A 57,671-nucleotide genomic window follows, 5' to 3' on the forward strand; every position below is an offset into this window, starting at 1 on the left:
TCACTGTTGCAGACTTCAAAACGCACCATTACGCTTTTAGTTTTTCTGCAATTGTTTATTTCCCCATTCCCTTCTTATTAAGGAAAGTTATAAAAATATTTTATCATACTTTATAGAAATATTGCCACAATTTGTGCAAAAAAAGATAGAGATTAGAACAACGTTTTGCTCCAATCTCTCATTCTAAGCTCTTAACATTCTTAAACCATTCAAAATAACTAAAATCGTACTTCCCTCATGTCCTAATACCCCTAGTGGAAGAGTGATAATTTGAAAGAAATTGGATAAAATAAGGAGGCAAATGATTGTTAGTGAAAAACAAATATTTTGTTTGATGATTTTTTTCATTTTTTTAGAAAGTTTATGACTAACAACCAAATTGCCTAAATCGTTTTTCATCAATACCACGTCTGCCACGTCCATTGCAATATCACTTCCCTCACCCATTGCCACACCAATCGATGCAGTAGCCAGAGCAGGTGCATCATTTATCCCGTCGCCAACCATTGCGTTCACAGCAAAACGCTCTTTTTGTTTTTGAATAAGGATCGTTTTATCTTCTGGCAAAAGATTCGCATATACTTCTTGAATCCCAATTTTTTGAGCAATATGATTGGCAACTCCTTCATTGTCACCTGTCATCATCATCGTTTGAATTTCGTGATAATTGAAGTATTGTACGGCAAGTACACTTTCTTCTTTTTCCGTATCAAGCAAAGCAAGAAATGCAATTAATTCATCATTTTTTGAACAGAAAATCACCGTTTTTCCCTCGTTTTTTAAACGTGTAATGTTTTCCAAAAGGCTGGGGTGAATTTTTGTTTTTTTCTCATCAAATGCGTGTTTCCCGATTTTATAAATCGCACCGTCTACTTCTGTCTCCAGACCAAATCCAGCTTTTTCAATGACTTCTAGCTTGGTAAAAGTGTGTGTTTCACTTGAGAGATACTCTACAATCGCCGTAGCAATCGGGTGCGTTGACATCTCTTCCATTGCAAGTAAAATAGGGGCAATGTTTCTTTTTTCTTCTAAAAACCATTCGTTTGTTACTTTCGGTTTCCCTTCAGTTAATGTTCCTGTTTTGTCAAAAGAAATTGCACGCAAGCCTTCCAAGTTCTCCAACGCTTGCCCTCCTTTAAATAACACTCCACGTTTTGCTAAATTTGACAACGTTGCAAGTGTTGCAGGAGTGGCACTTGCGACCAAAGCACAAGGTGAGGCAACGACAAGCAACACCATTCCACGGTAAAAACTATCATGCCAAGACCAAGAAAATAGAAAATGCGTCAGTAAAATCATCAAAGGAACAGCACAAAGAACAATTTTGACATAAGTGTTTTCAATTTTTTCAATAAAACTAGCGGTTTTTGTCGGATTGTTCTGTGCCTCGTCTACTAATTTCACGATTTTGGCAAACATCGTATCCTCAGATTTTTTCGTAACGACAATCGTAATCGCATTGCCTAAATTCATTGTGCCAGTGTACACACTATCCCCCGAAGATTTTTCAACAGGAATTGCCTCGCCACTTAGTAATGACTCGTCCACATTGGTTACACCGTGAAGAATTTCGCCGTCAACGCTAATATTTTCCCCTTTTGCCACCAAAATTTTATCTTGAAGTTCAAGTGAGGAAACTTCTACTTCTTCTATTGAACCGTCAGAATGTATTTTCTTTGCAACTGTCGGCTGTAAATTCATAAGAGAAGTGATTTCTTTCTTACTTTTACTCGTCGTATATTCTTCCAAAGCTCCTGACAAACAGAAAATGAATGTCAACATTGCCCCTTCTACCCAGTCGCCAATCGCACACGCTCCAATACTTGCAAGTGCCATCAACAAATCCACATTGAGCGTTTTATCCTCAAATATTTCTACAATTCCCTCGCTCGTCTGTTTCCAACCGCCAAAAAGGATAGCAAATATATACGGAATTTGATAAAAAGAACCTCCCAACCTCTCTACACTCCAACCTATTACCATAAAAAGTAAGCAAAGTCCTGTTGAAAGAAAGGCACTCCGTTCTTTATTTTTCACTAAATTCTTCATTTTTACCACTTCTTTCTATGCGTTCTCTACATTATTAAGATAACACAATAAAAAGCAAAAAGAGAGCAAAAATGCTTAAATAGGAATGAGAATCTTTATCAATGACAACACAAGAAAATAGTAAGCGTGAGTTTTTAGAGGTAGCATTAAGACAATTTCTGATTGATTCTCTCTATTTTCCGTTTCTTGTAAAGATACATAACAAACCAAATGATGAAAAATAAAATAAGGAAAAAAATCGTTGATGTTAGCACGATTACAAAATTCATCGGAATCCATTTGCAGTAAAATGCAATGGCTAAATAAGCGATATAGGAAACACCTAAATGAAAAAGTGTTTGTGTAAGGAGCGTGAGTTTTTCTACCTCATAAATTGCACTTGCCAGAGCAATGAATAAACTAAGCAATAAATAGGCGAACGCAAATCCTCTTGCCTCCAATGAAAATACTAAAGCTGAGAGCGTAAAGAGAATGGAGCCTAGAGAAATCCCAAGATATAATAGTTTTACGACTGTTTTCATTTTATTCACCTCATAATTTTTCTAATCGACGGAGTAATTCTTTTACAAATCGTCTTGAAACACTCAGTTTTCGCTTGCCTACTTCTACCAAATAATTGCCAGAAAACGAAAGCTCTAGCCGCCGAATATTTTTCATCTGGACATAGACTGATTTGGAAATTTGGATAAACGTGACATCATTTATTCTTTCAATCACCTGATAAAGCGGTCCATTTGTCTGATAGACCTCTTCTTCTGTTGTAATCTCCACCTTTTTCCCAAAACTTTCGATAATTTGAATGACGGATTTTTCAATTACCTCCACTCCGTCCGCTGTTTTAATTAACAATTTCGTTGTTTTTCCTTTGTCATATTCTTCTAAAAGTGTTACGATTTCCGCAATCTCCTCCGTTTCTCTCGCTTTTAACAACACTTCTGGAAAAGAAATCGTCTCATCGAGTAAAATTGATAGCTGGAATTTATTCAATGTCCTCACCTCTTTCTAGTGTTATCATAACAAATTTTTTCCATGTTTTGCGTGATTTGGTATAAGTGGTTGATTTTTGGGAATAAGAGGGGGAGTTTATCAAAAGCTTTCAACGTGGATAAACCACCTCCAAACAAAAACCATTGTTCCGTGTCTTTCAACCCCCTAGTCTCATATTTTCTTGGTATGTTTAATGGAGCAACATTTCCTAAATATCGTTTCCAGAATCGAGGAATTCTTGTGTGATTATCGTCTAAATAGAAAGTTAGTTCTTGTTTAACAAATCCACGTATTACACTTCTAGTGGTTGATTGTCTTGTGAAATCAATTCGACTACCGAGTGAGCTGCCTCTCGCTTAAATTCCACTTCAAGACGTTTCCAAGAGCCAATTCTTGAACTGCTCTTTTTTCCTTTTGGGCTGTTTCTAAATCTTTATCGTATATCCGAAACATGATATCCGATGTTCGCTTTCCAATATAGAGCGTTTTGCTGGTTTTTGTTCCAACTACATTGCTCTCAGCTATATGAAATTTTCGTTTTCTAGACTCGTACCTTTTTTTCTTACACAGCTTAATCAGTTGCTCTACCTTAAAATAAGGAAGTTCATTTCGATCATCAAGTGCAATATCTAAACGTTTGACTTTAAATCGTTGATTAAACTGTAATACAAGCTGTTGAAAAAATATGATCCAACTACTTTCTAATGAAATAAGCTGTCTTTCGTACAAACTGCAAGCATCTCCACTAAAAACCAAATAACACTCCGTCTCATCACTAGGAGGAAATTCAAACGTATATAACCATAAGAATAACAAACATCATACTCCTTGTGCCGAATTTGAGCTTTCTCTACTAAAAAACACTGCTTTTCAATTTTTAAAAGAGATTCCAACAGCTCTTCAATTGAACAATGATAAAAAATAATTTGTAGCCAATCAATTTTAGCCGTTACATTTTTCTGGCTTGTCTTCAATTATCTATCCCTTTCATCAACAATTTTGCGCATGGTTAGACGTGTCATAAACCTTGTTAAATAAGGTGTTTCATCAGAAGCAAAGCATAATGTTACAGTGCTATTAGCAATCACTGATTTCTCGCTTCGCTCTTCTTGCCATCTTTCCTATTTCCAATCTGCCGATTTTTGTCTTTGTTGACAAAATCGTCAGTTGAAAGGGAAATCTGTCAAGATTTCTTTCTCGAAAAAGGCTTATCCAACTTTCCATTCTCTAACTCAATGATACGCTCCTTTAACTGGTAGTTTTCACGCCTAACTAAGATCATCTGCTGATCCATGTCAGTCATTTTGGCAGTTAGATTATCTACCTGCTCATTCATTTTCTTAATGAATTTTATTAACTTGTCAAGGATCGTCCTATTCTCTATTTCTTTTTCATTTTTAATAACTTGTTTTTCAAAAGCTTCAACAACAGCTTCCTTTATAGGTCATCCTCGATTTCTCAAATCAGAAACTTGACGAAATTTTTCAACATCTGATTCAGAAAATTCATAGATTTTCGTATAGGTTGTTTTTCCTATTTGAATTGTTTTTTATTGAAATTTCACGTTACATAATTCCTCTGCAAACTTTCGCCAGCGATGAAATGTAGATACACTATTTAGACCATCAATTTTGTTAATTAATTCTTCTGAATCCATCTTATTCCACCTCCTTCTTCACAAACTTTAATCCGATTAAAAATGACTAAAATGCATTTAACTTTTAAAAGTCACTTTAAATCGTAATTTATTATACAACAAAACTTGATTATTACAAGTAGAAATTATATAATAATAAAAAAATACTTATGGGAGGCTTTTTATGATCGAGAATTTTGGATCAAATATTGCTCGCTTAAGAAAAGAAAAAAATATGACACAAAAAGATCTAGCGGATAAATTAGGGGTAAACAAACAAACTATATCCAATATAGAAAAAGGCGAAGGATATCCTACTTTTAAAAATCTGGAGAAATTGAGCCAAATTCTAAATGCCAATGCTATTCAACTATTTGGTAAACCTTCAGAAATTGTTGTATCAGATACCCCACTTATTTTAGATAGGATTGACGAATATCATGATAAAATACGAGATGTCTTACAAGTGGAAAAAGTATTTAGCACCTTTCACGATTCACAAGGAAATCCTAATGAGCTTTTTCATAATATTGTTACATTGGCAAGTAGTATAAAAACAATTGAGAAAGCATATGACCTTGATGAAAATGCCAATTTAACATCCCTACTTCCTTCAGATGAAGAAATATATATAATTAACACATTGGCAACTTCCCTTAAATATTTGGATGGGGTTTTTGTTGAAACTAAAATTCCAGATGAAAGAAGTATTTCAGAAGGTTTAAGTAATGGTTCTATTGACGAATTAGATATTTACGAAGGAAATATTCCATACAATGTTTATCCACCTAGAATTTCAAAGATTCTACCTACAGATGAAAAAATAGAAGAAGTTCATAGACTTGCTAAAGATTTGAAATATATAGAGGAAAACAAGTAAGCCCCTTATTCTTCTCGTGTAGGAAATTCTCTAATTATCGAAAAAGTGGTTATTTCTTTGATAATTGCGAGAATGAGGATTTTTTGTGAAAAATAGAAAGATACTAAAGCAACTGAAGAACTAATTTTTTTATAAAGAGAGGTGGAATAATTTTGAAAAAAGAGATATGGTTATCTAAAGATTATCTATACGAAAACATTGAATGGTATACTTCATGTTCCACATTACAGTCGTTAGATGATCAACAAAGAGCTTATCTTATATGGGATAGAGCCAATAGTTTAGTAGAAAAAAATGAAACTCCATTTGATCTTACTGATGGAATAACAAACCTAAAAAGAAGTATGAATCATCGTTTAAAACTGATTGAGGAAATATATAATTTTAAAAAAATTGATTTCCCCAAAAAGCCTAAAGGCTATTTAGAATTATTAGAAACTTATAACCTTGTAAGACCTTATCTAATGAAAATACTTCTAGAAATACGAAATCTCATTGAACACGATGATAGTCCACCACCCAATCAAAAAAGATGTAAAGAATTGGTTGACATGGTCTGGTACTTCCTTAAATCTACAGATTCCCTTGTTTTAAATTTAGTCTCTGATTTTGAGTTTCAGGTGTATGATAAAAATAATGATGAAACTCCATATGGAGGAACTGTCGAATTAGAACACGATACCCACAAAATCATAAAAATTCGTGGATGGTTTCCTTCTGAAGCCATAACTACAGAAAAACGAGAAAAATTTTTTTGTTTGTATACAGATTCCTTCCACGGAAAAGCAAAATGGAATAATACTGAATATCATCAAGACAAATTAGACACTGATATATATATCGATGGCATAATTGATACTAAAGATTTTGATTACCACAACTTAATTCGTCATCTATTAACATTAGCAAGATAATATGGTATAAATAATATTCTTGAAAAACTGCAACCATTTTGCAACCAACCCGACAATAACTTGCCAAATTCAAATAATCGAAAGGACACTAATTCCTTTCATATCACTTGTTTCTCACTTAATCAACCTCTATCATTACAGAGTGGGAATAAAAAAGCGCTAGAAACCTTTGATGCAAAGGATTTCTAGCGCTTTTAGTTTTGGATAAAAGAATATTGCACGTAAAAAAGCACAACCCGAAGATTGTGCTTTACATTCTACATTGTAGAAATTATGCTTCGATTTCAGTAACCATACCTGAACCAACAGTACGTCCACCTTCACGGATAGAGAAAGTAGTACCTTGTTCAACGGCGATTGGGTGAATCAACTCAACGTCGATAGTTACGTTATCACCTGGCATTACCATTTCAACATCAGCAGGTAATTGGATGTTACCAGTCACGTCAGTTGTACGGAAGTAGAACTGTGGACGGTAGTTTGTGAAGAATGGAGTATGACGTCCACCTTCTTCTTTAGAAAGAACGTAGATTTCTCCCTTGAATTTAGTATGTGGAGTGATAGAACCTGGTTTAGCCAATACTTGACCACGTTCGATTTCATCACGTTGGATACCACGTAGAAGTACACCAACGTTATCTCCAGCTTCAGCGTAATCCAAAGTTTTACGGAACATTTCCAAACCAGTTACAACAGCGTCTTTGATTTCTTCTTTGATACCAACGATAGAAACAGTGTCACCTGTTTTGATTTGTCCACGATCCACACGACCTGAAGCAACTGTACCACGTCCAGTGATTGAGAATACATCTTCGACTGGAAGCAAGAAGTCTTTGTCAGTGTCACGTTCTGGAGTTGGGATATACTCATCAACAGTATCCATCAATTCCATGATTTTGTCTTCAAATGCAGCATCGCCTTCAAGAGCTTTCAATGCAGAACCAGCAAGAACTGGAGCGTCATCACCTGGGAAGTCATATTCGCTTAACAATTCACGAACTTCCATTTCAACTAATTCAAGCAATTCTTCATCGTCAACCAAGTCAACTTTGTTCAAGAATACGATAAGGTTTTTAACCCCTACTTGACGTGAAAGAAGGATATGCTCACGAGTTTGTGGCATTGGTCCGTCAGTTGCAGCTACTACAAGGATAGCACCATCCATTTGGGCAGCACCAGTGATCATGTTTTTAACGTAGTCCGCGTGTCCTGGAGCGTCAATATGTGCATAGTGACGGTTAGCAGTTTCGTACTCAACGTGTGCAGTATTGATTGTGATTCCGCGTTCGCGTTCTTCTGGAGCAGCATCAATTGATGCGTAGTCTTTCGCTACGTTTACACCGCTTGGTAAACGACGAGACAATACAGAAGTGATTGCAGCAGTTAAAGTAGTTTTCCCATGGTCAACGTGTCCGATTGTACCAATGTTAACGTGTGGTTTACTGCGGTCATAATGTTCTTTAGCCATTTTGTAAAAAACCTCCTATGGTTCAAAAAAAATAATATTTGAGATTAGCATTCGTAAAGATACTACTGTCTAATCCTCACTTTTTTCATTATATACTATTTCCGCTAAAACTCAACTAAAAAGCGTGAATTTCTACAAAAAAAGTTTTATTTTCACATTTTTTTAGGAAAGTGCCAGCTCTTTTTCTGAAATAGCACTTAAATAATCGTCTACTTCTTGAATTACTTCACGTAAAGTTCCTTTTTCAAACGGTGAGTTAGCTCCTGTAAGTTCAATAATTTCAAGGAATGTTTTTGTCCCTCCTACACTTGTAGCCTCTAAATATTTCTCCCAAGCGTTACTTGCTTGTTCCACGTTAAATTTTTTCCAAAATTGCAGTGCAACCACTTGAGCGAGAGTGTAGTCAATATAGTAGAAAGGTGCTCCAAAAATATGTGCTTGCTTAAACCAGAAAATTCCTCTTTCTAAATCTGGACTTTCACTATAATCTTTGTGCGGTAAATACATTTTCTCCAGTCGTCTCCAAGTCGCTTTACGCTCGACAGCACTCCATCCTGTATGAGTATAAACTTCTTGTTGGAAATGGTCAACAAGTACACCGTAAGGCAAAAATTGAACACCTGCAGATAAGTGAGAAAATTTGTAGCGATTGGTGTGTTCCTTGAAGAAACTTTCCATCCATCGCCATGTGATAAATTCCATACTCATAGAGAAAATTTCCGCTGCCTCAATTGTCGGCCAAATGAGTGAGTTTTCCTGAATATGTCTTGAAGAATATACTTGGAAAGCGTGTCCTGCCTCATGTGTCAACACGTCAACATCTCCGCTCGTTCCGTTGAAATTCGCAAAAATATACGGAGATTTTTCATCAGAAATATACGTGCAGTATCCGCCTCCCATTTTTCCTTTTCTCGCATCCAAATCAAGTAAATCACGCTCTACCATAAAGTCGAAAAATTCACCTGTCTCTTTGGAAAGTTCGCAGTACATTTTTCTTGCAGCTGCTACAAGTTCATCTTTTTCTCCTTGTGGTGTTGCATTGCCATCTAAAAATTGCAAATCTAAGTCGTAGTGTTTCATTTCTTCCACGCCAATACGTTTCCCTTGTCTAGCGTAAAGTTTTTGAGCCACAGGTACTACAACTTCTAAAACTTGTTTACGATAGTATTCAATATCCTTTTGCGAATAGCCAAAACGTTGGCGAATATCTAACGACATTTCAACATAATTGTTATAACCTAACGTTACTGCTTGTTGATGACGGTTTTTAATCATTTCGTCGTAAATACGGTCAAATTGTTCTTCGTTTTGAACATACCACGCTGTTCTTGCTTTATCCGCACGTTTGCGAACTTCACGATTGGTATCCGTCATGAACTTAGCCATTTGTGGCAAATTGTAAACCTCACCGTCAAATTCGATTGTTGCGTTCGCCATTAATTCATCGTACTTTGAAATTAATTCATTTTCTTGCTGACGAAGGTCAAGTGTCGTTTCTGAAATGGTATTGGTTTTACATTTAGCGAGCAAGAAAAGAGTTTTAGGAAAAATTTCTTGTAATTCTTTCACAAATGGTGATTTCAAAAGTGCAGAGGACGTTTCCATTGCACATTCGTCAAATAATGGAGCGTACTCATTCCACCACTCATCTTCTTTTTTGTGAAATTCATCATTAACATTTAAAGAAAAATGGATTTGGTGCAATGTTCCCATAGATTCAACCGTTGCCTCTTCTTCAAGTAATAAACGAAAAAGAGAGGAGGCTTCTTCTACTGTTTTCGCCTGTTCAAATTTCTCTCGTGTTTCACGAACTTTTTTTGCATATTCTTCGTAGTTTGGTCTTTTGTAAATATAGTCTTTGAATTTTTTCATAAAATTTATTTTCCTTCTTTTTCGTTCAATCCAACACGCTCGAAAATTTCATCTACACGTTTCAAATGGTAATTGTAATCAAATGCTGCATCTATATCTTCTTTGCTTAAAATAGAGGTAATGCGTTCGTCTGATTCTAAAAGAGGACGGAAATCGACTTGATTATCCCAACTTTCAGCAGTTTTTGGTTGCACCAAATCATACGCCTCTTCACGTGTCATTCCTTTGTCGATAAGTGTCAACATCACGTGTTGCGAGTAAATAAGTCCAAATGTCGCATTCATGTTACGTTTCATGTTTTCAGGGAATACCGTTAAGTTTTTAACAATATTACCAAAACGATTCAACATATAATCAAGCAAAATCGTCGTGTCTGGTGTGATAATGCGTTCTGCTGAGGAATGTGAAATATCACGTTCATGCCAAAGTGGAACATTTTCATAAGCAGTTATCATATGTCCTCGAATGACACGGGCAAGTCCTGTCATGTTTTCGCTCCCGATAGGGTTGCGTTTGTGAGGCATTGCACTACTTCCCTTTTGACCTTTCGCAAAAAATTCTTCTACTTCACGTTGTTCGCTCTTTTGAAGTCCACGAATTTCTGTTGCCATGCGTTCAACACTTGTGGCAATCAAGGCAAGTGTCGCAAAATATTCTGCGTGCAAATCACGAGGCAATACTTGCGTTGAAATTTCTTGCGGGCGAATGCCTAGTTTTTTACAAACGTATTCTTCTACAAATGGAGGAATATTGGCAAACGTTCCGACTGCTCCACTAATTTTTCCAGCCTCAACACCAAGAGCTGCGTGTTCAAATCTCTCGATATTGCGTTTCATTTCTGAATACCAATGAGCGAGTTTTAAACCAAATGTCGTAGGTTCCGCATGAACACCATGAGTACGTCCCATCATCACAGTATATTTATACTCTTTTGCTTTGTTGGCAATGATTTGAGTGAAGTTTTGCAAATCTGCACGTAAAATATCGTTCGCCTGCTTGAACAAATAACCATAAGCTGTATCTACTACATCTGTCGAAGTCAATCCATAATGCACCCACTTGCGTTCTTCACCAAGAGATTCGCTGACTGCACGAGTGAAAGCTACCACATCATGACGTGTTTGCTGTTCAATTTCTAAAATGCGGTCAATATCAAACGTTGCCTTTTCACGAATTTTCGCCACGTCCTCATGCGGAATTTCACCTAACTCAGCCCAAGCCTCATCTGCTAAAATCTCGACTTCAAGCCATGCTTTATATTTATTTTCCTCTGTCCAAATATTGCCCATTTCTTCTCTTGTGTAGCGTTCAATCATTTTTTATAAGCTCCTTGTTTTTATTTTTTATGCTCAATCCCAAATCGCCGTCTGGAAAATTTCCTCAAGTGTTTCTTCGACATTTTCAGTCAAAATGGTAATATGCCCCATTTTTCGACCATATTTCGCCTCTTTTTTTCCATAGTAATGGAAGTGCCAATCTGGTTTATCTTTGATAAAATTTTGTGTATCGTAAAATTCATTCCCCAAAACATTCACCATTACAGCTCTACTTAATATTTTTACTTCTGGAAGTGGCCAACCACAAATTCCTCGGATATGTGCCTCAAATTGACTCATGCTACAAGCCTCAATCGTATAATGCCCCGAATTGTGCGGACGTGGAGCAAGTTCGTTGACGTAGAGACTTCCTTCTTTTGTTAAAAACATCTCAATGCAAAGCGTTCCGCTTAATTTCAATGCTTTTGCAATAGTTAAGGCAATGCGTTCGGCTTCTTCGCCAATTTCTTGCTCAATACGAGCGGGTGCAATGGTTTCATGCAAAATATTGCTACGATGAATATTTTCAACCGCAGGAAAAACAGTAAAGCTATCTTTTCCATTTCCTGCAACAATCACTGAAATTTCCTTTTCATATGGAATCCACGCCTCTAAAACGCACGTGCCGTCACGCAAAAGATTCATTGCTGGTGCGACATCAGACATAGAATAAATCACGTATTGTCCTTTTCCGTCGTATCCACCTCGTGTTGTTTTCAATACACATGGGAATCCTACTTCTTCTAGTCCACGCTGAATATCAGAGGCACGAATAATCGTAGCATACGGTGCAATAATGACATTATTTTCCTCCAAAAATACTTTTTCAAGGAGTCTATCTTGTGTAATTGCGAGCAAATCCGTTCCTTGTGGAATTTCAGCCTTTCCTTGCACGTTATTGAGGGTTTCAACGTCCACATTTTCAAATTCATAGGTGATAATCGTTGATTTCTCAGCAAGCTCAGTCATTGCTTTTTCGTCGTCATAATCCGCTTGGATATGAAAATCAGCTACTTGGGCAGCGGGAGCATCTTCCGTTGGGTCAAGTACACCGACACGAAAGCCCATATATTTTGCCGCAACACACATCATGCGACCAAGTTGCCCGCCACCTACAATGCCAATTGTTTGTTCTGGTAAAATTATTTTAGACAAGTTTCTCACTACTTTCTAGTACGATTTTTTTCAAATTTTCTCTACGTGTCTCTAGTCTTTCAGCAAGTGTTTCATCTGTCATTGCAAGCATTTCAACAGCTAAAAGCCCTGCATTCACTGCGCCAGCACTTCCAATTGCAGTCGTTGCAACAGGTACGCCTCCCGGCATTTGAACAATTGACAAAAGAGAATCTAAACCACTTAATGCTCTGCTTTGAACTGGAACACCAATCACTGGCAAAGTTGTTTTACTTGCCACCATTCCTGGCAAATGAGCAGCTCCTCCAGCTCCTGCAATAATTATGCGAAAGCCATTTTTTCGTGCGTTTTCAGCGTGTTCAAACATCAAATCAGGTGTGCGATGTGCAGAAACTACTTTTTTCTCATACGGCACTTCAAATTCATCCAAAATCGCACAAGTTTCTTTCATTGTTGACCAATCACTTGTACTGCCCATAATAACGGATACGATAGCTGACATTTTTTTCTCTCCTATACCATAAAAGTCTTTTCCTTTATTCTACCAAAAGATAGAAAAGATTTCAGCATTTTATCGAATGATTCTTCGTTTTTTTTGTTGAATATTCGTAGTTTTGGGTGAAATGTAGTCGTTCTTTTCATTTTGAAAAATAAAAGCCACGCTCAATACGGAGCATGGCAAGTATTTTATTCATCATTTAACAAAGTTTGTGCTGCTGTAATAATTGAAAGTTTGTAAACATCTTCTTCGTTTGCACCACGGGAAAGGTCAGAAACAGGTTTGTTCAACCCTTGTAAAATCGGCCCAATCGCCTCGAAGTTTCCAAGACGTTGTGCGATTTTATACCCAATATTTCCTGCTTGCAAATCTGGGAAAACAAACACATTCGCACGTCCCGCAACTTCAGAATCTGGAGCTTTTAGTTGCCCAACGCTTGAAACATATGCCGCATCAAATTGCAATTCTCCGTCAATAATGCAATCTGGAGCAAGTGATTTGGCGATTTTTGTTGCTTCTGCAACTTTTTCAACTTCTGGAGCTTTGGCACTTCCTTTTGTTGAGAATGAAAGAAGAGCAACTTTGGGATCAATGTCAAACAAACTTGCAGTTTTTGCACTATCTACGGCAATTTCTGCTAATTCTTGAGCGTTTGGATTCACATTAATCGCACAATCGCTAAACAAATATTTTTCTTGGTCACGACCACGAACCATCAAAAATGCCCCGCTTGTACGTGAAATTCCCGGTTTTGTTTTGATGATTTGCAACGCAGGACGAACAGTATCTGCAGTCGAATGAATTGCTCCACTCACCATCCCATCAGCAATTCCCATATAAGTAAGCATTGTCCCGAAATAGTTTTCATCTTTTAAAATCTTTTGGGCATCTTCACGTGAGACTTTGCCCCCTCTACGCTCTACGAACGCATCTACCATTTCATCCCAACGATCAAAATTGTCTGGATCGATAATTTTGAACATAGAAGACTGCAACCCACGATCGTGAATTGCTACACGCACTTGATCTAAATTCCCAATCAAAATCGGCTCACAAAGCTGTTCAATTTTCAAACGTGCTGCAGCTCCTAAAATACGTGCATCCGTTGATTCTGGAAAAGCAATCTTAATATCTCTGCGTACAATCTTAAATTTTAATCCGTCAAAAAGTTCCACTTTTAATTCCTCCGTTAATCTTTTGTTGAAATCGTTTTACACTCGTTTATAAGTATGCCATAAATATAACAGTTTTTTCAAGTGTTTTTTGTCAAAAAGACTGAATTTCTTTCATTTTTTATTTTTTGTAGTAATACAGAAAAACGCATTCAAATAACTGTTACATATCATCGAACATTAGTTCAGCCAGTCAATTTCTTTTTCACCAAGATTTCTTAACTCGTTATTTACATTTAAAAACACATTGCTCCCAAAGAATCCTCGATGTGCTGAGAGTGGTGACGGATGTGGAGCGGTAATCATTTTATGTTGCTCATTTGTAATCAATTTTATTTTTGATTGTGCAGGGCGACCAAGTAGTAAAAAGATGACAGGCTTTTCTCGTTCGTTGAGAAATGAAATAATTTTATCTGTAAATATTTCCCAGCCAACACCTGCATGAGAATTGGCATTTGCCTCTTCAACTGTTAACACAGTATTCAAAAGTAGCACACCTTGCGTTGCCCAACGGGTCAAATCTCCACTTGTTTGCACTTGTGTAGCAAATTCTTCCCCGATTTCCTTGTATATATTGCGTAATGAAGGTGGGAGAGGAATGTCGTTTGGCACAGAAAAACTCAATCCCATTGCTTGCCCTTTTTTATGATAGGGATCCTGTCCAAGTAAAACAACTTTGACTCTATCATAATCCGTCAAATTCAGTGCTTGAAAAATCTGTTCTCGTGGGGGAAAGATGTTTTTTGTTTTCCTTTCAAGGGAGATAAAATTACTGAGTTTTTGCATATATTCTTGTTGTAATTCACTAGATAACAGCTCTCCCCATTTTCCTTGAATGGTTGCTTGCATTTCGTGTCCTCCGTAAGTTTTCATTTATGGGCACCTCTAAAAAAATAAGCCGAGACAATAGTTTGCACGTTTATACAATATTGCTAGTAGTATTGTATAAACGTACAGAGTTTTGCCTTAGCTTGTCTTATATATTTCTTAATACATTATCCAAAACACCATTAATAAATCGAGTGCTGTTTTCGTCGCTAAATGCTTTTGCTAATTCAAGCGCTTCATTCACTGCGATTTTGGCATCTACTTCTTCTTTTTGGTACATCATCTCAAAAATTGCCAAACGTAAAATAATCAAATCCATTTTGGAAATACGTTTTAAACTCCAATTTTTCGTCAAATGTTTGGTAATGATTTCGTCTATGCTAGATTTTTGCTCAATCACTCCCGTTACAAGTGTATCAAGGTACGGAGGAGTAAATTTTTCGTCATCATCGTCTAATACGTCAAAATCATCCATTGAAAGTGCATTTTGAATCGCAGCATCTTTTGTCAAGTCCACATTGAAATCAAGCGGAAAAAGCGACTGCAAGGCTTTTATGCGGATTTCATGGCGGTTTAATTCTTTATTCTTCACTAGATTCATCTTCCTCGTCATCTAAAAAGTCTTCTGGGTTCAGTTGTGAAAGTTTTTCTGGTACGACTGCGACAATGTGAATGTTCACTTCAGAAAGGTCAATTCCTGTCATGTATAGCACCTGTTGTTTCACTTTTTCTTGCATTTCCATTGCTACTTTTGGCACAGAAACACCATATTGAAGATAGCTATAAATATCAACACTAAGTGTGCCGTCTTCATTTGTAGAAAGATTGATTCCTTTTCCATGACTTTGGCGACCTAATTTTTCAGCAATTACACCTGCAAATGTGCCACGCATACCGTAAACACCTTCCACCTTTGCTGCTGCCACACCGATAATTACCTCTAATACTTCTGGGGCAATAACGATTTCGCCAAGATCATCATTTCTCTCAAGTGTTAATTTATCTTCTGTCATTGTATTCTCCTTTATTTACTCGTTTACGCACGTGAAGCATAGCTTCCATCCGTTGTATTAATAATCAATTTATCTCCTTGATTGATAAAGAATGGTACGTTTACAACAAGTCCTGTTTCCATTGTAGCAGGTTTTCCACCACCGCTTGAAGTGTCGCCTTTAATGTTTGGTTCTGTCTCAGCAACAGTCAATTCCACGGTATTTGGCAAATTAACACCCAAAATTTCTGCACCATACATGATAATGTTCACTTCCATGTTCTCAAGCATAAATTTCAACTCATCTTTAATCTGTTCTTCTGAAATTTCCACTTGCTCGTAACTTTCTAAGTCCATAAACACGTGTTGTCCACCTGTATCGTATAGATATTGCATTTTTTTGTTGTCAATTTGTGCTTTTGCTACTTTTTCACCCGCACGAAAGGTGGTTTCTTGAACAGCTCCAGTACGCAAATTTTTCAATTTTGAACGAACAAACGCAGCACCTTTACCCGGTTTTACGTGTTGAAAATCAATGACACGCCAAATCCCTCCGTCATACTCAATTGTAAGTCCTGTTTTAAAGTCGTTTACTGAAATCATAGTTTCGTCCTTTCGTCAGGCGAACAGCCTTTTCATCATCAATTTTGTGTGTTCACACAGTTCATACTTAGTTTACCATTTTTCTTCAAAAAAATGAATTACTTTCTATTGTTCAAAATCTAAAAATCACAAAACAATCAACTCTTTTGGCGATTTCGTCAAAATTTCACAACCGTCTTTGGTGACAAGCAAGTCGTCCTCAATTCGCACACCGCCACGACCTGCTAAATAAATTCCCGGTTCATCGGTAATTAGCTGATTTTCTTTTAAAACATCGTCGATTTTTTGAAAAATAATAGGTCCTTCATGAATTTCTAGCCCAATGCCATGCCCTAGCCCATGACCGAAATATTTTCCATAGCCTTTCTCTGTTATATAATCTCGTGCCAATTTATCATAATCTGCGACACTTACTCCTGCTTTTGTACCGTCAATCACACGTTTATTCGCCTCTAGTACGATATTGTAAATTTTCACAAGTTCATCATCTACATTTCCAAGAGCAACCGTACGGGTCATATCACTCACGTATCCGTTATAATAACAGCCGAAATCAAATGTAATCAGCTCATTCATCGCCAATTTTTTCTCACTTGCCACGCCATGAGGCAAGGCACTACGCACTCCGCTTGCGACAATTGTATCAAAACTAACACTTGTCGCTCCTAGACTTCTCATGTAAAAATCAAGTTCATTCGCAAGTTCAATTTCCGTTACGTCAGGTTTGATTTTGCCTAAAATATACTCAAATGCTTTGTCTGAAATTTCACACGCTCGTTTGACCGTTTCAATTTCTGCCACTTCTTTTATCTGACGAATTTCACCGATAAAATCTGGAACGGAGAAAACATCTGTCGGAAGTGAAATTGCCTCTTCTAGTCGAATATATTCTGCGTAACTTAGCGTTTCCTCAAATGCAATATTTTCTACTCCAAGTTCTTCTACAACACGTGCGATTTCATTAAAAATATCACCCGTTTGTTGAATGATCGTGAAATGACCACTTTGTATTTTCGCTTGCTCAATATAGCGTGAATCTGTAATTAAATATTTTTCATCAAGTCCAATCACTGCCGCACCGCTTGTTCCAGTAAAACCTGTTATATAGCGTAAATTGTATAGATTAGTAATCATGAGGCTTTCAAGCCCGTTTTCTTGCATTTTTTCTCTTAGTTGTTTGATTCTCATGTTGTTCTCCTTAATAAGTTTTTAAGACCTTTTAGGTTTTATTCTGCCTAAGTTGTTTGCTTAGCGGGGAAACTTTGTATTCCGATTTCGCTCAATGCTTTTCATAAACTATTTTATAAATAGGTAAAAGTGTTTGGTAAGTTTCCCACATTTTTTGTTTTGCCTTTTCTTCGTTTTGCCAAATGCTATCATTTCGCAAAATCACTCGTCCAATTTCAAATTCCCCTTTTTTCACATCACGAAAGCGTAAAATTGCTTGTTCTAATTGTTCATCTATCGGGAAATAATCTGAAACCATATGGTCTTTGGAGTAGACAAAGTCACTTGGAAGTTGCTTGAGCAAATGAATATTTCCGAGCAGACAATTGGCGATTTCTTTTTCATTTTTTGGCTGGTCAATCATGGAAAGATACATAAATACATAGTCTTTCCAAATACCAAGCTGAAAATGAGGTTGTGCTTTGTACCCTCGTTTGCTCGTTGAAATCGCACTCCACGTGTTTTCGGGTGCATAAGTTGTCCTACGTCTGTGTTGAGCAATATGGATAAATTCTTCCTCATTCATTTCACGAGCAATTTTTGGAGCAAATTCCTCCCAAAACGCTTGGAAAACAGGTTGAATGTTGGCACGAATTGCTGTCATTCGTGAGTCTAGTCCTTCTATGTCAAACACTTGAAAATCTTTTTCTAAAAACATATCTTCTCCCTCAATCGTCAAATAATTGAATATCTTGAGCTTTTCGCTGTCGTTTTAACTCAAAGTATTCTGTTCTACTTAGCTGATATTCAGTAAATTTACGAATGGTTTTTGTCAATTTATCGTGTTTTTTATAGGTAGATTTTCGCCTCATTCCACTTTTTTCCATGACAAATCCACTAGCAGTATTTTCTATATCAAACTCCGCTTTCACACTTACTAACTCTAATTCTTCAAAAGCAATCTCAAGCAGTTTACTCAATGCCTCTGTCGCAAACCCACGTCGCCAGTACACCTCATTTATCGTATAACCAACTTCTGCCACTCGTGCATGAATATCCCAATTCATAAAATCCATTACACCAATCACTTTGCCTGTTTCTTTCAGCTCAAGAGCATACTTTCCAAGCGGTTCACGCATGGAGTTGGCGATGTATTGATAAGTGTTTTCAATTTCCGTTTCAACAGGAAAAACAAATTTTGCCACGTGCGGATTACTTTCAAATTCAAAAATATCTTCTGCATCTTTCATCGTTTTCGGACGCATATACAAACGCTGTGTTTCAATCACCACATTTTCTGCCAGTCCTCGCCAGATGTTCTTCATATGATTCTCCTGAAAAGATTTATTTATCTTTTATTATAACAAATTTTGAGACCGTCGAGGTAAAAAAGCCAACTTTCAATTGAAAGCTGACTAATTTTACTACATCTTTACAATTCCTCCGCCGCATTTCCCACAAGCATATTTTTTCGTATTCATTTTTCGTTGACGAAAGAAAAGTTGTCCGCATTTTTTACATTGGTAGGTGAGACGTTTTTTCTCCTCTATTGGCGGGGTAAATCGAAGTCCGCCGACTTGTTTTAATAACTGTTTAAAAGTGGAATCTTTATGCTGAAATCCCTGCCCTTGCAGGTGCAAATGGTAATGACAAAGTTCATGTTTGATGATTTTGGAAAAAATTTCTTCTCCATGTACCTCTAGCACTTTTGGATTGAAATCTAAATCGTGCGTTTTCAAGTCATATCTACCACCAGTTGTTTTCAAGCGGTTGTTCCATTTTGCTTTGTGGAAAAATGGTCGTTGAAAACTTTCAAAACTTATTTTTTCAACGAAAGATTGCAATTCTTCTTCGGTCATTTTTTCTCAATCATTCGCAAACTAATGCGTCCTTTGTTGGTATCAATGGCATCCACCCACACGTCCACCACATCTCCCACTGCTGCCACATCACTTGGATGTTTGAGATATTTTTCACTAATTTTCGACAAATGCACTAAACCGTCTTGTTTGACACCAATGTCAACAAACGCACCAAAATCGACAACATTTCGGACAGTTCCTTTGAGTTTCATACCAACAGTCAAGTCCTCCATGGAAAGTACATCACTTCGTAAAATTGGTTTTGGCATTTCTTCACGCATATCACGGTTTGGATTTTGCAATGCCTCAACAATATCAGAAAGTGTTGGCACTCCTGCATTCAGCTCCTCAGATAACCGTGCGATATTGGCGTTTTTCAGCTTTTCTTTCGATTCTTTCTCACGCAATTTTTTCACATCAATCGAAAGCGTTGATAAAACTTCTTTTGTCAGTGCGTAACTTTCCGGGTGAATACTTGTTTCATCTAAAATATTTTTCGCCTGAGGAATACGCAAAAAACCAATGGCTTGCTCATATGATTTTGCACCAAGACGAGAGACTTTCTTGATTTGTGTTCGTGTGGTAAATTGCCCGATTTCCTCACGATAGGTTACTAAATTATGAGCCGTTGTTTTATTTAACCCAGAAATATGCACCAAAAGCTCTGCACTTGCAGTATTTACATCCACTCCTACTTTGTTTACTGCCGTCTCTATCACGAAATCCAATTCTTCGCCCAAACGCTTTTGTGAAACATCATGCTGATATTGCCCGACTCCTACTGCTTTCGGTTCAATTTTGACAAGTTCCGCAAGTGGATCTTGAAGTCGTCTAGCAATAGAAATTGCCGAACGTTTTTCAACCGTTAACTCTGGAAATTCATTTCTTGCAATTTCACTCGCTGAATACACACTTGCTCCAGCCTCGTTGACGATTGTGTAAAAAACTTCACGTTTAATTTTTTTCAACGCATTCGCCACAAATTGCTCACTTTCACGACTGGCAGTGCCGTTTCCTATGGCAATCATCTCAACTTGATATTGCTCGATTAGCTCTATCAATCGTTTTTCACTCTGCTTGATTTTTTCTGTATTTGCAGGTTTGACAGGATAAATCACGTCCGTTGTCAACATTTTCCCTGTCGGGTCAATAATCGCCAATTTCGCCCCTGTTCGATAGGCAGGGTCAAATCCTAAAATAACCTTGTTTTTTAGAGGAGATTGAAGTAACAAGTTTTTTAAGTTTTCGCCAAAAACAGCAATTGCCGCCTCATCAGCTCTTGCGGTCAATTCATTTCGCAATTCTCGCTCAATGCTTGGAGCAATAAAACGTTTGTACGCATCACGAATCGAAAATTCTATCAACTCACGCACTGCACTCTCGCGTTTTAAAAATTCTCTTTCATAACGATCGAAAATTTTCTCCTCATCAAGTGCAATTTTTACTGTCAAAATCCCTTCTTTTTCCCCACGATTCAAGGCTAAAATACGGTGATTTTGAATACGAGCGACACTTTCCGAAAAATCATAGTACATTTCAAACACGCTTTTTTCGTCTTTTTCGGCAGATTTGACTGTTGAGGTTACCATTCCGTTTTTCTGAGTAAAATCACGTGTCCATTTTCTTAATTTTGCATTGTCACTCATTTCTTCAGCTAAAATTTCATGAGCCCCAGCTAAAGCATCCTCAATCGTTTGAATCCCTTTTTCTTCGTTCAAATAATCGGAAACATCTTTTTCTTTATTCCATTCTTTTGGCAAACTCAAAATTAATTTCGCCAAACCTTCTAGCCCCGCCTCTTTGGCAATGGTTGCTTTCGTTCTTCTTTTTTGCTTAAATGGTCGATATAAATCCTCCACTATTTGCAATTTTTCTGCGGAAAGAATTTCTTTTTTTAATTCACTTGTTAACTTCCCTTGTTCTTCAATTGCTGATAAAACAGCTTGTTTTCTCTTTTCTAATGTTTCAAGCTGACCATAACTTTCCCAAATATCGTGAATTTCAACCTCATCTAATGCTCCTGTGACCTCTTTTCGATACCTTGCAATAAATGGCACCGTATCCCCTTGCATGAGCATTTCAAGAGTTTTTTCTACCTGTCCTTTTTTTAGCGTTGAAAATTTTTTCATCAAAAGGTTAAGAATTGTTTCATTCATTTTAAAAACCGCCTCCATTCTTATCTATTTTATCACATCTAGGAGCGTTTTTGTGCTAAACTAAGAGAAAGAACTTTTAAAAAAATTTACAAAGCGAGGGAACACCATGGGACTAAAATTTACAAAAGTAGATGACTGGGATAAAATGTTTGAAAAATTTGCCGTTGACCCTGACAAAGTCGAACGCAACGGTGTAAAAGCGGACGTTGTCCAAGAAGACGAAGAAAAACGAAAAAATCATCTTGGCATAAAAGAAGAAACACATGAGGAAAAAAAGATTATCAAATAAATTTAGCGAAGTTTGTAAACGGGAGGTAGGGTGAACTGTTCGCCAAACCTCCTACTTTTTCATACAGAGGTGTAAAAAATTGATTAAAGGAATTTTTCCAGATTCCGTTCTTCAAATGGGAACGATTTTTCTTTCGATTATTATTGAGGCTTTGCCATTCGTATTGCTTGGTTGTCTTGTTTCAGGTGGCTTGCAAGTATTTTTAACTGCTGAGCGTGTAAAGAAACTTCTTCCAAAAAATAAATTTCTCTCTATTCTTACTGGCTGTATATTGGGCTTTTTCTTTCCAAGTTGTGAATGTGGAATTGTGCCGATTGTCAATCGTTTTGTTGAGAAAAAAGTGCCAGAATATACTGCATTTGCCTTTATGCTGACCGCACCAATTGTTAATCCAGTCGTTATTTTCTCGACCTATATTGCCTTTGGAAATACTTATCGTTTTGCGTTGTTGCGTGTGATTGGTTCATTTTTAGTAGCCATTGCAATTGGTAGCTGGATTGCTTACTTTTACAAAGGAAGTATCCGAAAAATTGCTACACATCAGCATATTCACGAACATCAGCACGAGGATTTTCACAATCTTTCGTTTTTCAAACGAGTGTGGCAAGTATTGGAACACGCAATCGAAGAATTTTTTGACACAGGTCGCTATTTGATTTTCGGCAGTTTAGCAGCAAGTGTTATGCAGACATATTTACCTACAAAAATCATTTATACGTTAGGAAGTAATAAACTATTGGCAATTCCGTTGTTACTTTTTCTTGCATTTGTGCTAAGTCTATGTAGCGAGGCGGACGCATTTATCGGCTCAAGTTTGGTTTCACTATTCGGAACGGCTCCGATTGTTGCCTTTTTGGTTTTTGGTCCAATGGTTGATATTAAAAATATTTTGATGATGAAACGCTACTTTCAGCCAAAATTTATTCTGCAAATGATGTTAGGAATCTTTTTCATTACGTTTATCTATGCGTTGTGTTTGTAGGAAGGAGAAATATGTATGCTACGTTTTTTAATTTTATCTGGCTATTTTGAGTTGATGATGTACTTACAAGTATCTGGAAAACTAGACCAATATATCAACGCACATTATCGCTATTTGGCTTATTTATCAATGATTCTTTCCTTTCTTCTCGCTGTCGTGCAACTCATTCTTTGGGTAAAAGGGGAAAAAGGAAAAACTCATTCACACTTGACAACGGTCAGCTCAAAAATCTCAGCCTATATTTTGCTTGCAATTCCGTTATTTGTCGGCTTATGCTTTCCGACAGTATCGTTAAATGCCTCAATCGTCGATACCAAGGGCTTTCATTTCCCCGTCTCTGAGGAATCAACGGGGGATAGTCAAGTGAAAACACAATATTTACGTCCTGATACATCTATTTATTTCAACAAAGGCGACTATGCCGATATGATGAATATGGTCAAAAAGAAATATATTGAGCATGATACTATTAAAATTACCGACGAAAATTATTTGGAAGTAATGGAGATGATTTATGATTTTCCTAGTGAATTTATCGGAAAAAAAGTGGAATATACAGGATTTTACTATGCCGATCCTGAAAAAACAAAAAATCTAGGTTTCTTATTCCGTTTCGGCATTATTCATTGTGTTGCTGATAGTGGAGTGTTCGGTTTGCTAAACATTTTCCCAGAGGACTTTTCTGCTGAAAAAAACGATTGGGTGCAAGTAAAAGGGACAATTGAAATGCAATTTTACAAACCGTTCAATCGAAACTTGCCTGCTGTAAAAGTGGAAGTGGCGAAAAAAGTAAATCCTCCTCAAAATCAATATGTTTATAGGAGTTTTTAGAAACTCTCAAAAGAAAAACGTTGCACTGAATTTACAATGCAACGTTTTTTCTAATTCTTATTTATTCAAAGTTTTTCTCATCATAGCGATTAAAGTTTTCACATCTTCTACTTTTGTATCGCCTGACTCTTTGTCGATAATTGAGCTATATACGTGAGGAATAATTTTCTTCACGCCAGCATCTACTGCGATTTGTACGATTTCTTCAAAGTTTTCAAGGTCAATTCCACCAGTTGGCTCAAGGTAGAAATCATTTTCCGCACAGGCTTTAGCTACTGCTTTGTATTCTTCAATATGCTCTAAACCTTTCATGTTGAAGAATTTGATTGAACTTCCGCCCATATCTTTCAAAAGAGCAATTGCTGTTTCGATTGGCACAATTCCTTTTGGTGCTTGTGAAGAAAGAGGTCCTGTTGCAAGATTCACCATTCCTACTTCACCAGTTGGTGAAACAAGACCGTTAATAACAGAATCATTTTGTCCTAAAGCCTCACGAGATGCACCTACTCCAGTAAATACTTGGTTCACGTGTTGAGGTTGTAAAACTTTTGCCAAACGTGTTACCATTGCAGATTGGTTTGGATCTCCTGCACCAAGTCCAACAGAAAGTGCGTTATCAGTCGCCTCAATGTAGCGTTTCATGTCTTCGATTGCTGCTTCGTCTGTATCATAATTTTTTGAAAGCACACCTAGCACAACATATCCTTCTGCTGCTTCGTACAATTCTTTTGCGTTTTCAACTGAGTTTGCCAATACGTTTAGGCATAGACGATCTTCTAAATAATTTGGTGTTTTTTGCATGATAAAATTCCTTCCTTTTTTGACGATTTTTATTTTAAGCTGGCATTATTTGCGATAGCTTTTCTACGATTTCATTCATTTCATTTTCATCAACCGCTCGAATATCAAATTCAATAATTCCATTGTTTGCTTGATATTCTCTTGTATAAACAGCTAAATCTCCCAATTTTAACTGAGCGATTACCTCTTTTGCCGAAATATTTTCGGCTACTACTTTGACACTTGCACGGAAAATATCTCGTCCTGCAGCATCTTGTACCATTTTCACCTCTAAGCCGTTGATTTCGTTTAACGCAGCGATAAATGGTGTAAGGCGAGCAATCATAGATTCTTTTGACTCACTTCCGTTTGCCAAATACTCCTCAAGAGCGGTAACAAGCCCAATGATATTGTCTTTTCCGATTTTCATTGCTCGACCGATTCCCTTGTTTTGAAGTTGAATCCAAGGAATATATGGATTGCGACCGATAATCAACGCAGAGCTTGGTGCCTCAATTGCTTTTGCACCGCTATAAATGACAAGGTCAGCACCTTGATTGTAGTATTTATACAAATCTTCTTCTGCTGCCGCATCAACAATCAGCGGTAAGTCATGTTTTTTCGCAACTTCGCTCATTTCTGCAATGCTTAGCATACTTTTTTGAACGGTGTGGTGGCTTTTAATGTAAAGTAGAGCAGCTGTGTTTTCAGTGATTTCCATTTCTACTTGCTCTGGTGTACATTCATTTGCCCAGCCAGCCTCAACGAGCTGTCCGCCACCAAGAGAAGTCATCACTTCCACTCCTGTACCGTAATTGACGTTATGTCCTTTCGGCATAATGATTTCACGTTTGGTAATGCGTGAAGTATTGGAGTGTGTCACGTGGTACAAATCCCCTTGACCGATGATAGCCGCAGTAGACAGAGCAATCGCAGCACTTGCACTAGAGACGATTGTTGCATTTTCAACGTCTAGCATTTTTGCTACATACTCACCACTTTTGACGGTCAAATCTGCCATTTCAAAAAATGTTTGTCCTGCTGCTTTTTGCGATTCAGCAACCGCATCACTTACTTTTGAAACACCTAAAATCGTCATTTTTCCACTTGCATTAATCACTCTTTTTAAACCAAATTTTTCGTGAATATTCATGTGTTTCTCCTTTGTTCTAATTGCATAGTGCGAAGCTAGGCAATTGCTGCCCCTCTCGCTTTTAAATATTATAAACTTTTCCAGCGATAATTGCTGTTTTTGGTATGATTTTTTGATTTACTTCTTTTGTTGCACCATTTGAGTCACGTAATTCTTTTGCCTCGTTTGCTACTTCAAAAAGTGTGAAATCTGCATCAAAACCTTCTTTTACTTCACCTTTCGTGGTGAAACCTAGGGCTTTTGCAGGTGCTTTCGTGACACGAGTCACGACTTCTTCTAGCGAATAGCCAACGAACATCAATTTTTCCATGGTCGTTGCCATATTATAAACAGGACCATATTCACGATTACGAGAGTAAATATCTGTACTAATCGTATCTGCTAAAATATCTTCTTCTTTCGCACGGAGAGCCACTTCAAAATTAAAACTATCTGTTCCATGACCAATGTCGAAATGTACACCGTTATGATAAGCAGTTTTTGCAAATTCTTTAATTTTTCCGTTCGTATCTAAAATGCCATTGTCCTTACCATTAAAACAATGCGTTACAATATCGCCTTTTTCTAAGTAAGTAAACAATTCATCAAGAGCAACAGGAGCCGTTCCAATATGCACCATTAAAGGCAAGTTTACCTTTTTTTGCAACTCTTTTGCCATAACTAGAGGCTTCACGCCGTTTTCACCGATAACACTCTTACTCATGCGAGCTTTTATCCCGATAATAAATTCAGGTAGTTCGTTGATACGTTCGATGTTTTTCGTCTCATTTACTCTACTCAAATCTGAAAGTTCATCTTGTGTCACAATACCATTTTTAGAAATATTCAAGAGTGCATACACATTTGTTTTTGCGTTTTTGGCAATTTCGTAAAAATCTCGAATGTTATTTTCTCCAGTTGAACCAGCGTCAACAATCGTTGTCACACCATTTTCCACACCAACTTTGTCTGGATAGTCATAGTACAAATCCATTTTTTCAAAGCAATGCACGTGTGCATCAATCCAACCTGCTGAAAGAAAAAGTCCGTTTGCATCAAAAATTTCTCGTGCCTCATCATGAATTTCTTGAGCTACTTTTTCAATTTTTCCATTTGTAACTGCGACTGAAATCGGCTGGTTGTCAATAGTTGTCGCATTTTTAATTATTAAATCGTACATTTTTTGTTCCACCTACTTATATTTCTTTAATTCGCCTTGAACTTGAATTTACTCCAAGGTTTTATATAGTCTAAAAGAATGCGTTCTTCTTCTTTGATAGAACCAATTTTATTTTTTCTTGTGTCGTTATGAGCTTGCAAAACCAATTGTAATTCATTTTTGTATTTGCCAAACGCATCATTTCCGACAACTACATCTCCACGTTGAAATGTGATTGTATTGTTATGTGCAGGATTGTCTTCCTTGTATTCTTTTCTCACTTGGGTTGAGCGAGCCATTACATCTGCAATGTCCCCTCGTCTAAAGTGCTGATTATCAAACGCAACACGTTTTTCTACTTCATTTACTTCCTCAAGCAACTCAAGTGAAAATTCGATTTGATAACGATTAATTTTCCCAAGGGCAATCAATTCATCTTTATGTGCATAAGCATTACCAATAATCACATCATCAATTAAATTTGTCGCAAACAGATGTTTTGCCTGCACTTCAATTGGTAAATGCCTGTGCATTTCAAGTGTCGGCAAGCCGTCATTAATATCCCAAGGACCGCCTTTTGCTACTTGACTTGTCACAAAAGCAGCTGTACGAATCCCATGATTTTTAAATCGTTTTGAACAACGAGTGAAGAAATCAAGCGGTAAAGCCGTGTTTTCCTGCGGATAAAAATTGTGACAACCATAAATGAATGGCTTATTCGCTTGATAGGTCAAAATATTATCCAAGTAAGCAACATCATTGCTCATATTGAGTTCAATGATTAAGCCATAAGGGTTAAATGAAAGCATTGACTCCTTATTGCCGTCAAACCCAGCATCTAAACGCAATCCGTCCGCTCCTAATTCGTGAAAGAAACTCAAATCATCATAGGAAATGCCTAGCTCATCAAAAATATTCGGTGCAATATCAAGCATAACTTCATAATCTAAATCCTTTGCCACTCGAATAATTTTTGAAAATTTCTTCGCTACCACTTCACGACCTTCAGTGACTTCGAGCATAGACATAAAAATCCGCTCAAAACCTTGCTTTTTCGCAAATGTGATATACTCAACATCTTCTTCAAATTTACTTTTATCTGGGTAAAGAGAAACACCTAATCGTCTATACATTTTTGTTCTCCCATTCGTCAATAGTTTTTCTGTATCGCCATAAAATAACACATCCCGCACAAATCGTAAAAATGATTGGAATGTAGAGCAAGCGTATCAAAACTGCCAAAAACAAACCAAGCAAAATGAACGCAAGTTGGATAAGAAGAAGTTTCCATAGAGCCACTTTTACAAATCGTTGTGGTAATTTTCCTTTTTCCAAATAAATTAGAGCAGATACAAATGTGATAAGCGAAACAATTGCAATATCATAAGTCATTCTTGTTCTCCTTGTCTAGTTGAGAGGAGCAAGAGGGGAGTCGCTGTTCGCAATGCCACTTGAAACAAAGTGTGGTAGCAAGTAAATAGCATGACTCACTACGACCACCCTTATCGCTCCTTTTCACTTATTCTCCTTCTTCACTTATAAGTTGTTGTTTTTCAAACACTTTGAAGAATGGATAATAAATTACTAGACTTACAAAGAAATTGACAACGACTAGGATAGCCGCAATAATGTGCCAATTGGTTACCATCATCGCTCCAATAGGTGAGGGAACAGTAAAGACTGTTCTTGATACGGTCATTGGAATGAGATGTGTGATTGTCGCAATATACGCAATAACGGTCATCACAAGTGGTGAGAGGACAAACGGAATAGCAAGTGTCGGATTCATTACAATCGGTGCTCCGAAAATAATCGGCTCATTGATGTTAAATAATCCCGGCAAAAATCCGATTTTCCCTAATTCCTTGAGATAGGCAGACTTAGAACGCAAGAATAGACAAACTAACGCAAGTGTTGCTCCTGCTCCACCAATCCAGACGAACCACTGTAAGAACATTTCCGTAAAAATATTCGGCATTTGTGTTGCTGGTGTATTGTTCGCAAAAGCGTCCATATTTTCCGCAATTGAAGTTTCCCAAAATGGTCGAATGACTGGACCCATAATGGCAGGACCATGAATCCCCAAAATCCAGAAGAAACAGATGAGGAAAACTGTCACAAGTCCACCAAACAAACTATTTCCTGCAAGGAAACTTTGAAGTGGCATAAGCAAATTGGAAAGTGTCGCATTAATATCAAAACCGAGCATATGACGAATGACCCAGAAAAGAATCAAATTCGTTGCTGCTGGCATTAATGCAACAAATGAATTGCTTACTTCTGGTGGCACGCCTTCTGGCATTTTAATTGTAATGTTTTTCTCTTTCATAAAGCGATAAATTTCAACTGATATAATAGCTGTTACAATCGCACCAAATAGTGATTGAGCTCCGAGGTTTGCAATGTTTAAATAACGTCCTACTGGTACAACTTCCGTTTGAACCGTTGTTTTAGCTACTTCTTCAAACAAGCGAACAGGTTTAATGCTTGTTACAATAAAAGACATGACCGCAACAATTCCTGCGGTTAAAGTGTCTAACTTGTAACTTTTCGCAAGTGAAGTGGCAATCCCAAACGTTGCATAAAGTGCCAAAATCCCAACTGTAAAGCGATAGGGAATGTCTAGTATCGGCAAATAAGGAGCTAATTTTTCAGCAATACTAGGGATTGGGAAGTTCAAAAAGATAACAAAAAATGAACCGACCAATGTAAGTGGCAATGTGGAGATGATTCCTTTTCGGACAGCCAACATATGTCGTTGACCACCAATTTTTTGAGCGACAGGGGAAACTTTTTCTTCCAAAAACAGTATAAGTTTATTCATACGTTCTCCTTTCGAGATTTCACTTTTGGCTACCCATACGAAATCTCAGACACTTGACCTTTCAGTCAAATAGCGACATACAACATTTCCTTACTCAAAGATAGTTTTGTTTCGTTTTGGAACGGCGAAATCTGTTCTCTACCACGTCCATTGGGTGTATTTTTTACTTCCCTTCACTTTGTTTAGAACAAATTTCTTTTGGATAAATCAAACGTTTTCTATACCTAGATAATAACATTATAATTTTGAAAAGTAAATAAAATAATCCATTATTTTATAGTTTTTTATCAAAAAGTTTTCATCAAAAACTACCAAGCATTAAACTTGGTAGTCGATGAAATACTCTTGCTTAGAAGAGTCGTAAATAGAAATCGTATATTCTATTAATTTTCCTCGGTTATCATACGCATACCGTTTACGTTCTAATGCAATGTCATCAGAAAGTTGAAGTTGTTCTTTGAGCATATCTTCTACTCTTAACGCACGAAAAGAATCCTTGATATAATCAATATACAAGCCACGGTCGGCTAAAAAAGAATAGAATGAAAAATTCTTATCCTCTTTTTTCGGCAATCCTTTATCGTTTGTCAAAGAAAAATAATGCTTCATGAAAATGGCAGCCTCACCATCTAAGTAGTAAATACGGTGAATCTCATAAACATCTTCATAACGAAATTCATGAGGGACTCCTTTGCATTTTCCTACATAAACAACTTTGTTTTCGACTTTGATTCCTTCGTCTTCTAAAAGTTTCGTGTAAGTATGTGCTTTGCTCAAAACGTTGAACGGGCGATTGCTAATCACTCGCGTTCCTTTTCCGCTTTGTTTGTGCAAATACCCTTCTTGTGCTAATAGCTCTACTGCTTTTCTGATAGTGATCTTACTGACAGAAAACATCTCAACCAAATCGTTTTCCGTTGGAAAAAGAGAGTCCACTGGATATTTTTTGTTGATAATGTCTCGTTTTAATTGATCACTAATTTCTTGATATAAAATACCTTTCATTATTTTCTCCATTTCATTCTTATACTTTATAAGTCTATTATAACAAAACTTTCGCCCATGATAAGAATTTTTTCCCTTTTTTCCCTATTTTTTTCTATTTCAGTAATAATAGTACGGTTTTTATACTCAAGCAAACTTTTATTCATAAAAAAGTTTGCTTGAGCAATACCGTATTTAATTTAAAATAAATTTCCTTTGATTATTTCAAGACTACTGGGAAAATCGCTCCTAGAATCATTGCTCCTAGAATTGCTCCACCAGCAATTGGTTTTTGCCATTTGTAGAATACCAAGGCACCAATCGTTGCACCAATTCCAATCGGAATAGAGGCAAGTCCTGCACTCAAAATGATAAGTGGGCCTAAGAAACGTCCTGCTGAATTTCCAGCTCCCATCATCACGTCAGCTCCAAATGTAGCATCTCCACCACTAATCGTAAATTTACGAATACCAGTAATTACACCACCGACAATCAAGCCAAGTACAGCTCCTGTAATCAATGAAAGGGCAAAGTTTTCAATTGGTGCTTTCCAGCCAATGCTAAGGAAAATAGCAGGTACACCAATCCCGATACCTGTAAGAATTGAACCACCTAAGTCCAAAATCCCAACAAGTGAACCCTCTAAAATACGTGCAAATAAGAAACTTGCACCAAATGCAGCTGCAGCTCCGTAGCTCCCGCCATCAAGACCTGCTTTCAACATGGCAACGATTGACACCTCGTTAAATGCTCCAACACCATATTTTACATACATATGTGTTCCTGCAAATACCGCCATAGCCATCATACCAACGATAATTGGAAATGCCCAATCAGCATACCAAAAACTTTTATGCTTTAATTCTTGAACTTCTTCTTGTTCTTTTTCCCACTGCTCTTTCGTTTCCATTGCTTTCTTCCTTTCGAAAAATTATTTTTGTCCCATCATTTTGTGAATATCGCTTAACCATTCTGGTGCTTGCAATTTGAATTGTTCTAGTGCTGTTAAATCAAATCCTCTAAAGAATCCACTTAGAATGAATAAAATAAATACTGTTGAAATCATGATTTTTGTCAAGCGAGTCCAGCCGAGTTCATCAATTCCTTTTCCGACCAAAATTCCAAGAACTACACCGGGAACGGCATTTCCCATAATTAATTGAGCCAAGCCACCAAACAATGTTCCCCAGAAACCAGTGCGTTTTCCAGCGTCAAGTGCTGCCAACCAGAATAAAACTGGCATTACAGTGTTAATCAAAAGCGTTGCCGCTGGCACCAATACTGCTACTGCTGTTACTTTGAGTGATTCTGGAATAGCAGTTGCGGTAGTGTTCAAAAATGCAACAACTAACGCTCCGATAATTGCCCCAGCAATCCCCATTGCTTTTGGATTGTGAACGGTTTGTCCCATATCCTTGTTTTTCGCAAGCAAACTTGCTGCTGCCCAGTTTGGCACAACACGGTGGGTAACGTCTTGCGTGAAAGCTCCTGCACCAACTGCTGATGCCCAAGCGTTAAAGAAAAATCCTAAGCCGAATGAAAAATGACTTGCCGCATCTCCTTCACACGCATTCATTTCCCCAAGCGTTCGGAATGCACCTAATGCTTGAGTTGTCGGTGCGTGAAACATTCTTGCTGCCCCAACACCTGCTGCGAAACCTAGTAATCCACCAATACATAGTGATTTTAATAAAATAATCAATACTTCCATTTTCTTCTCCTTATTATTTATTTTTTTCAAAATCATGAAAAATTCTTTTGCTTGCGTGTCAAATTAACGTTCTTTTGCAATCTTCCTGTTTTCCAACTTTTTAAATTAAGAATGACTTCCTACTTCTTCTTTAAAAAAGCGGAACAGCAAGGAAAATAGTGTATGATGAAAAATAGGCACACATCATTTTTTCATGAATTTTTCCTCAATGAATAGAAACAGTTGTTTCTATTGAAAACTTATAAATAAACAAACTGCTACACTCGTTTGTTTATCAATGGAATTTTGATACTGTCGTCAGCTGCTTTTGATACTTCTTTGTACTGAACACTCTCAGCATCAAATCGAGTAATTTCAACTTCAATTTCCAGTGATACGGAATAACTCACACGTTCACGAGGGAAAAAGAAAAATAGAAATTTCTCATGTACCACTTGCTTTTCAGCAGAAAGAATGTTGATGTCAATTGGTTCTATTTTCAAAATAACATCTTCACTTTCTTTTAGCACTTTCGACTGAATTTTATTCAAGGCAGAGGCGAATGCTGCCTTTTTGTTTTCGCCCTCACCTTGAACTGTAATTTTTTCTTTGAAACGTTTTACTTCACTCATCTTATGCTCCATGTTTTTTGATGAATGCTTCAGTCAATCGTTTCCCTAACTCTTCTGTATCCATAAAACCAAAGCCTAGAACAGTCATACCGTCATTAATTGCTGTAACTCCTTCATCAATTGAACGCATACCATGACGCTCTTTGTAGCCATATTTGTTTGCAGCAGTCAATGCACCTGCACCACCACTTCCACAAAATGAAAGCCCCATATCTGCGTTTTCTTTTTGCATTACATCTCCAAGTTTCATATCAGCTGCCATACCCGGAACAACTACTGCACGTCCTCCTGCTGCCTCTACACCTTTGGCAATGTTTTGCCCTTTGCCCATTCTGTCTGCGATTACTACTGTTACCATTACTTTAACATCCTTTCTTCTGCGAATACTCGCCTATTTTAATTGATATTTCCTCTTGCATTTTCAATGTGCAATGCAAGTAAAAACCGTTCGTTTTGTTGCAAATTCTCAACTTGTTCCATGATTTTTAATGCCAATTCAATTGACTCTTTTGATAGCTCTGCAAAAAGTTCCTCATCCATTTCTGGTAAAGTTTCTCCCGTTACAGAACGGAAAATCATTGCATCTACATGGTTGATAAAAATTTGCCATTGCAATTCATCAGGAAGTATTTCCTCCTGTTGCAACAAGTCATGTGCAAAGAAAATGACTTGTTTTAATTTTTCTCCATAATTAGAGTTTTGTTCACTTATCAGTTCGTTAATTCTTGTTTCCATTTTACTTCTTCCTTTTTTCTGTTTTTTTGCCTGCTTTTTAGATACATTTTGAAAACGCATCTTTCATTTTTTGAAAACGTTTGATTATCACAATAATAGATTATAATATTATACTTGAGTTGTCAACCCATTTCTGTAACTTTTTTATTAAAAATAAAAAATCTGTTTATTTTGTACCGTTTGGAGTTAGAAAAACTCTCAGAAGAGTGGATAACTTAGACAAAAACGACCTCATTTCTGAAGTCGTTTCCCTTAGAAGCACCCTAATCCAAATAATCTCGCAACTGCTTAGAGCGGCTTGGGTGGCGAAGTTTTCTTAACGCTTTTGCTTCAATCTGGCGAATACGTTCACGTGTTACACCGAACACTTTCCCTACTTCTTCAAGTGTACGAGTGCGACCGTCATCTAAACCAAAACGTAGACGCAATACATTTTCTTCTCGGTCAGTTAAGGTATCTAACACATCTTCTAATTGCTCTTTGAGCATTTCGTATGCAGCTGCCTCTGCAGGACTTGTTGCTCCTTCGTCCTCAATGAAATCACCTAAATGACTATCATCTTCTTCACCGATTGGCGTTTCAAGCGAAACTGGCTCTTGAGCGATTTTTAGAATTTCACGCACTTTTTCCGTTGGCAAATCCATTTCTCCACCAATTTCTTCAGGCGTTGGTTCTCGTCCTAAGTCTTGCAAAAGTTGACGTTGAATACGAATTAATTTGTTAATCGTTTCGACCATGTGAACAGGAATACGAATGGTTCTTGCTTGATCGGCAATTGCACGTGTAATGGCTTGACGAATCCACCATGTTGCATATGTTGAAAACTTAAATCCTTTTGTATGGTCAAATTTTTCAACAGCTTTCATCAAACCCATATTTCCTTCTTGAATTAAGTCTAAAAACTGCATACCACGACCTACATAACGTTTTGCAATTGAGACAACCAAACGCAAGTTGGCTTCCGCAAGTTCTTGTTTTGCCAAAAGATCGCCTTCGACAATACGCACAGCCAAATCTGTTTCCTGATCCCCCGTCAAAAGTGGCACTCGCCCAATTTCCTTGAGGTACATACGCACAGGGTCATTGATTTTTACACCTGTTGGTGCAGACAAATCTTCCAGTTCTTCTTCCTTTGGTTCATTTGCTTTCAAAGAGGCTCCAGTTGGCTCTCCTTTTTCGTCGACAACGCTAATTCCTGCGTCCTCCACTTTGGCAATTAATTCCTCCATTTTCTCCGCATCCAGAGTGTACGGCTGAGCCAATTGTTCAGATAAATCTGTAATGACTACCGTTCCTGTTTTTTTGTGCGTTCTGATAAATTCTGCTACTGCCACATCATAAGTAGTAACGTCTTTCTTATCGTTTGCCATGCCATTGCCTCCCATTTATTTATATTCATTCAAAAAAATGAATTACTTACTCTTTTCTAACTGCACAAGCTGTACAAATAATTGTTTTGCTAACTCATGGTTGCCAGCTTGTGATGCTTGGTGAAATTCTTCTTTTAATTTCATTTTTTTCTCCTGTATCGAAGAACTTTGAACGACTGCGATTAAATCAAGAATTTCCTTTTCTTCCACTTCCTCTTCAAATCGAAGAGAAAAAATTTCCGTTGCTATATTTGACAAATTTCCTTGCCTTACAAAACTCAAAAAATTTGCCGTGTTGAAATCACCGACTTGTCGGTCATAGGCTTGGTACAAAACGTAAAGTGTTTCATACGGCTCATGATAAAAGTGAAATCCCTCAAAATAAGAGGAAAATCGTTTGTTTGCCGACTGATAAAAAATCCGATACAAAAGCTGTTGCTCCGCCAATTCGATTTTAGAAGTTTTCCGTTTTTGAACAGGCACTTCAACTGGTGGCGGAAGAATTTCCCTCTCAACAAACGCCTCTTCTTGAGGAGAAGGTGGTTGCACCGAAGAACGTTTCCCTTGTAACTCTTTTAGTTGATCTAATAATACTTTGTAGGAAAATCTTGGAAATTCCTGCGTGATTTCATTCAGATAGGCATCTATCTCAAGATTGGAGGAAACTTTCGCTAACTCTTGTAAAAGTGCATTAATATACCCAATCTGTTCTGCATGATTTTCTAAATTTTTCTCTATCCTGAGAAATCTTTTCCGAAATTCAAACCAACTTATCCTACCGTTTTTCAATGTTTGCACAAGAGAAGTCTCACCGTATTTTCTCGCATACTCATCAGGGTCAAGTCCTTCTGAAAGCGAGACGATTTGTAGCGTCAGGCGAGGAAATTTTTCAAATAAATCAATTGCACGGTTGGTTGCTTTAATTCCTGCGTTGTCCCCGTCAAAAACGGTAATCACACTTTTGCAAACCCGTGCAATTTGCTGGATTTGCTTGTCGGTCAAACTCGTCCCAAGAGAGGCAACTCCGTTTGGAATCCCTGCTTGATAGGCTGCAATCACATCCATTTGTCCTTCAAAAAGAAACACTTCTCCTTGCTTGCGAATGGTATTTTTTGCTAGGTCAAGGTTAAACAGCAACTGACTTTTATTGAATATCAAACTCTCTGGCGAGTTCATATATTTGGTTTTTTTGATGTCAGGATTAATTTTTGCCTCCTCAGCGGTAAAGACTTTTCTTCCACTAAATGCGACTACTTCCCCGTGTTCATTGCGAATTGGAAACATAATCCTGCCAGAAAATCGGTCAAATAATTCTCCGTCATCCCCTTCCAAAAACAAACCTGTTTTCAGTAAAACTTCTTTTTTTCTCCCTTGTTTTAGAAACAAAGTGGATAAAAATTTCCTATCGTCTGGTGAAAAACCGACACGAAACGTTTCAATCGTTTCTTCTGTTAACTCTCTGTTTTTTAAATAAGCAAGAGCTTTTTCCCCGACAGCTAAATCTTTCAGCACGTAAGCATATACTTCACACGCTTTTTCATGTATTTCGATTAATTCTTTTTTTTCGCTATTCTCAGTAGTTCGCGAGTTATTTGCCACAGCATACTCAAAAGGAATATGAGCATAGTTTGCGACTTCACTAATTGCCTCGACATAGGAAATGTTTTTTATTTCCTCGACAAATTTGAATACATCGCCACCTTTTCCACAACCAAAACAATGGAAAAATTGCTTATCCTCAATCACATTGAAACTAGGCGTTTTCTCTTGGTGAAAAGGACAAAGCCCTAAATAGTTCTTTCCTCGTTTCTCAAGTTGAACATATTGCCCTACAATATCTACAATATTCGCTTGTGATTTTATTTCAGCAATGACATTATCAGGAATACGTGCCATAGTCTCCTCCTCACATTTACCATGAAAGAATAGCGTAAAAATCCAATTATTAGTATAGCACAAAACCACACCATTTCCAAGTGTTTTTTGTCTAAATAAAAAGCTATCGTTCTCTTCTCAGAAAAAACGGAGAAAAAAACGATAGATATTTATATTTCTTTCGCATAACCAGTATAATCAGCCGTGTGTAGCAATTTGTTCGCATTTTCTACACGTGCTTTTGTTGGTGGTTCTAAATTTTCAAGGGGATATTTCATGTTCATTTCTTTCCACTTGTATTCACCCATGGTGTGATAAGGAAGTACCTCAAATTTTTGAACATTTTTCAACTGTTTTACAAACTTATCTAAGGCGATTAAGTCCTCGTCAAAATCACTTCTAGTCGGTACTAGAACGTGACGAATCCAGACGGGTTGCCCTATATCTGAAAGAAATTGAGCAAGTTCTAGGATGTTTTCATTCCCCCAAGCAGTCAAAGTCTTATGACGAGCTGGATTGATTTCTTTAATGTCAAGCAAAATTAAATCGGTGTATTGCAATAACTCATTAAACTTAGAGAAAAATGGTTCTTCACGTGTAAATGGTTTCCCACAAGAATCTAGCGTTGTGTGAATCCCTAGTGATTGTGCTTTTTTAAATAACGCAATCAGAAAATCAATTTGCAAAAGTGGCTCGCCACCGCTTACGGTAATGCCACCACGTTCACCCCAATATTCCTTGTATTTCATTGCCTCTTCCAAACAATCGTCTACCGTTCTCTCTGTTGCTGTCTCACTCGTCAATGCCCAAGTATCTGGATTGTGACAAAATTGGCAACGCATACGGCAACCTTGCATGAAGAAAATAAAACGAACCCCCGGACCGTCTACACTTCCAAAGCTCTCTGTTGAATGAACAAGACCTGTAATTTCCTCTGACATAATCAAACGCCCCTTTACCTAGTAATAAAATAGCAATAGAGTACCTCTAAAAACTCACGCTTACTCAAAAATTGCTAATTTTGGTTTAAACGAAGTTTTTAGAGTTACCCATATTATAACAAATTTATTCGGTAGTATCTTCTTCTATGTTTACAAATCCTTGTTTGCGGACTTCATAAACGCCGTTTTCGACTTTTTCATCAATTGCAAATGAACCATTGCTTGTTCTCTCGCCGATTGGATAGTTGTTTTCATCTACTTCAATTACTGTCCCTTTTGCAGTAGTAATGAGTAGTGGCGTGGCATTTGAACTGTTCATATACACTATGCGATGCGGGTTGTTTTTCAACTCTCGCAAGACCATTAATCCACGTTTTGCTCGACCAATTTGCAAGATTTCTTGAGCAAACATTCGTTTAATCGCTCCACGCTGAGTAACAATTGTAATTGCCTCATCTGCTCCGTCATAAACAAGTAAACCATTCACCACATAATCTTCTTTTTTCAGATTAATAGACTTCACACCTGCTGCCGTTCTACCAACGACTGGCACTTCGCTCAGTGGATAACGCAAGGCAAATGCCTTATTCGTTACTAAAAATACATCGAGCATTTCGTCTTTTTCGTCCACAAGAAAGACTTGCAACACTTCGTCTGTTTCACTTTTCAACTTCATAAACGTCGTTGCCTTTGATTTATACGTTCGCCAGATTTCAAAGTCGCACATTTTCGTTTGTTTGATAAACCCTTCCTTTGTAAAGCTGACAAATAATTTTTCCTCGGACAATTTGTCGTACGAAAAGACTGCTAAAATTCGCTCGTCCATTGCAAAACCTGTAAGTGACTGTGTAATGTGTTCACCCAAATCTTTCCATTTCAAATCAGACAATTCATGCACAGGACGATAAATGACATTTCCTTTATTGGTGAAGAAAAGTAAATGTGAAAGCGTATTGAGTTGTTTGGCAAACAGCACACTATCGCCTTCTTTTAATCCGACTTCTTCCGGCGTACTTGCAGTGTAACTACGCAAACTGCTACGTTTCACATAACCGTCACGTGTTACCACAACGACCACATCTTCACTTGCAATCAACACTTGTGTATCAATTTTGATTTCTTCAATTTTACGTTTAACCGTCGTCAATCGAGGAGTGGCAAATTCTTTTTTCACTTCACGCAATTCTTTTTTGATTACATTGAAAAGCGTTGCCTCCTCACTCAAGATTTTCTTTAATTCTAAAATGCGTTTGGCAAGTTCCTCTGCCTCTGTTTGAAGTTCTGTAATGTCCGTATTCGTCAAGCGGTAAAGTTGCAACACGACTATTGCCTCAGCTTGTGCCTCGGTAAAGCCATAGCTTGCCATTAAGTTTTTCTTCGCATCTTTTTTATCTTTCGATGCACGAATGGTACGAATGACCTTGTCTAAAATCGAAAGAGCCTTCATTAAACCTTCGACAATATGCTGACGTTTTTCCGCCTTATTCAACTCAAAGCGTGAACGTTTCGTAATCACGTCTACTCTGTGAGCAATGTAACTTCTCAAAATATGGAGCAAACCTACTTGTTTCGGTGTACGATTGTCGATTGCTACCATGTTAAAATTGTAACTAATTTGTAAATCTGTATTTTTCAGCAAATAATTCAAAATCCCTTGAGCGTTTGCTTCTTTTTTCAGTTCAATGACAATCCGCAAACCTGTACGGTCTGTTTCGTCACGCACTTCAGAAATACCGTCAATTTTTTTCAACAAACGAATTTCGTCCATTTTTTTGATTAAATTTGCCTTATTCACTTCGTAAGGAATTTCTGTGACAACGATTTGCTCACGATTTCCTTTGATTTGCTCAATCTCAGATTTAGAACGGAGAATCACTTTTCCTCGTCCAGTTTCATAGGCTTGCTTGACTTCGTTTGCCCCTTGCAAAATCGCTCCTGTCGGAAAATCTGGTGCAGGGATAAACTCCATGATTTTCTCTAAACTAGCATTTGGGTGGTCAATCAAATACACCACACCGTCAATGACTTCACCCAAATTATGTGGCGGAATCTCTGTCGCATACCCTGCAGAAATTCCAGTTGAACCATTGACCAGCAAATTAGGAAATTTTGCAGGCAAAACAGTCGGTTCTTTTTCCGTATCATCAAAATTCCAGACAAAATCAACCGTTTCCTTGTCAATATCAGACAACAACTCACTCGAAAGTTTGGAAAGACGTGCCTCGGTGTAACGCATTGCCGCAGGGCTGTCGCCGTCCATTGAACCGTTGTTTCCGTGCATATCAATCAAGACATCACGCAATTTCCAGTCTTGACTCATACGCACCATTGCCTCGTAAATACTTGAGTCCCCGTGCGGGTGATAGTTCCCCATAATATTTCCGACAGACTTCGCACTCTTACGATAGGCTTTTTCATAAGTATTTCCGTCTTTATTCATGGAAAATAAAATTCTACGTTGTACAGGCTTTAAGCCGTCACGAATATCAGGAATTGCACGCTCCTGAATAATATATTTTGAATAGCGTCCGAAACGCTCCCCCATTACTTCTTCTAGGGTTAGTTCTTGGATTTGTTCGTTTGTTGCCAAGTTCTTTCACCTCGTTAATAAACCTTAAAGATACAATTCATACAACTCTTTTTCTGTAATCTCAATGCCAGTATTCAACAAATCTGTCACTTGTTTTTGGAATAAAAAATGTAGCATTTCTTTTTGTTCATTTGCCGTTGAAAAATGTATTTTTCGATGACAATTTGGACAAAGCGACAAAATGTTTGACACCGTATCAATGCCATAATCAAATAATCCTTGATAAGAAATTGGAATTAGATGATGTGCCTCTACATAATTTCTTTGAGTAGCTTTAGAAATAAATGTTTTGTGGTGTTTATCTATTTGACAAGAAAAATCATGATAATTCAATGCCATTTTGGCAATTTTAGGATTACGATAATACGTTTTTCTTCCATTCAGAATTACTTCTCTGCTTACTTTTACTGGTTTTATTTCTATTGTTTCTTCTTTTATCTCAACAACTTCAACTTCTTGCTCGTAAACCATTTCGGTAGAGAAAATTTCTCTTTCTGAAAAACTCGCCACAAATTTCAAGTAGTTTGCAACAGCTGATGAATAAAAACGATTGGGATTTTTTTCCATAAGTCCTTCTAATACTTTTACATCTTTATAAAGTGTTTGAATACTGGATAAATCTTCCAATTCATAAAATGAAATCCCCAGCTCATTGAAAATTCGATTATGTGCTTGAACAGCATTTTTCCGAATGGTACTCTCTGCCAGTCCACGTTTTTTCAAGTAATAAGAAAAGTTTTCTTTGTTAAAAATAGACATTTCCCCACCTCATCATTGCTATGCCAAAACATTTTTTACTCAATCAAACAAACTAATCTCCTCAAATTCTCCGCCACTCACATCTTCTACGACATCATCTGTCACTTCTTCTGAATTTCTCATTTCATCAAAATGCTCAGGTTTGCGATTTTCTCTTGTAGTATCCAAAATCGAACCGTCCTCTTCAAGTGTAAATTGCACGTGATTTTCAATCCAACGTCTACGAGGTTCTACTTTGTCCCCCATAAGTGTGGTTACTCGACGTTCTGCTTGAGCGGCATCGTCAATTCTTACACGTATCAACGTACGGTGTTCTGGGTCCATGGTTGTTTCCCAAAGTTGCTCCGCATTCATTTCACCAAGCCCTTTGTAACGTTGCAACATATACCCTTTGCCTACTTTTTTTATCGCTTTGTCTAGCTCATCGTCTGTCCATGCGTATTCAATGACTTGCTTGCGACCCGTGCCTTTTGATACTTTATATAGCGGTGGCAAGGCGATATAGACTTTCCCAGCCTCAACAAGTGGTTTCATGTAGCGATAGAAAAACGTCAAAAGCAACACTTGAATGTGGGCTCCGTCCGTATCCGCATCGGTCATGATAATGACTTTATCGTAGTTGCTGTCTTCTACGTCAAACTCTGTTCCAACACCTGCTCCAATCGTGTGAATCATTGTGTTGATTTCTTCGTTTTTCAAAATATCTTGGATTTTTGCTTTTTCTGTATTGATTACTTTTCCTCGCAAAGGCAAAATCGCTTGAAATTTTCGGTCTCGTCCTTGTTTCGCACTTCCACCAGCGGAATCTCCTTCGACAAGGTATAATTCATTTTTCTTAGGATTGCGAGATTGTGCAGGAGTTAATTTTCCAGAAAGAAGACTTTCCCCTTTTTTCTTTTTCTTCCCGCTACGACTTTCTTCACGAGCTTTACGAGCAGCTTCACGTGCCTCACGAGCTTTGATTGCTTTTTTGACAAGCATTTGACTCATTTCACTGTTTTCCTGCAAGAAAAATCCGAGTTGTTCGCTAATCACACTATCCACCGCCCCACGTGCAACAGGTGTGCCTAGCTTGTCTTTCGTCTGCGACTCAAACTGCAAAAGATTTTCTGGCACAAGAATGGACAATACTGCCGCCAATCCCTCACGAAAATCCGTTCCCTCAAGATTTTTGTCCTTTTCCTTGAGTAAATTCGCCTTGCGTGCATAGTCGTTAAACGCTTTGGTCAAACTCGTTCTAAAACCTGTTTCATGCGTGCCACCGTCGCTTGTTCGCACATTATTTACAAAACTCAATAGATTTTCTGAATAACCGTCATTATATTGAAACGCAACTTCCACTTCGATTTCTTCTTTTTTGCCATTAAAGTACATGACTGGAGTCAAAGAATCTTTATCTTCATTCAAGTATTGAACAAATTCTTTGATTCCTTCTTCATAGTAGAAAGTTTCACTTACTTCTTCTTCTTTACGCAAATCTTTTAGCGTAATCGCTACATCACGAAGTAAAAACGCAGACTCACGTAAACGTTCGGAGAGGATTTCATAGCTAAATTTTGTTGTTGAAAAAATAGTGCTGTCTGGTTTGAAATGTACCGTTGTACCATTTTTCTTCTTAGTTCTACCTAATTTTTTCAGCGTACCTACTGGTTTTCCTCCTTGCTCAAAACGCATGGAATATTCTTGTCCGTCACGTACAACACTTACCTCAAGCCATTCGGAAAGTGCATTTACCACTGAAGAACCTACACCATGCAATCCTCCAGCTGTTTTATAACCACCGTCGCCGAATTTTCCACCTGCGTGTAAAACGGTAAAAATGACTTCTATCGTAGGCTTGCCAGAGGCGTGTTTCCCAATAGGCATCCCGCGTCCTTCATCACACACTGAAACGGAATGGTCTTTATGCAAGGTAACCACAATATTTTTTCCATACCCAGCAAGTGCCTCATCCACGGAATTGTCTACAATTTCATAGACTAAATGATGAAGTCCACGTCCATCAGTAGAACCAATATACATACCCGGACGCTTTCTTACCGCATCCAACCCCTCAAGAACCTGAATAGAACTATCATCATAAGCATTATTCACTTTTTTTGCCAAACTATTTCTTCCTTTCTAAATCAGAGAAGTCTTTCAGAAAACTGAAAGAAACATTACAGGTACCTCTAAAAAAACTAATATATCCTTTTATCTTATCACGTCAATGAAACAAACACAACTTACTCTCCCATAACGCAATCAAAAACAAATTTATCATTTACCACATCAATCAATTTCGCCTTTACTGCTAGATTATTTGGTAACTCTACTTTGTCTAAGCGAATCGTAACAATTTCTTTTTTTGCATTCAACTCTACATACTCTGGAAACTCGTTTGCCCCTTGGATAAAACTCATAACCGTTGCTGTTGGAATGGAGAGCGTGCCTGCGGAAATTGTTTTTACTTTTAAATTGATATTACCGTCTTTGTTTGCTGACGGTGTAAAGTAAATATAAATTGGCACTTTAGAGCCTAGAAAATTATATTCTCCCTCAAAAACCGCCTCTTTGTCAATATAAAAAGAATAAGACGAATTTTTACTTTGAAATTCTTTGAGAATGTGATTGATTAGCGTATTGAGTTTTGCTTTGTCCGTTTGAACAGTGGCGATGTCGAAATTTTTTTCCGCCTGAGCTACTTTATTCTCTAAGGATACTTCTCGAGTGGTCGTAATACGCAGAAAAACAATCAAACTCACACCTAGCATGAGAGCAAGCAAGAAGAGTGTAGCGTATTTCCAAATACTTTGTTTTATTTTTTCAACCATAGTTTTTTCGTTCCCTCCATTTCTTCCAAAACAGCTTTTGCCATTAGTTGATACCCCGTATCATTCGGGTGAAATTGATCTTCTGTGAAAAGAGCATCGTTGACAACGGTTGTTGCCTCACCATTTTTTTCCTCGACCCCACCGTTTAACCCTTGTGAAATGAGGTCATTTACTGGCACGAAGAAACAATTTTCTTGTGCGGTTACAACTTTTTTCGTGCCGTCATTCCAATCATCAATGATTTCCTGCATTTCCTTTATCTCTGAGAAATTCAAATAATACGGATTATAAACGCCCACCACATAAATCGGTGCCGTTTTATTTCGCTCACGAATTTCGCTAATGATTCGCTGTATTCTCGCTTGATAAGCAACCTCAGGTTTGGTAAATGATTTTTTGGAAAGATTGGCGAAGTTTTCTTTAATTACTTTCATTATATCATTTCCGCCAACCGTAATCGTGAGAAAATCAGCCTTTTCAATTCCTTTTTGAATTTCTTCTTTCTTTTGAATACGTGACAAAATCTGCTCTGATGTATTCCCGCTCACGCCAAAATTTTCACTTTTCACTACTACATCATAGTCTTGCGACAAAAGGTTAGAAACAATCGGAATAAACCCGCCTTGCCCGGTAGAATCTCCCACCCCCTCTGTCAAGGAGTCACCAATTGCAGTATAGTAAAGTGTCGGAAACTCCTTGTTTGAGATGTCTTTTGACATTCTAGGACTTTCTGACTTTAAAATAAAATGAGTAAAAATCACTACACAAACGAACAATCCAACAAACACACCTAAATCTATGAACACTCGTTTTTTCAAAACAAACACCTCCTCTATGAATACTACGCTCCATACAAATACCGATAGCTAAACTATCGGCTTTGAAAAAGTTAATCCTCGTCTGTATAATATTCAATCGCAAATGCACCTTCGCCAGCGTGTGTCGCAATGACACTTCCTGTATAAAGAAACGGCAAATGAATATCTGGAAAAAGTGTATTCAATTCTTTTTTAAATGGCTCTAAAAGTGCCGCCGCCCCAGCATGAGAAATCGCAATTTTCTCCAGATTCGGTGTCGTCAACAACGTTTCACGAATATTTTCAAACCATTTATGAAACGTTTTGTTCCCTCGTCCTTTTGTTACCATGACAAGTCCTTCATCAACGGTCAACTCCATTACTGCTTTAATATTTAACAGATTGGAAATCATCCCTGCTGTCTTACTGATACGTCCACTTTTGACAATATTATCAAGTGTTGCAATTGCAACAAATAGCTTTGTATTCTTTTTCATTTTTTCTAGTTTTTCTAGGATTTCTTCCTTGTTCGCTCCTGCTTGTGCCATTTCGGCTGCTTTAATCGCTTGAAATGCAAGAGCTTGGTCGATAAAACCAGAATCCAAAACCGTCACGTTTGCCTGCGTTAAATTGCTTGCTTGACGTGCCGCTTCAAAAGTTCCACTTAAATGTTTTGTTAAATGAATGGAAATAATTTCACAATCTGCATATTTGTCATATGCTTCTGCAAATAATCCAATCGCTGGCTGACTTGTTTTTGGCAAGGTTTCAGCCTGACGCATTAATTCAACAAATTTTTCGCCAGCTAGTTCATCATCTTGGTAAATTACCCCGTCAATCATTACTGAAAGTGGGACAATCTCAATCCCTAGCTTTTCTGCTACACCCTCCTCAAAAATTGCTGAGGAATCTGTAACGATTTTAATTTTTGTCATAATAGTCACTCACACTTTCCCACTATTGCTCAGAAAACTCAACCTTCTCCTAAATAAGGGCACCTCTAAAAACTCGCACTTATCCTAAATTGCTAGTTTTCCGATTTTCTTCGTCAATCTCCTCAACCTATGAACCACATAGCTTTCGTCGATTTCCTCGAAAATCGAAAAAACTAGCTAATTTAGTCTTAAGCGGAGTTTTTAGAGATGCCCTTAAAATAAAGAGAGTTGCCAAAAAATATTTTGTTTAGTTGGTTGACTGAGTATATTATGTTACAATGGTTCAAACAAGATTATAACAAAAAAATAACAGAATTACGAACAAACTTTCTATTTTTTTTATAAGCTTTTAAAATAGTAAAGCTATTTTTAAAAAAGGGAAGTATAATAAATTCAACAAGACTCAAAGCAAGGCTCAAAATTACGAGCATGATAAGCAATGATTCAAATTTAAAATCGGGGGGATTGAAATGGAAAATCCAAAATTTACAAGAGGATACCTTATCCTAAATGAAGTATTAAATGCTGTTACGCATGGCATTGCGTGTGCGTTATCCATTGCAGGCTTGGTGATTCTTTTGCTAAAAGGAAGTCACACGGGTTCGCCAGTTTACATTGCTGCCTACGCTTTGTACGGTGCAACGTTGATTTTGCTATTTCTGTCGTCAACGCTGTTTCACAGTTTAATTTTTACAAAAGCCAAAAAAGTGTTTCAAGTGTTTGACCATAGTTCGATTTTTCTTTTGATTGCAGGGAGTTACACACCGTATTGTTTGCTTTCAATCAAAGGTTGGATGGGCATTACAATGCTTGTTGCCATTTGGGTTATTGCGATTTTAGGTGTCGTTTACAAATCCATTTTCCTACACAGACAAGAAAAAGTTTCTAAAATCTCTACGATTCTTTACGTCGCAATGGGCTGGATTTGTGTCTTTGCCATTCAACCACTCTACAATGCACTTGGCATAAACGGCTTGATTTTACTTGTTTTAGGTGGGGTAAGTTATACTGTCGGAGCATTCTTTTACAGTTTAAAAAATGTAAGATTTATGCACGTCGTTTGGCATTTGTTTGTCATGGCAGGTGCGTGCTTTATGTTCTTCTCTATTCTTTTTAATACTTAGAGGGAACCTTAAACCAAAACGCATGAAATCATTACAAACATTGATTTCATGCGTTTTTTTCTTATCGTTTTGATTTTTTCTTTTTCTTCTTCTTTTTGACTTCTACTATCTTGGGTTTTTCCGTCACAAGTTGACCGCCCCAGAGAAAAATTTCCTGACTTGTCACACCTAATTCTTTTTCCAGTTTCTTGAGTGAGTTACTTTGTGAATTTTCGACAAAAGTTAATACCGTCCCACTTTTGCCCATTCTTCCCACTCGTCCTGTCCGATGTGTAAAGCTCTCTAGCGACAATGGCGTTTCAAAATTAACAATTGCACTAAGATTTTCAAGGTCTAACCCTCGAGCTAACACGTCCGTTGTCAAAAGTAATTTGATTTCGCCACTTTGAAATTTATCTAACGCTGCTTTTCTTAAAAGTTTGTTCTGGTCGCTTGCCAAACTTGCAACTGCGACTCCCTCATACAGCAGTTTTTCTTCTGCATTGCCTACTTCTGCTAATTCGTTAAAAAAAACAATTGCTTGGAAATTTTCCACGTAAGCAAGTGAACGCAACGTGTCTACACGTTTTCTCGGTGAAACCTGAAGTCTTAAATAATCCACTTCACCTTTCGAACGATCTTCGTTTGTTACGTCTATCACTAGCAACTTTTCGCCCGCCAACTTTTGAATTGCCGCACCTTGATTATTTGCTGTTGCTGAGAAAAAAACGAGTTGAAAATCTTTTGGCACATGATGAATCAAACTAGAAGAAAAACTCGCTTCTTCGCCTGTAAGCAAGCTATCCACTTCATCTAGCACAATCGTTTCCACATTCATCAGCTTGATTTTCTTCATTTTGACTAACTCATAAATGCGACCTGCCGTACCGATAATAATTTCCGGTCGTTTTTTCAAATTTTCAGCTTGTCGCTTAATATTGACACCGCCAATAAAATTGCCTACTTTCAACTCAAGCAAATTCGCCCACTCTCTTGCAACTTCTGCGACTTGAACGGCTAATTCCTGTGTTGGTAAAAGGATAATCAACTGATTGCCTGCACCTTTTTCGATAGTGAGCAAAAGCGGCAACAAATAAGCTAAAGTTTTCCCACTTCCCGTAGGAGAAATTCCTAGCACATTTTCTTTTTCTTTCAAGTATTCAAATGTCTTTTCCTGTATTAAACTTGGAGAGGAAAAGCCTAGACTTTCCCATTTTTCCTGCCAACTTTCTGGCAAATTTTCGATAAATTTCATCTTTCTTCCTGTTCTAAGAAAAGAAATTGAGACCGTTGTTTCAACGAAAAACGACTGAAACACTTGCTCAACTTCTTCTCAGTTATTCCTTATCTGCTGCAAATTCAATTCCCGCGTCCATTCGCATATCGTAAAGCACTTGATTGACTTTTTGCGACAAATCAGCAAGCTCTTCGTATTTTTTTATGTCATTTGTGGCAATAATTTTTGCAAAAGCATTTGCCTCGTCAAACATACCATGTTCATGCGGATGTGTCTCGATTGTTTCCTCGATTTCATTACGTTTTTTATAAACAAGCGTGTCAATTGTTGAAACTTCCCCTAAAATCAATGTGCCGTTAGAAAAATAAATTTGTGACGGAGCATAGTTGTCGATGTTTTTTCCGGGAGAAATTTGCACGTCAAAGTTTTCATAGCGTAACACACCTACACCATATCCGTCAACTCCTGACGGAAGAAGTCTCGCAGTATAACGCACGCTTTGTGGCAAACCAAACAAAGCAATCGCTGGATAAACAAGATACACCCCTAAATCCATTAAAGCTCCACCTGAAAATTTTGGACTAAAAATATTCGGTTCTTCACCACGAAGTAACGCCTCCATACGTGAAGAATACTTGGCATAACAAAATTCAGCACCCCAAACCTCTTCTTTTTCAACGATTTCTTTTACGATTGTAAAACTTTTCTCATGCAAGCTACGAATTGCCTCGAAATAAAAACAGTTTTTTTCAGCTGCAATTTTCAAAATCTCCTCCATTTCTTTCGGAGTAGAAAACGCTGGTTTTTCGACAATTACGTGCTTTTCATGCAACAACGTTTCACGTGCTTGCGTAAAATGCAAACCATTAGGCGAGGCGATATAGACAATATCTAGCGTTTCATCACTTAAAAACGCATCCAATGAATCAAATAATTCAATACTCTCACCGTATTTTCCAGCAAATCGCCCTGCACTCTCTAGTGTTCGTGAATACACTGAATGAAGTTTATACTCCTTCGTCAAGAGAGCCGCATCAACAAATGCACCAGTAATCCAATTTGTCCCGATAATACCTAAATTTAACATAAAAAACCCTCCGTAATTTTTTCTTGGTAAGGGTATTATACCATGAAAAAACATTTAGAGGGGGGAATTTTTTAGAGGTGCCCTTATACGAAAAAAGGTAAGTTTATTCAAAGAAAGCAGCAACACACACCTTAAAGAATTAAATCTTTTTTATCAATAATTGTTCCATCTCCCATATCAATACCTACTTCAGTAAATGTTTTTTTAGCTAATTGTGCAATCGTTTTTGTTGTTAGAGCATCAAATGTTCCACCTACCACTGCTCCAGCAACAGGAATTACTTTCCCAAGATTCACAGCACCTTTTGTACCAAACTTAGTAATTAGCCTAAAACCAACTGCTTGGTTAATTTTTGTGAGAGTTTTCCCCGGAACTTTTTGCACTACTCCACGCAACATTTTATTACCAATTACAATACCCGTTTTCTTCATAATATCCGCAACTGAAGTACCTGCAAGAGTTGCATAAACAAAAGTTTGAACTTGATCACTTTTTAAATCATATCCACGAATTAAAGCAATAGCAGCAATCATTCGCATTTGAAATAAAATCACAGACGTTACATTTGCAGGGATTGTTATAGGCATTGTGAGAATCCCTCCAAATCCAGTAACAAATCCCGATGTAGTTGCTTTAGTGATTTGAAATTTCACTAACTTTTTAATCGCTGTTTCTTTATCGTGTTTAGAAAGGTAATCTTCAACTAGGTCATAAATGCTTTTTTCACCCGGTAATCCTGTCAAAGTTTTATCATAAGCCCAATCTAAGACCTGTAACATTTTTTCTCTTGAAACCATAGTTTTTTCAACTTCTTTTTTCTCATTATTATTCATGTTATACCTCCATGATTATACATTGACGTCTCTACTTCATCCCTTCCAAATACTCCAAAGCCTCTTTTGCCGTTTTTACAGGGATGATTTTCATTTTCGTTTTTAGTTTTTTGGCTGCTGCGAGTGCTTCTTTGTAGTTGCTTTGAATTTCTGGGTCGTATTTTTTCATTTCTTTCGTAATTTCATCATCTGGAGCAAAGAAAATTTCTGCTCCTTGCTTACTTGCTGAGGCGACTTTTTTGTCAATACCGCCAATTCTTCCGACTTCTCCGTCAAAATCCATTGTGCCAGTACCAGCGATTTTTTTGCCTTTACGAATGTCCTTCCCTGTAATTTTCGTATAAGTCTCAAGTGTCAACATCAAACCACCACTAGGGCCAGTAATGCCATACGCCTCATAGGTAATTGGCACTTCTGAAGTGATTTCAGTATTGTCAACAAGTGTAATACCAATTCCTGCAAATTTCGTGCCGGGTAATTTCATCAACTTTCCTTTGGCATTTTTCTTTTTGCCGTCATGAGTAAATTCAACCGTTGCTGAGTTGCCGATTTTTTGACTGTGAACGTAATCGACTAACTCTTTTGAGCTTTTAAACGACTTTCCGTTGACACCTGTGACAATATCTCCTACTGAAATTTGGTCTTTAAAAGCAGAATCGTCACTAATACTCATTACATAGACACCTTTGAACTTCATTTCATACTTCATTTTCGCTAGTTTCAACGCCTCAACTTTTGCTGCATTTTGAGCGGATTTCATGTAAAATTCATTCATTTGAATGTATTCTTCTGTTGTCGCTCCTCCTAGCATATCTCGCTCGGAAATAATTTCAGTAAAAGGGACAAATTTTGAAACTAAAAGCGAAACACCTGTCGCCCGTCGTTCGCTGACGGTTGTGATATTAAAACTCCCTTTAAATTCATCTTCTTTTCCTTCGACATTGACAAAAGGTTTTAAATCTTCAACAGGACCGGGTAATTCTATAAAATATGGTAGCGGAACAGTAACAAATGCTACTACAAAAAGTAGAGCAACAATCAGTCCGACAACTCCTTTGTTTCTTTTCAACCATTTCATAAGTATCTATTCCTTTTTTTCTTTCATTTTTTTCAAAACATCTTTTGGTACATAAGAAGAAATATCACCACCAAAAGAAAATATTTCTTTTATCATACTACTTGAAAGGTGTTCAAATCCTGGGTCACTCAACAGAAAAATTGTTTCGATTTCTCCAGATAGTTCATGGTTCAATCTTGCAATATCACGCTCATATTCATAATCTTTGATATTGCGAATCCCACGCACCAGAAAACTTGCACCCAATTCTTTTGCAATTTCAACGGTTAATTTCGTTTGGCAAGTGACGATTTTAACATTTTCCAGTTCGCTCGTCGCCAAGGCAACCAACTCTTTTTTTTCTTCCGCAGTAAACAGGGATTTTTTACTTGTATTAATAAAAATGCCGATAATTACTTCGTCAAATAGCTTACTTGCTCGCTTGACAGTGGCAAGATGACCATTGGTAAATGGGTCAAAACTTCCCGGAAATAAGGCGATTTTTTTTTTCATTTTACACCTCTATTTTTTTCGTCTGTAAATCGCAACAGCGGTAATTCCATAAATTGCTTGTTTGTATTGGATAAATTCACCGATTTCATCGGATAATTTCACCTCTTTGTCTGTTTCACAAAGAATAATACATTCCTCACTTAGCAAATCCAACTCTTGCATTTTCAATATTTGTTGCTCTATTTCTTGTTTAGCATAAGGTGGATCTAAGAAAACATAGTCAAATTGCCGATTTTCTTCATGAAATTTACTCAAGGCTTTGTTTGCATCTAATTTGAACACCTCAAAACTTTGTTCAGATTTTGTCAAAGCTACATTTTCCTTGATCACTTGAATGGCAGGATACGCTCTGTCCACTAATACAGCTTGAGTTGCTCCACGGCTCACTGCCTCAATACCTAAAGCACCACTTCCAGCAAATAAATCAAGAGCAACGCCTCCGTCAAAAAATCCACCAAGCATATTAAACATGGACTCTTTCACCTTATCCGTTGTCGGTCTCGTATTTTTTCCGTCCAAACTTTTCAATCTGCGACCACGAAATTCACCAGAAATTACCCGCATTAGCCTAACTCCTCGCTCAAACGAATCGTCGTTTTCAATTCCTCAACTTCAAAGCCGTCATCATTGAATTTTAACGCATCTTTTGTGCCAATTTTATCTGCAAAGTTCATCTCAACATCTGGTCGATAACTTTCCTCGGCATTTCGTACAAAATGCAATCGACGAATTTTCTCTAAACTACTTTCAACATTTTCTTCATTCATGTAAATAATAACATAGTGCATTTTATTAGAAACGTAGTGGATGTTCCCAAATTTTTTCAAATGATTCAATTGTTTCATGCTATACACCCAGACTACGACAAGTCTACGTTTTTGTATTTTAAATGTATTTTCCTTTAATTCTTCTGACATTCTGCTACTCCCTATTAATGAATTTTTATCTATTGTGCAGTCGAACACAATTTTTATGTCGTTCTCCTTTATCGAAAAATGGATTGCCCGCCTCTACTTGTATTTCGCTTGAGATATTTTGAGCGATTTTTTCAGAGATTTCATCTAACATTGCTTGCAATTCCGTTTCAGCAAAACGAAATGCTGCAACACATTCATGCAAATCAAGTTCGCGTTTCTTTCGCTGTGCCTCCATTTGTAACGTGCGAAAATCAGGAACCTGCGTGCCATAATCTTTGATTTGATCAAACTTTTCTCTTGCTTGTAAAAAGTCATTTTTCAATTGTTGAACTTCTTTATTTTCGTTCATTTTCTGTTTTTTTTCAATATAATTTTGATAGCTTGTAGAATTTTTTACACTTTTACAAAGCAATTCTACATTATCCATTAGCTCAAAATAATTCTCTGTAATAATCATTTCTCTACCTCTATTATCATATAACGTTTTAATTGTACCAGTTCTTCAACTGATAAGTAAATAACGGAGGTCAATTTTCCGTTTTGTTTGGAAAAATTCAAAATAGCAAAGGCTCCATTTTTAAATTTCACAACAGGCGAATAGTTCATCTCACCGTCACTTAATTCAAGATTGTAAAGTTTCCCTTTCAAACGAAGGGAAATATTTGTTTTGAAATTTATTTTTTCCCCTATTTCACCAAGTGTTTGCCCGAGTTGAAAAGGGGTGAGTGGTGCCTCTTTTTCAGAAAGTTCTACCAAGGAAATCTTCCCTTTTTTGACTTTCACCTCATCTGCCTCTCTTGCCCAACTTTTATTTGGCAATGACTCTTTTCCTATGTATAAAGCACCACCAGTAGTAGCAAGGTGGTCGCTTTCCTGTTTTTTTTGCGTCATATCATTCAGATTTATTTGCTCCTCTTTCGGTTCATCTGAAAAAAAGATTGGCTGAAAATAAGCAATGACGAGGAAAAACATGAAAAAAACAATGAAACTTATAACTGTTTTTATTTTCAATAGTTTTCCCTCCTTGCTTTTTTATTATGAATTTGCCTAAGTTTGAGCATTGCTCTATTTCGACAGTATTTTATTGCTCTTTTAATTCAAGCAACAAGTCATTAGAAGAAACAGGTTCGTTTTCTGTAACGTAAACTTGTTCTACTACGCAATCAAATGGAGCAGTAATGCTCGTTTCCATTTTCATTGCTTCTGTGATAATCAACGGTGCATCTTTCTTGACGATGTCGCCTTTTTTCACTAGCACTTTTAGCACGGAACCGCTCATAGTAGCACCAATATGCTCACGATTGGTCGGTTCTGCTTTTTTCTTGACTAATACGTTTGTTTTGATGTTTTTGTCTTGTACGACAATTTCTCGACGTTGTCCGTTTAGATTAAAGAATAGTGTCCGTTTTCCTTCGATAGTTGGCTCGCCAATTTCATCAAGGCGAACAATCAGCGTTTTTCCTCGCTCAATTTGTACTTCAATGGTTTCACCTAATCGGATACCATAGAAGAATGCTGGCGTATCAAGGATACTGACTTCTCCGTATTCTTCTGCTTTCTTGACATAATCAAGAAATACTTGCGGATACATTAAATAGCTCAATACTTCTTCAAATTTAGGTGTGTAGCCGATTTTTTCTTTTAATTCACTGGCAACTTTTTCAAAGTCAACAGGTGGCACATTTTCTCCCGGTCGTGTGGTAAGTGGAGTTTGACCTTTCAAAATAATTTTTTGCAATTTCTCTGGGAAATTCCCAACAGGCTGACCTAAATCACCCATAAAGAAACTGATAACGGAATCTGGATAGCTCAATGTTTCACCACGCTCGTAAATATCTTCTTCCGTCAAATTATTTTGTACCATGAAAAGTGACATATCGCCAACGACTTTACTTGAAGGTGTTACTTTGACAATATCACCGAACATCATGTTGACATTGTGATACATTTCTTTAATATCGTCCCACTTCTCAGCAAGACCAACTGCTTTGGCTTGTTCCATTAAATTCGTATATTGTCCGCCCGGCATTTCATGATGATACACTTCCGTTTGCGGTGTCGTCAAGCCTTTTTCAAATGGAAGATAGAATTTACGGACATCTTCCCAATAATGATTGAGTTTTTGCACGTTTTCAATCGAAATATTTGGCTCACGCTCAGAATCTACAAGTGCATAGTAGAGCGAACTCATAGACGGTTGTGACGTTCCGCTAGAAAGAGCACTCGTTGCCACGTCTACAATATCCACTCCTGCCTTGACCGCTGCTGAATAGGTGATAATCCCATTTCCACTCGTGTCATGCGTGTGTAGATGAATTGGCAAGTCGGTAATATCCTTTAATTCTGAAATCAAGCGATATGCCGCTTGAGGTTTCAAAAGTCCCGCCATATCTTTGATTGCCAAAATATGAGCACCACTTGCCTCTAGCTCTTTTGCTAAGTCTTTATAGTATTGTACGTTATATTTCGTGCGATTTGGGTCGTTAATGTCACCAGTATAACACATTACCGCTTCAGCAATTTTCCCGCTATCACGCACTGTCTGGATAGAACGAGTCAGCTGTGGCACCCAGTTTAGACTGTCAAACACACGGAAAACATCAATTCCTTGTTTGGCACTTTCCTTGATAAATTCTTCGATGACGTTGTCAGGATAATTTTGATACCCGACTGCATTTGACCCTCTAAAGAGCATTTGTAAAAGCGTATTTGGCATTAATGAGCGAATAATCCGCAATCTTTCCCAAGGGTCTTCTCCTAAGAAACGATATGCCACGTCAAATGTTGCCCCACCCCACATCTCACTTGAAAACAACTCAGGAAGTCCTTTTTCCGTCAATTTCGCAATTTGTTTAAAATCAGTGGTACGAACTCTTGTCGCAAGTAAACTTTGGTGAGCATCTCGGAAAGTCGTATCCGTTAGCAACACATGGTCTTGATCTTTCACCCATTCTGCAACGGCATCTGCACCTTTACTATCCAAAATATTTTTCGCCGTCAAAACATTTTCTTTTACAATCATTCCCTCTGGCAAGCGTGGTGTGTCAAAATAAGGTTTCTCAATTTTATCCACCCCGGGATAGCCATTTACGGTAATGTTGCCAATGTATTTCATTGTTTTATTCCCTCTATCACGCACACGAGAAAACTCAAAAAGTTCGCTTGTGTTGTCAATAAAGGTCGTTTTCGCATCTCCCGTTTGGAAAATAGGGTGCTGAATTACATTTTGCATGAATGGAATATTTGTTTTCACTCCACGAATACGAAATTCTTTCAAACATCTCGTCATCATGCCGATCGTGCTTTTGAAATCACGTCCATGCGTACACACTTTTACCAAAAGCGAGTCGAAAAACGGTGTCACTTCATAACCTGCATAGGCATTTCCGACATCTAAACGCACACCAAAGCCACCCGGAGAGCGATAGGTGTCAATTTTTCCTGTGTCAGGCAAGAAACCATTCGTAGCGTCTTCCGTTGTTACACGACACTGGATTGCTACCCCACTTTTCTCGATATTTTCTTGAAGTGGCACACCGATTTCTTTATGCAAATCAAGCCCTTGTGCAATCAAAATTTGACTTGCTACAATGTCAATTCCTGTAATCATCTCGGTAATCGTATGTTCTACTTGCACACGAGGGTTGACCTCGATAAAGTAGAAATTTTCACCTTCCACTAGAAATTCAACTGTTCCAGCATTGACATATCCCACGTGTTTCATCAAACGAGTAGCACTTTCGCAAATTTCTTGGCGAAGATTTTCGGATAAATTCACACTTGGTGCGATTTCTACGACTTTTTGGTGACGACGTTGAACCGAGCAATCACGCTCATACAAATGTACCACATTTCCATGCGTGTCCCCTAAAATCTGCACTTCGATATGCTTAGGGTCGGAAATGTATTTTTCCACGTAAATTTCATCACTACCAAATGCAGCTTTTGCCTCGGATTTTGCTCGTTCATAACCGTCACGTGCTTCAACTTCATCACGTGCCACACGCATACCACGACCGCCACCACCAAGAGCTGCTTTAATCATGATAGGATAGCCATATTGATTGGCAAAAGCAAGCACACCGTCAATGTCCTCAACCGAGCCATTGCTACTTGGAATCGAAGAAAGTCCAGCCTCAAGGGCTGCTTGTTTCGCTTTGATTTTATCGCCAAAAATGTCCAAATGGTGCAACTCAGGTCCAATAAACACGAGATTTTCCTCTTGACAGCGACGTGCAAAATCAATGTTTTCACTTAACAAACCATATCCCGGATGAATGGCATCTGCTCCACATTCGTGAGCTACTCGCAAAATATCCTCAATGTCTAGGTAGGCTTCAATCGGTTTTTTGCCTTTTCCGATTAAATACGCTTCATCTGCTTTGAAACGATGAACGGAATATTCATCTTCCTGTGCATAAACTGCAACAGTTGAGATATTCAATTCTGCTGCTGCACGAAATACTCGAATCGCTATTTCACCACGATTTGCTACTAAAATTTTCTTCATACGTTACCCCCTAAGTTTATGGGCATCTCTAAAAACTCGCTAATTTAGTCTTAAGCAGAGTTTTTAGAGTTCCCTTATTTATTAACACAAGAAAATCAATTGTACCCTTGATAACCTTGCATTCTATCGAAATACTCCATTTCCGCCTGTTGTTCAAGTCGAAGTCTCGCCTCGTCTGCCGAGACGTTTAAGACAAACGCTACTGCCACGCTTAAAACGAACAGACTATTTCCTCCTTGCGAAAGAAATGGAAATGTAACACCTGTTGACGGAATTAAACCTGTAATTCCACCGAGATTGACAAAAGTTTGCATAAGTAGCATGACCGCAAAACCAATTGACATCATTGCGTTAAATGGTTTTTGAGCACGTATTCCTACAAGAAACATTCGAGCAATCATAAAGAACAAAACAATTAATATAATTATTGAGAAAATCAAACCGAGTTCCTCTATTGTAATCGCAAAAATAAAATCAGTGTGTGCCTCGGGTAAATACCCTTTTTTCTGAACGCTATTGCCTAGTCCTAGTCCAAATAACCCACCATTGTGCATAGCATAATAGGAATTAGCGAGCTGAAGTCCGCTTTTCCTAAGAACATCTGGGTTAAATGTATCCGCCATTGCCTCAAAACGACCGTAAATATAAGCAAATTTCTTCGGGAATATATGCCCTTTCGTTTGAACGACTAACTGCATTCCTGCCACACCTGAAAGGATAATGCCAAATATCGTTAGATAAGCATATCGAAAGCTAATGCCA

Annotated in this window: 58 protein-coding genes (1 of these 58 running past the window's edge); 6 read left to right on the forward strand and 52 right to left on the reverse strand. The window is 37.5% G+C overall.

Going from position 1 to position 57,671, the window contains the following annotated elements:
• Positions 1–183: 183 nt before the first annotated feature.
• The 5 genes from B5D30_RS07665 to B5D30_RS14080 all read right to left on the reverse strand — a co-directional run bounded on the left by B5D30_RS07665 (position 184) and on the right by B5D30_RS14080 (position 4,010).
• Positions 184–2,049 carry a heavy metal translocating P-type ATPase gene (locus tag B5D30_RS07665; RefSeq protein WP_078807481.1) on the reverse strand — a complete coding sequence of 622 codons (1,866 nt, stop codon included), beginning with the start codon at positions 2,047–2,049 and terminating at the stop codon, positions 184–186.
• Positions 2,050–2,195: 146 nt separating this feature from the next.
• Positions 2,196–2,570 carry a DUF3021 domain-containing protein gene (locus B5D30_RS07670; protein WP_078807482.1) on the reverse strand — a complete coding sequence of 125 codons (375 nt, stop codon included), beginning with the start codon at positions 2,568–2,570 and terminating at the stop codon, positions 2,196–2,198.
• A 10-nt stretch (positions 2,571–2,580) separates the two neighbouring features.
• Positions 2,581–3,036 carry a LytTR family DNA-binding domain-containing protein gene (locus B5D30_RS07675; RefSeq protein ID WP_159443262.1) on the reverse strand — a complete coding sequence of 152 codons (456 nt, stop codon included), beginning with the start codon at positions 3,034–3,036 and terminating at the stop codon, positions 2,581–2,583.
• Between the two features lie 333 nt (positions 3,037–3,369).
• Positions 3,370–3,792: a replication initiation factor domain-containing protein gene (locus tag B5D30_RS14075; protein ID WP_234984640.1), complete on the reverse strand. Its 423-nt coding sequence runs from the start codon at positions 3,790–3,792 to the stop codon at positions 3,370–3,372.
• Positions 3,738–4,010, reverse strand: a complete 273-nt coding sequence (locus B5D30_RS14080) for a hypothetical protein (protein WP_327442537.1) — start codon at positions 4,008–4,010, stop codon at positions 3,738–3,740. The genes B5D30_RS14075 and B5D30_RS14080 overlap by 55 nt, the downstream gene beginning before the upstream one ends.
• A gap of 846 nt (positions 4,011–4,856) precedes the next feature.
• Here B5D30_RS14080 and B5D30_RS07690 point away from each other — a divergent pair.
• Both B5D30_RS07690 and B5D30_RS07695 read left to right on the forward strand, forming a co-directional pair.
• A complete protein-coding gene (locus B5D30_RS07690; protein ID WP_078807484.1) occupies positions 4,857–5,552 on the forward strand; it encodes a helix-turn-helix domain-containing protein in 696 nt (231 codons plus the stop codon).
• Between the two features lie 152 nt (positions 5,553–5,704).
• Complete coding sequence (locus tag B5D30_RS07695; RefSeq protein ID WP_078807485.1) at positions 5,705–6,466, forward strand: hypothetical protein; 762 nt, start codon at positions 5,705–5,707, stop codon at positions 6,464–6,466.
• A gap of 271 nt (positions 6,467–6,737) precedes the next feature.
• On the opposite strand, the gene tuf is transcribed toward B5D30_RS07695, so the two are convergent.
• The 15 genes from tuf to B5D30_RS07770 all read right to left on the reverse strand — a co-directional run bounded on the left by tuf (position 6,738) and on the right by B5D30_RS07770 (position 21,534).
• Complete coding sequence (gene tuf, locus B5D30_RS07700) at positions 6,738–7,934, reverse strand: elongation factor Tu (protein ID WP_078807486.1); 1,197 nt, start codon at positions 7,932–7,934, stop codon at positions 6,738–6,740.
• A gap of 162 nt (positions 7,935–8,096) precedes the next feature.
• The gene (locus tag B5D30_RS07705; RefSeq protein ID WP_078807487.1) at positions 8,097–9,806 is read right to left on the reverse strand and encodes a M3 family oligoendopeptidase; all 1,710 of its coding nucleotides are present in this window, start codon (positions 9,804–9,806) and stop codon (positions 8,097–8,099) included.
• A gap of 5 nt (positions 9,807–9,811) precedes the next feature.
• The gene (purB, locus tag B5D30_RS07710) at positions 9,812–11,122 is read right to left on the reverse strand and encodes an adenylosuccinate lyase (protein ID WP_078807488.1); all 1,311 of its coding nucleotides are present in this window, start codon (positions 11,120–11,122) and stop codon (positions 9,812–9,814) included.
• 33 nt (positions 11,123–11,155) lie between these two features.
• On the reverse strand, positions 11,156–12,286 hold the full coding sequence (gene purK / locus B5D30_RS07715; protein WP_078807489.1) for a 5-(carboxyamino)imidazole ribonucleotide synthase: 1,131 nt from the start codon (positions 12,284–12,286) through the stop codon (positions 11,156–11,158).
• Positions 12,270–12,758, reverse strand: coding sequence for a 5-(carboxyamino)imidazole ribonucleotide mutase (gene purE / locus B5D30_RS07720; protein WP_078807490.1), 489 nt, complete (start codon positions 12,756–12,758; stop codon positions 12,270–12,272). The genes purK and purE overlap by 17 nt, the downstream gene beginning before the upstream one ends.
• Positions 12,759–12,943: 185 nt before the next feature.
• Positions 12,944–13,930 carry a phosphate acetyltransferase gene (gene pta / locus B5D30_RS07725; RefSeq protein ID WP_078807491.1) on the reverse strand — a complete coding sequence of 329 codons (987 nt, stop codon included), beginning with the start codon at positions 13,928–13,930 and terminating at the stop codon, positions 12,944–12,946.
• Between the two features lie 177 nt (positions 13,931–14,107).
• Positions 14,108–14,776 carry a uracil-DNA glycosylase gene (gene ung / locus B5D30_RS07730; RefSeq protein ID WP_078807541.1) on the reverse strand — a complete coding sequence of 223 codons (669 nt, stop codon included), beginning with the start codon at positions 14,774–14,776 and terminating at the stop codon, positions 14,108–14,110.
• A gap of 127 nt (positions 14,777–14,903) precedes the next feature.
• Complete coding sequence (gene nusB / locus B5D30_RS07735; RefSeq protein WP_234984641.1) at positions 14,904–15,356, reverse strand: transcription antitermination factor NusB; 453 nt, start codon at positions 15,354–15,356, stop codon at positions 14,904–14,906.
• Positions 15,337–15,768, reverse strand: a complete 432-nt coding sequence (locus B5D30_RS07740) for an Asp23/Gls24 family envelope stress response protein (RefSeq protein ID WP_078807493.1) — start codon at positions 15,766–15,768, stop codon at positions 15,337–15,339. The genes nusB and B5D30_RS07740 overlap by 20 nt, the downstream gene beginning before the upstream one ends.
• Positions 15,769–15,791: 23 nt before the next feature.
• Positions 15,792–16,349: an elongation factor P gene (gene efp, locus B5D30_RS07745; RefSeq protein ID WP_078807494.1), complete on the reverse strand. Its 558-nt coding sequence runs from the start codon at positions 16,347–16,349 to the stop codon at positions 15,792–15,794.
• Positions 16,350–16,475: 126 nt separating this feature from the next.
• Positions 16,476–17,537, reverse strand: a complete 1,062-nt coding sequence (locus B5D30_RS07750; protein ID WP_078807495.1) for a M24 family metallopeptidase — start codon at positions 17,535–17,537, stop codon at positions 16,476–16,478.
• 91 nt (positions 17,538–17,628) lie between these two features.
• Entirely contained in the window at positions 17,629–18,234 is a 606-nt protein-coding gene (locus B5D30_RS07755) for a DUF1054 domain-containing protein (protein WP_078807496.1), read from the reverse strand.
• 10 nt (positions 18,235–18,244) lie between these two features.
• The gene (locus B5D30_RS07760) at positions 18,245–18,841 is read right to left on the reverse strand and encodes a GNAT family N-acetyltransferase (protein ID WP_078807497.1); all 597 of its coding nucleotides are present in this window, start codon (positions 18,839–18,841) and stop codon (positions 18,245–18,247) included.
• Positions 18,842–18,940: 99 nt separating this feature from the next.
• On the reverse strand, positions 18,941–19,375 hold the full coding sequence (locus B5D30_RS07765; protein ID WP_078807498.1) for a SprT family protein: 435 nt from the start codon (positions 19,373–19,375) through the stop codon (positions 18,941–18,943).
• Positions 19,372–21,534 (reverse strand): Tex family protein, encoded by a 2,163-nt coding sequence (locus tag B5D30_RS07770; RefSeq protein WP_078807499.1) that lies wholly within the window; start codon positions 21,532–21,534, stop codon positions 19,372–19,374. The genes B5D30_RS07765 and B5D30_RS07770 overlap by 4 nt, the downstream gene beginning before the upstream one ends.
• 106 nt (positions 21,535–21,640) lie before the next feature.
• On the opposite strand from B5D30_RS07770, the gene B5D30_RS07775 reads away from it, so the two are divergent.
• The 3 genes from B5D30_RS07775 (at position 21,641) to B5D30_RS07785 (ending at position 23,636) form a co-directional block, all read left to right on the forward strand.
• Positions 21,641–21,823 carry an SPJ_0845 family protein gene (locus tag B5D30_RS07775; RefSeq protein WP_078807500.1) on the forward strand — a complete coding sequence of 61 codons (183 nt, stop codon included), beginning with the start codon at positions 21,641–21,643 and terminating at the stop codon, positions 21,821–21,823.
• Between the two features lie 115 nt (positions 21,824–21,938).
• Positions 21,939–22,805, forward strand: coding sequence for a permease (locus B5D30_RS07780; RefSeq protein ID WP_078807542.1), 867 nt, complete (start codon positions 21,939–21,941; stop codon positions 22,803–22,805).
• A 15-nt stretch (positions 22,806–22,820) separates the two neighbouring features.
• Positions 22,821–23,636 (forward strand): TIGR03943 family putative permease subunit, encoded by an 816-nt coding sequence (locus B5D30_RS07785; protein ID WP_078807501.1) that lies wholly within the window; start codon positions 22,821–22,823, stop codon positions 23,634–23,636.
• 57 nt (positions 23,637–23,693) lie between these two features.
• On the opposite strand, the gene dagF is transcribed toward B5D30_RS07785, so the two are convergent.
• The 21 genes from dagF to B5D30_RS07890 form a co-directional block, all read right to left on the reverse strand.
• Entirely contained in the window at positions 23,694–24,437 is a 744-nt protein-coding gene (dagF, locus tag B5D30_RS07790; protein WP_078807502.1) for a 2-dehydro-3-deoxy-phosphogluconate aldolase, read from the reverse strand.
• A 34-nt stretch (positions 24,438–24,471) separates the two neighbouring features.
• Positions 24,472–25,569 (reverse strand): DgaE family pyridoxal phosphate-dependent ammonia lyase, encoded by a 1,098-nt coding sequence (locus tag B5D30_RS07795; protein ID WP_078807503.1) that lies wholly within the window; start codon positions 25,567–25,569, stop codon positions 24,472–24,474.
• Positions 25,570–25,630: 61 nt separating this feature from the next.
• Entirely contained in the window at positions 25,631–26,728 is a 1,098-nt protein-coding gene (locus B5D30_RS07800) for an amidohydrolase/deacetylase family metallohydrolase (RefSeq protein WP_078807504.1), read from the reverse strand.
• Positions 26,729–26,754: 26 nt separating this feature from the next.
• Positions 26,755–27,840, reverse strand: coding sequence for a DUF871 domain-containing protein (locus tag B5D30_RS07805; RefSeq protein ID WP_078807505.1), 1,086 nt, complete (start codon positions 27,838–27,840; stop codon positions 26,755–26,757).
• Positions 27,833–28,099, reverse strand: coding sequence for a hypothetical protein (locus B5D30_RS07810; protein ID WP_078807506.1), 267 nt, complete (start codon positions 28,097–28,099; stop codon positions 27,833–27,835). Before B5D30_RS07810 ends, B5D30_RS07805 begins: the two co-directional genes overlap by 8 nt.
• Before the next feature lie 127 nt (positions 28,100–28,226).
• Positions 28,227–29,531: a PTS sugar transporter subunit IIC gene (locus tag B5D30_RS07815; RefSeq protein ID WP_078807507.1), complete on the reverse strand. Its 1,305-nt coding sequence runs from the start codon at positions 29,529–29,531 to the stop codon at positions 28,227–28,229.
• A gap of 318 nt (positions 29,532–29,849) precedes the next feature.
• The gene (locus B5D30_RS07820; RefSeq protein ID WP_159443263.1) at positions 29,850–30,536 is read right to left on the reverse strand and encodes a GntR family transcriptional regulator; all 687 of its coding nucleotides are present in this window, start codon (positions 30,534–30,536) and stop codon (positions 29,850–29,852) included.
• 199 nt (positions 30,537–30,735) lie between these two features.
• Entirely contained in the window at positions 30,736–31,425 is a 690-nt protein-coding gene (locus B5D30_RS07825) for a DUF4310 family protein (RefSeq protein WP_078807509.1), read from the reverse strand.
• A gap of 21 nt (positions 31,426–31,446) precedes the next feature.
• Entirely contained in the window at positions 31,447–32,226 is a 780-nt protein-coding gene (locus B5D30_RS07830; RefSeq protein WP_078807510.1) for a DUF4311 domain-containing protein, read from the reverse strand.
• A gap of 257 nt (positions 32,227–32,483) precedes the next feature.
• Positions 32,484–32,837: a DUF4312 family protein gene (locus B5D30_RS07835; protein ID WP_144399533.1), complete on the reverse strand. Its 354-nt coding sequence runs from the start codon at positions 32,835–32,837 to the stop codon at positions 32,484–32,486.
• A gap of 1 nt (position 32,838) precedes the next feature.
• A complete protein-coding gene (locus B5D30_RS07840) occupies positions 32,839–33,195 on the reverse strand; it encodes a glycine-rich SFCGS family protein (protein WP_078807512.1) in 357 nt (118 codons plus the stop codon).
• A 38-nt stretch (positions 33,196–33,233) separates the two neighbouring features.
• Entirely contained in the window at positions 33,234–33,572 is a 339-nt protein-coding gene (locus B5D30_RS07845; protein WP_159443264.1) for a PRD domain-containing protein, read from the reverse strand.
• A 263-nt stretch (positions 33,573–33,835) separates the two neighbouring features.
• Entirely contained in the window at positions 33,836–34,942 is a 1,107-nt protein-coding gene (gene rpoD, locus B5D30_RS07850; RefSeq protein ID WP_078807543.1) for an RNA polymerase sigma factor RpoD, read from the reverse strand.
• A gap of 42 nt (positions 34,943–34,984) precedes the next feature.
• A complete protein-coding gene (gene dnaG, locus B5D30_RS07855; RefSeq protein WP_078807514.1) occupies positions 34,985–36,838 on the reverse strand; it encodes a DNA primase in 1,854 nt (617 codons plus the stop codon).
• Positions 36,839–36,987: 149 nt separating this feature from the next.
• Positions 36,988–37,758: a pyruvate formate-lyase-activating protein gene (gene pflA / locus B5D30_RS07860; protein WP_078807515.1), complete on the reverse strand. Its 771-nt coding sequence runs from the start codon at positions 37,756–37,758 to the stop codon at positions 36,988–36,990.
• A gap of 124 nt (positions 37,759–37,882) precedes the next feature.
• Positions 37,883–40,303, reverse strand: a complete 2,421-nt coding sequence (gene parC / locus B5D30_RS07865; RefSeq protein ID WP_078807544.1) for a DNA topoisomerase IV subunit A — start codon at positions 40,301–40,303, stop codon at positions 37,883–37,885.
• Positions 40,304–40,372: 69 nt separating this feature from the next.
• Positions 40,373–41,107: an HNH endonuclease gene (locus B5D30_RS07870; protein ID WP_078807516.1), complete on the reverse strand. Its 735-nt coding sequence runs from the start codon at positions 41,105–41,107 to the stop codon at positions 40,373–40,375.
• Between the two features lie 39 nt (positions 41,108–41,146).
• A complete protein-coding gene (gene parE / locus B5D30_RS07875; protein ID WP_078807517.1) occupies positions 41,147–43,213 on the reverse strand; it encodes a DNA topoisomerase IV subunit B in 2,067 nt (688 codons plus the stop codon).
• A gap of 119 nt (positions 43,214–43,332) precedes the next feature.
• On the reverse strand, positions 43,333–43,920 hold the full coding sequence (locus B5D30_RS07880; protein ID WP_078807518.1) for a YpmS family protein: 588 nt from the start codon (positions 43,918–43,920) through the stop codon (positions 43,333–43,335).
• The gene (locus B5D30_RS07885) at positions 43,905–44,738 is read right to left on the reverse strand and encodes an SGNH/GDSL hydrolase family protein (protein WP_234984642.1); all 834 of its coding nucleotides are present in this window, start codon (positions 44,736–44,738) and stop codon (positions 43,905–43,907) included. Before B5D30_RS07885 ends, B5D30_RS07880 begins: the two co-directional genes overlap by 16 nt.
• Positions 44,739–44,809: 71 nt before the next feature.
• On the reverse strand, positions 44,810–45,652 hold the full coding sequence (locus tag B5D30_RS07890) for a DegV family protein (protein WP_078807519.1): 843 nt from the start codon (positions 45,650–45,652) through the stop codon (positions 44,810–44,812).
• 470 nt (positions 45,653–46,122) lie between these two features.
• On the opposite strand from B5D30_RS07890, the gene trhA reads away from it, so the two are divergent.
• A complete protein-coding gene (gene trhA, locus B5D30_RS07895; RefSeq protein ID WP_078807520.1) occupies positions 46,123–46,776 on the forward strand; it encodes a PAQR family membrane homeostasis protein TrhA in 654 nt (217 codons plus the stop codon).
• Positions 46,777–46,837: 61 nt separating this feature from the next.
• Here the strand turns inward: trhA and B5D30_RS07900 are convergent, their stop codons facing one another.
• The 11 genes from B5D30_RS07900 to B5D30_RS07950 all read right to left on the reverse strand — a co-directional run.
• Complete coding sequence (locus tag B5D30_RS07900) at positions 46,838–48,010, reverse strand: DEAD/DEAH box helicase (RefSeq protein ID WP_078807521.1); 1,173 nt, start codon at positions 48,008–48,010, stop codon at positions 46,838–46,840.
• 82 nt (positions 48,011–48,092) lie between these two features.
• Positions 48,093–49,079, reverse strand: coding sequence for a Gfo/Idh/MocA family protein (locus B5D30_RS07905; RefSeq protein ID WP_078807522.1), 987 nt, complete (start codon positions 49,077–49,079; stop codon positions 48,093–48,095).
• Between the two features lie 131 nt (positions 49,080–49,210).
• Entirely contained in the window at positions 49,211–49,912 is a 702-nt protein-coding gene (locus B5D30_RS07910; protein ID WP_078807523.1) for an EcsC family protein, read from the reverse strand.
• Positions 49,913–49,943: 31 nt separating this feature from the next.
• Complete coding sequence (locus B5D30_RS07915; protein WP_078807524.1) at positions 49,944–50,990, reverse strand: SepM family pheromone-processing serine protease; 1,047 nt, start codon at positions 50,988–50,990, stop codon at positions 49,944–49,946.
• A 6-nt stretch (positions 50,991–50,996) separates the two neighbouring features.
• Positions 50,997–51,482 (reverse strand): pantetheine-phosphate adenylyltransferase, encoded by a 486-nt coding sequence (gene coaD, locus B5D30_RS07920; protein ID WP_078807525.1) that lies wholly within the window; start codon positions 51,480–51,482, stop codon positions 50,997–50,999.
• Positions 51,483–51,491: 9 nt separating this feature from the next.
• Positions 51,492–52,046: a 16S rRNA (guanine(966)-N(2))-methyltransferase RsmD gene (gene rsmD, locus B5D30_RS07925; protein WP_078807526.1), complete on the reverse strand. Its 555-nt coding sequence runs from the start codon at positions 52,044–52,046 to the stop codon at positions 51,492–51,494.
• Positions 52,046–52,399, reverse strand: a complete 354-nt coding sequence (locus B5D30_RS07930) for a YlbG family protein (RefSeq protein WP_078807527.1) — start codon at positions 52,397–52,399, stop codon at positions 52,046–52,048. Before B5D30_RS07930 ends, rsmD begins: the two co-directional genes overlap by 1 nt.
• A gap of 25 nt (positions 52,400–52,424) precedes the next feature.
• Entirely contained in the window at positions 52,425–52,856 is a 432-nt protein-coding gene (locus B5D30_RS07935) for a YlbF/YmcA family competence regulator (RefSeq protein WP_078807528.1), read from the reverse strand.
• The gene (locus B5D30_RS07940; RefSeq protein WP_078807529.1) at positions 52,853–53,410 is read right to left on the reverse strand and encodes a CAP-associated domain-containing protein; all 558 of its coding nucleotides are present in this window, start codon (positions 53,408–53,410) and stop codon (positions 52,853–52,855) included. The genes B5D30_RS07935 and B5D30_RS07940 overlap by 4 nt, the downstream gene beginning before the upstream one ends.
• 70 nt (positions 53,411–53,480) lie before the next feature.
• Complete coding sequence (locus B5D30_RS07945; RefSeq protein WP_078807530.1) at positions 53,481–56,909, reverse strand: pyruvate carboxylase; 3,429 nt, start codon at positions 56,907–56,909, stop codon at positions 53,481–53,483.
• Positions 56,910–57,004: 95 nt separating this feature from the next.
• Positions 57,005–57,671: the 3' portion of an FtsW/RodA/SpoVE family cell cycle protein gene (locus B5D30_RS07950; protein ID WP_078807531.1), read on the reverse strand. 563 nt of this gene lie beyond the right edge of the window; 667 of the gene's 1,230 nt are visible here — the last part of the coding sequence; the start codon falls outside the window, past its right edge — the gene reads right to left on this strand; the stop codon is at positions 57,005–57,007.

The sequence above is a fragment of the Pilibacter termitis genome (assembly GCF_900167335.1).
GTDB classification, from domain to species: Bacteria; Bacillota; Bacilli; order Lactobacillales; family Streptococcaceae; genus Pilibacter; species Pilibacter termitis.

Coding starts and splice junctions, on each gene's coding strand:
- B5D30_RS07945 (WP_078807530.1), bottom strand. CDS start 56,909: ATGAAGAAAATTTTAGTAGCAAATCGTGGTGAAATAGCGATTCGAGTA.
- B5D30_RS07670 (WP_078807482.1), bottom strand. CDS start 2,570: ATGAAAACAGTCGTAAAACTATTATATCTTGGGATTTCTCTAGGCTCC.
- B5D30_RS07880 (WP_078807518.1), bottom strand. CDS start 43,920: ATGGTTGAAAAAATAAAACAAAGTATTTGGAAATACGCTACACTCTTC.
- B5D30_RS07810 (WP_078807506.1), bottom strand. CDS start 28,099: ATGACTTATGATATTGCAATTGTTTCGCTTATCACATTTGTATCTGCT.
- B5D30_RS07910 (WP_078807523.1), bottom strand. CDS start 49,912: ATGAATAATAATGAGAAAAAAGAAGTTGAAAAAACTATGGTTTCAAGA.
- B5D30_RS07930 (WP_078807527.1), bottom strand. CDS start 52,399: ATGTCAGAAGAATTAAAGGAAAATACATTTAAAATACAAAAACGTAGA.
- tuf (WP_078807486.1), bottom strand. CDS start 7,934: ATGGCTAAAGAACATTATGACCGCAGTAAACCACACGTTAACATTGGT.
- B5D30_RS07665 (WP_078807481.1), bottom strand. CDS start 2,049: ATGAAGAATTTAGTGAAAAATAAAGAACGGAGTGCCTTTCTTTCAACA.
- nusB (WP_234984641.1), bottom strand. CDS start 15,356: ATGAATCTAGTGAAGAATAAAGAATTAAACCGCCATGAAATCCGCATA.
- B5D30_RS07805 (WP_078807505.1), bottom strand. CDS start 27,840: ATGTATAGACGATTAGGTGTTTCTCTTTACCCAGATAAAAGTAAATTT.
- B5D30_RS07780 (WP_078807542.1), top strand. CDS start 21,939: ATGGGAACGATTTTTCTTTCGATTATTATTGAGGCTTTGCCATTCGTA.
- B5D30_RS07840 (WP_078807512.1), bottom strand. CDS start 33,195: ATGGTAACAGTAGTAATCGCAGACAGAATGGGCAAAGGGCAAAACATT.
- B5D30_RS07915 (WP_078807524.1), bottom strand. CDS start 50,990: ATGAAATGGTTGAAAAGAAACAAAGGAGTTGTCGGACTGATTGTTGCT.
- B5D30_RS07815 (WP_078807507.1), bottom strand. CDS start 29,531: ATGAATAAACTTATACTGTTTTTGGAAGAAAAAGTTTCCCCTGTCGCT.
- coaD (WP_078807525.1), bottom strand. CDS start 51,482: ATGAAAAAAAAAATCGCCTTATTTCCGGGAAGTTTTGACCCATTTACC.
- rsmD (WP_078807526.1), bottom strand. CDS start 52,046: ATGCGGGTAATTTCTGGTGAATTTCGTGGTCGCAGATTGAAAAGTTTG.
- rpoD (WP_078807543.1), bottom strand. CDS start 34,942: ATGGCAAACGATAAGAAAGACGTTACTACTTATGATGTGGCAGTAGCA.
- B5D30_RS07770 (WP_078807499.1), bottom strand. CDS start 21,534: ATGAATGAAACAATTCTTAACCTTTTGATGAAAAAATTTTCAACGCTA.
- efp (WP_078807494.1), bottom strand. CDS start 16,349: ATGATTTCAGTAAACGACTTTAAAACAGGACTTACAATTGAGTATGAC.
- B5D30_RS07690 (WP_078807484.1), top strand. CDS start 4,857: ATGATCGAGAATTTTGGATCAAATATTGCTCGCTTAAGAAAAGAAAAA.
- B5D30_RS07845 (WP_159443264.1), bottom strand. CDS start 33,572: ATGGAAACAAGAATTAACGAACTGATAAGTGAACAAAACTCTAATTAT.
- dagF (WP_078807502.1), bottom strand. CDS start 24,437: ATGCAAAAAACACCAAATTATTTAGAAGATCGTCTATGCCTAAACGTA.
- purB (WP_078807488.1), bottom strand. CDS start 11,122: ATGATTGAACGCTACACAAGAGAAGAAATGGGCAATATTTGGACAGAG.
- purE (WP_078807490.1), bottom strand. CDS start 12,758: ATGTCAGCTATCGTATCCGTTATTATGGGCAGTACAAGTGATTGGTCA.
- ung (WP_078807541.1), bottom strand. CDS start 14,776: ATGCAAGCAACCATTCAAGGAAAATGGGGAGAGCTGTTATCTAGTGAA.
- B5D30_RS07825 (WP_078807509.1), bottom strand. CDS start 31,425: ATGGAAACGAAAGAGCAGTGGGAAAAAGAACAAGAAGAAGTTCAAGAA.
- B5D30_RS07890 (WP_078807519.1), bottom strand. CDS start 45,652: ATGACAAAAATTAAAATCGTTACAGATTCCTCAGCAATTTTTGAGGAG.
- pflA (WP_078807515.1), bottom strand. CDS start 37,758: ATGTCAGAGGAAATTACAGGTCTTGTTCATTCAACAGAGAGCTTTGGA.
- B5D30_RS07905 (WP_078807522.1), bottom strand. CDS start 49,079: ATGTTAAATTTAGGTATTATCGGGACAAATTGGATTACTGGTGCATTT.
- B5D30_RS07870 (WP_078807516.1), bottom strand. CDS start 41,107: ATGTCTATTTTTAACAAAGAAAACTTTTCTTATTACTTGAAAAAACGT.
- B5D30_RS07935 (WP_078807528.1), bottom strand. CDS start 52,856: ATGATTATTACAGAGAATTATTTTGAGCTAATGGATAATGTAGAATTG.
- parC (WP_078807544.1), bottom strand. CDS start 40,303: ATGGGGGAGCGTTTCGGACGCTATTCAAAATATATTATTCAGGAGCGT.
- B5D30_RS07750 (WP_078807495.1), bottom strand. CDS start 17,537: ATGAGAATCAAACAACTAAGAGAAAAAATGCAAGAAAACGGGCTTGAA.
- B5D30_RS07785 (WP_078807501.1), top strand. CDS start 22,821: ATGCTACGTTTTTTAATTTTATCTGGCTATTTTGAGTTGATGATGTAC.
- B5D30_RS07835 (WP_144399533.1), bottom strand. CDS start 32,837: ATGAGTGAAGTAAAACGTTTCAAAGAAAAAATTACAGTTCAAGGTGAG.
- B5D30_RS07705 (WP_078807487.1), bottom strand. CDS start 9,806: ATGAAAAAATTCAAAGACTATATTTACAAAAGACCAAACTACGAAGAA.
- B5D30_RS07765 (WP_078807498.1), bottom strand. CDS start 19,375: ATGACCGAAGAAGAATTGCAATCTTTCGTTGAAAAAATAAGTTTTGAA.
- B5D30_RS07900 (WP_078807521.1), bottom strand. CDS start 48,010: ATGAAATTTATCGAAAATTTGCCAGAAAGTTGGCAGGAAAAATGGGAA.
- trhA (WP_078807520.1), top strand. CDS start 46,123: ATGGAAAATCCAAAATTTACAAGAGGATACCTTATCCTAAATGAAGTA.
- B5D30_RS07820 (WP_159443263.1), bottom strand. CDS start 30,536: ATGAAAGGTATTTTATATCAAGAAATTAGTGATCAATTAAAACGAGAC.
- B5D30_RS07795 (WP_078807503.1), bottom strand. CDS start 25,569: ATGAATATTCACGAAAAATTTGGTTTAAAAAGAGTGATTAATGCAAGT.
- B5D30_RS07830 (WP_078807510.1), bottom strand. CDS start 32,226: ATGGAAGTATTGATTATTTTATTAAAATCACTATGTATTGGTGGATTA.
- B5D30_RS07760 (WP_078807497.1), bottom strand. CDS start 18,841: ATGAAGAACATCTGGCGAGGACTGGCAGAAAATGTGGTGATTGAAACA.
- B5D30_RS07740 (WP_078807493.1), bottom strand. CDS start 15,768: ATGACAGAAGATAAATTAACACTTGAGAGAAATGATGATCTTGGCGAA.
- B5D30_RS07775 (WP_078807500.1), top strand. CDS start 21,641: ATGGGACTAAAATTTACAAAAGTAGATGACTGGGATAAAATGTTTGAA.
- dnaG (WP_078807514.1), bottom strand. CDS start 36,838: ATGGCACGTATTCCTGATAATGTCATTGCTGAAATAAAATCACAAGCG.
- B5D30_RS07800 (WP_078807504.1), bottom strand. CDS start 26,728: ATGTACGATTTAATAATTAAAAATGCGACAACTATTGACAACCAGCCG.
- B5D30_RS07755 (WP_078807496.1), bottom strand. CDS start 18,234: ATGTTTTTAGAAAAAGATTTTCAAGTGTTTGACATAGAAGGACTAGAC.